Source organism: Coprococcus sp. TF11-13, from assembly GCF_003481085.1.
Taxonomy (GTDB): Bacteria; Bacillota; Clostridia; order Lachnospirales; family Lachnospiraceae; genus Coprococcus; species Coprococcus aceti.
On sequence record NZ_QUKK01000010.1, the window covers coordinates 1 to 45,479 of the forward strand.

Below are 45,479 nucleotides of genomic sequence, written 5' to 3' on the forward strand. Positions count from 1 at the left end.
CTTGAAATTCTTGTTTGGAATTTCAGGGTTGTCATGTTGTTAATTTTTCAAGGTTCTTTGTGTTCTCGTCTCTCAGCGACAACTTCTATATGTTATCACATCTGAAGTTCTTTGTCAACAACTTTTTTATCTTTTTTCAAGATCTTTTCGGTTGCTGATGTCCGACCTCTTCGGCGACAACTTCTAAATATTACCACACCGAAGTGTGTATGTCAACAACTTTTTCATTTTCTTTGTCATCATATTCCAGTGACAGAAGAAGAAAATCGATGTTAACTTATGCCGGTCACAACCAGCAAGTGAAACTATACTAAATATCTCCCAATATGTCAATAACTATTTTCAAAAAAATGTTTTTATCGTACAGATATGTGAGAGCCTTGCTGTCGTGTACCATTTCCAGCATCTGCGAAGCCACTGAGAATGCTGACAAAAACGTTATGAGAACCATTGCGATCCATATACACAACACAGCCTGTGCAACACCAAAAACAAGTCCGCCTGCTTTGTCCAGTCCACCGACCACGGGGATACCCGACAGAACATGCGATAACGCAAGAGCTATCAGCACGAGCAGTAGCACCACAAATATGGTTAACAGATAAGACAGTCCGTTCATGACCATATCTGTGAGATAATCCACAACATATGCCACATAGTCTCCGATCGCCTTTCCATTTATCTTGTCTCCGCCGTTACTGCGTATGTAGTTCTTCACGATCTCCGGCAGTTCTGTATGTTCTAGATAATCTTCTTTCTCATAGACAGATACACTTTCACTGATATCTTCCACTCCTATGCTCTGCTCCACCTTCTGCCTCACGGTGTCTCTGAGTGGTGTATGCTGACAGAGGAACTGGTTTACATACGGATTCAGCACATTTGTCAGGATCACCGCTCCTACTATGCCCACTGCACTTACCGCACTTTTGATGAGACCTCTCCTGTATCCGATAAGGGCGCACAGAAGAATAACCGCCACAGACGCAAGCAACATCAGATTCATATGCGCTTCTCCTTTCTCTTACATGCCCTTGAGGGCAATAGTCTGCGTCTCATTTTCAAATATGACCACATACTCCTCCTCGTTTGAGTCCGGCACAACATTTACAAGATTCTTGGTGAATGAATAATTAAATTTCATACTTCCATTAAACCTGATTATACTGCAGTCCATATCTCCCGTGACTATTATCTCCTCTTCAGTTGCATATATTTTGTCAAATGCATTGTCGTAGTCCACTTCAGCCTTCAGCGCACCCTTGTTGTCATATATATATATTTTGTATTTCGCCTTTGAGGCAGAATCCGAGACAGCAATATAACCCACGCAGGAAGAATTATAGAATACGCCCTGCATCTCCCTGGATCTGAGATCTATAACAGCTCTCTCCTCCGGTTTCTCCGTCATAGTGTATGTTCTTATATCTTTATTACCAAAGCATGCAATATTGTCATTATCTGTAAATTTCACGATAGGATACAATGCATCATCCACTGTATAGCTTCCCATCATACGATCAGCATTCTCATTCTGTCCAACCGAGCTAAAATTGTACATGGCTATCACAGACTGTACCTTTGTGCCCTGTATCTTCATATAACTTGTGACCAGCTTCTGTCCATCGTTCGATATGTCTATATCCATAGGGTATCCACTTTTATCTATCGTGGTCTTGAGCTCATAGATCGTGTTGCTGTCCTTATCGTATCCATTGATATAATTGCAGTCTTCTCCCACAAGTACAAGGGTGTACACTCCCTGCTCTGCAATATCAACATTTGAGATGTCGTAAGCGAGAGTCTGACGGCTGACTTCGCCGTCAACATTAAACACATACACATCTTTACCGTTCATATCCGCAACTATCGCGTAGTTTCCGCACACCTCTGCGTGTGGCATCTTCATCGCATAGCTCACATCCCACTTTGTCACGCCTTTTTCATCTATGTAAGATGCACCGTCCTTGGTCACCTTCAGCACATTTCCCGCAAACACCGTGTAATCTGCTATATTGTCACCTGATGTTTCCGTCGCTGACACCACATCATACTGAGTGTATGTCTTTATCGCATTATATCTCAAAAGTGCAGTGACAAGTCCTAGCACAACCACAATTGCTGCGATAGCGAGGAGCATTTTGCCTTTTTTGCCCATGGTACGTTTTACTTCAATGACATTATCCCTGCCATTTGCAAGGCTTTCCTCGTCCATATCATCTTCTGTCTGATTCTGAACTTCCTGTTTTTCATCGTCTCTGCCCGCAGCAATTTCCTTATCCGCAGTTTTTTTCTTTTTGGTTAAAAATTTCATATCCGTATTCCTTCTGTTCTTTATTCACTATAAAAAAACATGGTAATTATAGCATTTTTAATCTGTATAGGGAATAACCAATTTCTGGCCCTCATATATAGGTTCATCTATCTTCAGGCCATTTACCGCCGCTATACTCTCTGCGCCATCCTGCGTTCCGTACATCTTTATCGATATACTCACAAGAGTGTCCCCAGGTTCAACCACATAGATGCTCTCCGTATCCTCCGGCACAGAAGGTATCTCTGATGTTACAGCTTCATCTGAAACACTGTCCGAAGTGTATTCCGAGCCATACGAAGTTCCCTCCACCGAAGCACTTGTATTCCCCGCGCCTTTCGCCACTGATATATCCTGCGATCCATTTGCTTTCTGTGCCATCTCTGTATCCTGCACCCCTTCCGCATTCTGAGTTGCCTCCGTGTTCTGTGATCCCTGCGTATTTTTTTGTGTATAGGCATCTCCGGATGCAGCTCCTCCCACTGTTTTCTCAGCACCGGCCATGGTGTCTGCACTGTTCATGAACACCTGAACCTCACCTGAATGTTTTGCCTTTGTCAGCCTGTCCGTTATCTGCCCCACTGTATCCGGGGATATGTACCACAATGCGCCAAATGACACCGCACATACCGCAACAAAGCACGCCGCGGTTGTACCCCAGCTTCTCTTCTTCCGGTTCTCCGTCTGTTTCCCCCTCTCTCTGAAGTTTTCAACGACCGTCTTATCCTTTATTACCACACTGTCTGTCGCAGATTCCGCAGTCTCACGCTTTCTGCTGATTATGTAGTTCTGCATTTTCTCATTTCTCACATAATATATATAGTATCCCTTTTCCCTCATAAGGGTCCCGTGATCGTAATAATAAAATGCCTCCTCACACTCCAGTGCATCCATAAGGAACAGGATCTTTCCCTCACCCGGGAAATTATCGCGGTGCAGCCTTTTCATCTGATCGTTTATCTCTGCAGAGAAACCCATTCTGGACAGGAACCATCCCACGATTGACAGGTCATCGAAGTATTTGTTTATCTCCGCATATATCCCGCTCCACTCGCTGTCACCAAATTTTATCATGGATATGTCAAATTCAAGATTCTGTGCATCCACTGCGCCGCTGACAAATATCACCTTTGTGCCATTTTCATCATATACTTTTCCGAGAAGTATGGCTCCACGGCAGTTCATATTGCCCGGCGATGCAATTCTCCTCAGATATGTCATGACATAGTCTTCTACATATATCTTGTAATTTCCCGGGGCATTTCCCACCTGTCGTATATTCTTGGGCAGCTCATATTTCACCCTGTCGCTTGACCTCATCATCTCATTTGCTTCATCATATACTATCTCTATCATTCACCCGACCTCCTATACTCTTAAGCATCAGCCCTTACAGCTCCGCCAACGATGCATGAATAATACCATGTTGACAAGACGCTTTTTTAGGAAATCATGTCATTTGATGTGTGTAACTGCGCCCTATATTCCAGCCTATTACGACCTATATCTACAGGATCACGTAAATGAGCGCTTTATGAATCTATTGTGTAAACTTTGATAATCTTGGAAATACTCTATACTATAAAACACAGGCAGGGTATTGATATGATAAAAAAGAAGCAGCGACAAACAGAATATTTTAATCCAAATGACATTCTTGCCTGCCGTGCGCTTTCAACCAGAATATCGGATTTTCTGGCAGACAGCGGGCAACCTTCTGACAGCACCGTGGTTTTATGCATAGGAACCGACCGCGCTACCGGTGATGCTCTCGGCCCTCTGACAGGCAGCTTTCTGACAGAGCACAACTGTCCTTTCAAAGTATACGGAACGTTAAAAGCTCCGGTCCACGCCCTCAATCTGCGCGATACCATACACCATATATACGACCATTTTGTCTCCCCCGCCATCATCGCCGTCGACGCATCCCTTGGACGTCCTTCAGATGTAGGTATGATCACGCTCTCTAACGCCCCCCTGTACCCCGGAATCGGTGTAAATAAAAAACTCCCGGCGATAGGAGATATCTCCATCACCGGGATTGTAAATCTGTCTGGAAAGCCAGGTATGAGTCTTCTTCAGAGCACCAGGCTGTATACCGTCAGCAATATGGCACGCTTCATCTCTGACGCCATACTGTCATCATCGACACACTGACTAGCTCTCTCCCTTATAAACCTCTATGGCGCCTGACACTGTGCTTGCCGTGCCCTCCTCCATGATCGATATAAGATCAGAGAGTTTCTCTTCTGTGAGCAGATCTTTGCCAAGGAATGTGACATAGCTGTCAGTCAGATGGCTCTGCATATCAGCAAGCTGTGACTCCATGGCATTGATCTTTTCCTCGAGCTGCTTCAGATCCGCCTTAAGTGCGTCGATCTTCGGCTGCCGTCTTCCTGTTATCTCATCAGTTATAACCTGTTTTGTATCATTCTCAAATACTTTTATCGCCTCAAGCTTGCGATTGCTTATATCCTCGCGCTCCGCCTCAAGCTCGCTGAGCTTTTCATCATATTTGCCAAGATTATATACACTCTCATCCTTGTCTCTTGTTATCGAGTTTCTGATGATCCTTATCTGCTTGTTGTTGGCGCGGACCTTGTTTCTTATCCGCCTGCCCTCATTGACGATCTCAAGATTCTTTACCTTGGCAAGATTGAACACTATGAAATATATGATAAATTCTGCTATGACAATCGCCTGACTGATCACCACATACGTCAAAGTGTGAACTCCGGTCTGGTATATGGTGTATGAAAGCGCCACGCATACAATCGCCGGTATACATCCGCAGAACAGGAGTATAAGCAGTATAAGCTTAAACACGTCGCCTGCTCCGCACGGAGCGAACATACAGTAGAAAAAGCCCGTATTGCAGAAGCCCGATACATTGTTCTGCTTAAACAGCTCCTTTGCCTTGAGTCTGAGCTGTCTGTTGCTCTCGTTGAGGGAGGCCGTCTCGCTCTCTATTCGGTTGCCCATACGCTCCGTCTTCTTCTTATCTTTTTTTGACTGAAGCTGCCTTATCTTGGCTCCGTTCGCCGAAAGCTGCTGGTCGTATCCATCCTCTATCTCATTCTTTCTGTTTTTCAAGGTTGAACTGATCTCATCAGAAAGGCCCTTTTCCTCCTGTGAGATACTCCTGCTGGTCTTTCTCTGTGCCGTTCTCACCTGTTCAAGGTTGTCCTGCACATCATCGATAGCCACCACCAGCTCCCTTGCCTTTATAAGATATTCCTGATTCTCCTGGAAAACATTCTCCGATCCCATACAGTCCTCCTTATGTCTCTTATAATAGTGCATATCAAATTTATAATATCAAATCGCCTACTAATTAACAACATAATTTTGCAATTTCTGACATATCTGACACATTTCGGATTATATTCTGAAAATACTTTCTTATCATGCACCCGGTCACTATTATTTCACAGTAATTTAATTGAACTCATACTGATTATATTTTATAATTATTACATATGGGCGATAAGCAATATTTATGGTATTTATCATTTACAGAATGGGGCTGTAAAATTACAAATTATATATGACAAGGAGAAGCGGCATGAACATTTTATTTTTTCTTACACCTAAGAGCGATGTAGCATATATTGAGGACAGTTTTTCACTCAGACAGATACTTGAGAAGATGGAGATACACAGATATTCTGCAATACCGATACTATCCAACACCGGTGAATATGTCGGCACCATAACGGAGGGCGACATTCTCTGGTACTGCAAGCGCAATTCGATGAACGCGCTCAAAACCGCAGAGAGCATCTTCCTTAATGATATTCCAAAGAAATTCGAGTACGCCTCCGTATCCATCAGTTCCAACATGGAGGATCTCATAGCCAGAGCCATGGTCCAGAATTTTGTTCCGGTGGTTGACGATCAGAACAAGTTCATCGGCATAGTTACACGAAAGGATATCATCGGTTACTGCTATAAGAAACTTAAGACCAGCGAATCATAAAAAACACCCGGATATGTAAGCATTTCGCCTGCACATCCGGGTATTTTAATGTAATTCAATATATCTTAATCCCTAATTTAATATCTAATTGAGATCTCCCGTTCTGTTGACGGCGCTCACGAGTGCATGTACAGATGCGTCTATGATATCGTTCTTTATTCCTGCGCCCCATGTAACCTTACCATCGACAGTCTCGACTCCGACATAGGCAACTGCCTGTGAGTTTGAGCCAGTCTGGAGTGAATGCTCCTCGTAGCATACGACCTTGAACTGTATGTCAAAGTGCTTCTTTATAGCGTTGCTCACGGCATCCAGACGTCCATTTCCCTTGCCGTGGTAAACCTTCTTCACACCGTTCTTCAGAATAGTTATCTCTGTGGATATTCCATCTCCCTGTACGAAGTGATTCTCAAGCATCTTGATAGGGCCATCTATATTGACATATGTATTCTGGAATATATCCAATACTTCCTTTGGACTGAGCTCCTTGTGCTCCTTATCTGACACATCCTTTACTGTGTAGCCCAGATCCTCTCTGAACTTTGCAGGAAGGTCAAAGCCGTACTTTGTCTGGAGGATGAATCCAATTCCACCCTTTCCTGACTGGCTGTTTATTCTAATAACATCGCCATCATACTTTCTTCCGATATCCTCAGGGTTAAGCGGCAGATATGGACAGGTCCACATTCCGTCACCTTGCTCTTTTCTGAACTTCATTCCCTTGGCAATGGCATCCTGATGTGAGCCTGAGAATGCGGCAAATACAAGCTTTCCTGTATATGGTGAACGCTCGTAAACCTTCATTCCTGTAACTCTCTCATACATCTCTGTGAGCGATGGTATATCGCTGAGATCTATCTCAGGGTCAACTCCATGGGTGAACATGTTCATGCAGAGTGTGATCACGTCCACATTTCCTGTTCTCTCACCATTTCCAAATAATGTTCCCTCTATTCTGTCTGCGCCGGCAAGGATACCAAGCTCTGCATCTGCCACTCCACAGCCTCTGTCATTATGAGGATGAAGTGACAGGATAATATTCTCCCTGTCGTGGAGGTTCTTGCTCATATACTCTATCTGGCTTGCGTAAACATGCGGAAGTGACATCTCGACTGTTGCAGGGAGGTTGATTATAACCTTTCTGTCCGGTGTCGGCTTCCATACATCGATAACTGCGTTGCAGACCTCAAGTGCATAGTCAACCTCTGTTCCGGTGAAGCTCTCCGGTGAATACTCAAAACGATATGGAACGCCGTACTCATCAGCCATCTTGTTGAGCAGCTCTGCTCCATCCACTGCTATCTTAAGTATCTCTTCCTTTGACTTTCTGAACACCTGCTGTCTCTGGGCAAATGATGTTGAATTGTACAGATGTACGATCACGTTCTTTGCACCCTCTATAGCCTTAAATGTCTTCTCTATGATATGTGGTCTTGCCTGTGTAAGTACCTGTATCGTGACATCATCAGGTATGAGATCCTGCTCTATAAGTGTTCGGCAGAACTCGTACTCAGTCTCGGACGCTGCAGGAAATCCGATCTCTATCTCCTTGAAACCGATCCTGACAAGCTCCTTGAAAAATTCCAGCTTCTCATCAAGGCTCATAGGTACGATCAGGGCCTGATTACCGTCTCTCAGATCCACGCTGCACCAGATAGGTGCTTTGTCAATATACTCCTTGTTTACCCAGTCTGTGCACTGTACCGGCGGCATGTAATAGCCACGCTTGTAATTCTGATAATTCTTCATTGATATAACCTCCTACTTAAGCAAAAAAAAACTCACATCTCCTAATCACTATAGAGACGTAAGTTACGCGGTACCACTCTATTTCATACAATAATGTATGCTCTCATCGCAGATACAGATGAACGATATACTTACCGCCGTCTTATACCCTCCTGCTGTAACGGTCAGGCTCCGTCCCTTCCTACTTCACACGATCATCTGACGTGCCATTCAGCGGGCTGCTCCAAGGCGAGTTCAAACCCTATCGATCACCGCCTCACACCAACCGGCGGTTCTCTGAACATCTCCAGAATTCTACTGCTCCTCTTCATCGCATTATCTAGGCTGACTCTAACACATACAAGTGTCAGATGTCAACCCCTTTTAGCTATAATCCTATATATATTAACAGTTCTACCAGACAATAAATCTCTTGTTCTTGAGAGATCTTCCGCCTGCTGTAAGCATCAGTATACCCACTACAAGACCAGTAACTATCGTTATAACCCCAAGTGCTATGTTGAGTGCTCCAACCTGCTTCATAGTCTTATATGCTTTCTCCATACTCATATGCTCCTTTCTATAAGTCTTTATCAATTCTCAGATATAGTAAGTATATCATGTGATATTGCTTCTTACAACTTAAAACTTGAATTAGTTTATTTTACTTTGCACCCCGCCCGTGATAAAATAACTGTGTTTCGGATCATTATATTTGTATACAAAAAGGAGTATCAATATGCCAGCAATAACAAATGACTGGGCTGAATATCTTAAGCCTGAATATAAGAAACCTTACTATAAAAAGCTGTTTGATTTTGTGGGACAGGCATACGCAACGGAAACTGTCTACCCACCAGCCGATGATATATTCAACGCATTTCACACAACGCCGTTATCCCATGTAAAATGTGTGATAATCGGTCAGGATCCATATCATGAGCCAGGGCAGGCACACGGTCTGAGTTTCAGTGTGAAACCAGGTGTCACCATACCACCATCGCTCGTCAACATATATCAGGAGCTTCACGATGATCTGGGATGTAAGATCCCCAATAACGGATATCTTGAGAAGTGGGCCGACCAGGGAGTCCTCATGCTCAATGCCGTGCTGACCGTTCAGGCTCACAGAGCCGGTTCCCATCAGGGAAAGGGCTGGGAACATTTTACCGATGCAGCGATCAGGATCCTGAACGAGCAGGACAGACCTATCGTGTTCATCCTGTGGGGTGCATACGCCCAGAAGAAGGCCGCATTCCTGAACAACCCACACCACCTGATCCTGAAGTCCGCACACCCAAGTCCACTGTCTGTATACAGGGGCTTCTGGGGAAGCAAGCCGTTCAGCAAGACCAACGATTTCCTGGTTGCAAACGGAGTCGAGCCTATCGACTGGCAGATCGAGGACATTTGATTTTGGAGGACTGTACACATGGAGATTTATATTGTAAGACACGGTGAAACCGTATGGAATAAAAAGAAGCTGCTTCAGGGCCGGACTGACATTGAGCTCAGCGACAAAGGACGAGAGCTCGCCAGGATCACAGGAGAAAATCTGAGAGACACACACTTTGATATGGTGTTTTCCAGTCCGCTTAAGAGGGCTTACGAGACAGCCAGCCTCATTGTCGGCGGCAGGGACATTCCAATTGTGAAGAATGACCTCATAAAGGAAATGTGCTTTGGTGACTGGGAAGGGCAGAATATGTCAGAACTTCTGGCAGACGGAGGTCAGGATTTTCAGTATTTCTTCAAGCATCCTGAGCTCTATCACCCGGTTGGAAACGGTGAATCATTTGAGGAACTCTGCCAGCGGGCGGCCAGATTCATGACTGAGTATGTGGAGCCACTCTCCTCAAAATATTCAAGGATCATGATCGTTGCCCACGGTGCGATAAACAAAGCAATGATGATGCATGTAAAAAAGCATCCGCTCGAGGATTTCTGGTCAGGCGGGCTGCAGCAGAACTGCAACGTGATAATGCTTGACTACTCAGACAACGTATATACGATCATCGACGAGACAAAAATTTTCTATTAGACAGTATAATAAAAACAAAGAGCACTGTCCCGGCTTCATCCATGATACAACCTATCATGAATGTTTCAGGTTCAGTGCTCTCTGCACTTCCAGTATCTGCTCTTCTATCTTATCTGCGAGCATATATATCTGTTCATTATATCTTCCGTCTATTCTCCGCATAGCCTCGGGAAGGGGATTGAGAATGTCTGTATACGACTGCTTTATCTTCTTCTGTATCCACCTCACATCAGGCATGTAAACTATCGTTCTGAGATTGTGAAGCCTGTCCGCAAGCTTCACGATCACCGTCTGGTACGAACCCTGGGAAAATAACCTCCTGGCATATACGGAAAACGGTTCCCCCTGTATCCTAGTCAGAAGTCTTACCTGTTCGCGTATGTCCGCGCCAAATGCACTCTCTATATCGTCAAGTGTACATTCTGTATCTTCAACCGTGTCGTGAAGGAGTGCAGTTATGAGGATATCCTCGTCGGTTATCCCGCACTCTTCTCTCAGGATATTGTATACGCCAAGTATATGCTCATCATAATAAGGCTTCATACCGCCATTTCCCCGGCGCATCTGCCCTTCATGAAATGCTTTTGCCATATCCATAGCCTGCTGTATGCGTTCTGAAACCTGTACATCCGGTCCAACCATATCATCAACGCCTTTTCCCAGTGTCATGTCAGCCATCTTCTTATCCCTTTCAGTACATCCCAAACTACACAAAGTATAACATAGCAGCCTTGAATAATCTATCCATTTTTTATATACTTAACAAATGTGCTTCTATTAAATTTTACATTTACAATGAAATATTTTTTACTTTGCACATCACACTTTACAAAAGGAGTATATACATGGACATAATCAAGAAAATTGCTCAGGAGATAGGCTGTCGCGACAGCCAGGTTGAAGCAGCGGTAAAACTCATCGATGATGGCAACACAATTCCATTCATCGCCAGATATAGAAAGGAAGCCACCGGCTCCCTCAACGACGAACAGCTTCGTCTTCTTCACGAAAGACTTGTATACCTTAGAAATCTCGAGGACAAAAAGGCTCAGGTCATCGCAAGTATAGAGGAGCAGGGAAAACTTACAGATCAGCTCAGGACGGACATTGAGAAGGCCGAGACCATGGTTCTGGTCGACGATCTCTACAGACCATACAGGCCTAAGCGAAAGACAAGGGCAACCATCGCCAAGGACAAAGGGCTGGAGGGGCTTGCAAACATCATCATGCTGCAGATGACCAGAACTCCGATAGTCAAGGAAGCTGAAGCTTATGTGTCTGAGGAGAAGGGCGTTGCAGACACCAGCGAAGCCATCGCAGGCGCAATGGACATAATCGCTGAAAATATATCTGACACCGCCGATTACAGGACTCACATAAGAGACCTCACCACCAGACACGGTGTGCTGAGAACAACAGCAAAGGACCCGGAGGCTGAATCCGTATACGAGATGTACTACGACTTCTCCACCCCTGTATCCAAGATGACCGGATACAGAACCCTCGCCGTTAACCGCGGTGAAAAGGAAAAGTTCATCACAGTAAAGATCGAGGCACCGGTCAACGACATAATATCATATCTGAAAAAACAGATCATCGTCAGAGACAATCCTGAGACCGAACAGATACTTTCAGACGCGATCGCAGACAGCTACGACAGGCTCATAGCCCCTGCCATCGAGAGGGAGATCAGAAACGCCCTCACAGAGACCGCTGAGGACGGTGCCATCAAGGTATTTGCATCGAATCTGCAGCAACTCCTCATGCAGCCTCCTATCGCAGGACAGACCGTGCTCGGCTGGGATCCGGCGTTCAGAACCGGCTGTAAGCTCGCAGTTGTGGATCCGACCGGAAAGGTTCTCGACACCGTTGTCATATTCCCAACGGCACCTCAGAAGAAGGTTGCAGAGGCTAAAAATACTGTGAATGCTCTAATAAAGAAGTACGGCATAACTCTCATATCCGTGGGAAATGGTACGGCATCCAGAGAGTCAGAGATGGTGATCGCCGAGCTCATCAGTGAACTTGACACACCTGTACAGTACGTGATAACCAACGAGGCAGGAGCTTCTGTCTACTCCGCCAGCAAGCTTGCAACCGAGGAATTCCCTCATTTTGATGTTGGTCAGAGAAGTGCGGCTTCCATCGCCAGGAGAGTACAGGATCCTCTGGCAGAGCTGGTCAAGATCGATCCAAAGGCTATCGGAGTCGGTCAGTATCAGCACGATATGAACCAGAAGAAGCTGACAGAAGCCCTGGACGCAGTTGTTGAGGATTCTGTAAATAAAGTCGGCGTCGACCTCAATACCGCTTCTGCCCCACTTATGGAGCACATTTCCGGAATAAACAAGACGCTGGCCAAGAATATCGTGGATTACAGAGAGGCAAATGGACGCTTCAAAACCAGAAAGGAACTCCTCAAGGTTGCCAAGCTCGGACCTAAGGCATTTGAACAGTGCGCAGGTTTCATGAGGATAAGCGGCGGCTCAAATCCTCTGGATGCCACATCTGTACATCCTGAGAGTTACGATATAGCCACTGCCCTGCTGAGCCACATCGGCTACACAACCGATGACATTGCATCCGGCAGGCTCAAGGATCTTTCAAAAGCCGCCGGCAACATCAAAAAGCTAGCTGAGGAGCTGGGAACAGGAACGATAACTCTCAACGACATCATAAAGGAGCTTGAAAAGCCTGCCCGTGATCCCCGTGACGAGATGCCAAAGCCGATCCTCAGAGGAGATGTCCTTGAGATGAAGGATCTGACAGAGGGAATGATACTCAAGGGAACCGTCAGAAACGTGATCGACTTCGGTGCATTTGTGGATATAGGTGTTCATCAGGACGGACTTGTCCACATCTCAGAGATGTCCGACAAATTCATAAAGCACCCTCTTGACGTGGTGAGCGTCGGCGACATTGTCCAGGTAAAGGTCATCGGCATAGACCTCGCCAAGAAACGCATACAGCTCTCCATGAAGGGTATTTAACACACGACAAAATACAGTAACATATTTAAGCCTCCAGCATAGTTTATACAGAGAAAACTTATGTATGGAGGCTTTTATAGTGGAACAAAACAGAAACTGCTGCCGTAACGGCCAGAATCGATGCTACTATAACCAGGGAACCTCTGTTAAATATACCGCCTCATCCGGCTCCAAGCCACGTTCCTGTGAATCCGGCACTGCCCCATCCGCAAGATCAGGCAGGCCCCTTGGAATGGCTTATATCCCTGAACAGCCCTTTGAAAATCTGTACGATGCAAAGTGCGGACTTGTGGAGGGAACCATGTTCAAGGATCTCAATCTGATATTCTGCGGGGTAAGGGGGAAATAGGCATGAATAAAATGAACAAAAAACAGCTTCTGCGCTTTATCACAGAGGTCTCTTTTGCACTTGACGATATTGCGCTCTATCTCGACCTTCATCCCGACTGCACCAAGGCGCTTTCGAGCTATGACAACTATCAGAGCATGCGCACCCAGGCTATAAATGATTACGTGAACATGTATGGGCCGCTGAACAAATATCAGGTCACTGACAACAACTATTTCAACTGGGTCAATGACCCTTGGCCATGGGAAGGAGAGTGTAACTGCTAATGTGGGTTTATGAGAAAAGATTACAATTTCCTATAAATATAAAGGAAACCAACGCAAAGCTGGCTCAGGACATAATCAGTCAATACGGCGGCCCAGACGGCGAAATGAGCGCCTCCATGAGATACCTGTCGCAGAGATATTCCATGCCTGACAAGAAGGTCAAGGCGGCTCTGACCGACATCGGAACCGAGGAACTTGCCCATCTCGAGATGGTTGCGACCATCATTTACCAGCTCACAAGGGATCTGAGCATCGAGGAGATCAAGGCATCTGGATTTGACAAATATTATATCGACCACACCATCGGCATCTGGCCCCAGGCGGCAGGAGGAATTCCATTTAACGCCTGCGAATTCCAGTGCAAGGGCGACGCGATAACAGATCTTTTTGAGGATATGGCCGCTGAGCAGAAAGCCAGGTCGACCTACGACAACATCCTCAGACTGTGCAAGGATCACCCGGACGTATATGAGCCTATCAAATTCCTGCGCGAGAGGGAGATCGTGCACTTCCAGAGATTTGGCGAATGCCTTGAGGCTGTAAAAGATACCATCGATCACAAGAATTTCTATGCATTCAACCCTTCATTTGACACCAAGGCACCTTGTTTAAAGAATAATTGAAAATTAGAAATATCGGTGGTAAAATGATGTCACTTTTAACAAGAGAAGAGGCGGTGTTATGTCAGAAAAACAGACCAACCATTCACAGAGATTCGGAATCATACTGGTTCTGTCATGCGGAATCATGTGGGGCATAAGCGGAGTCCTTGGACAATACGTGTTCCAGTCGTCAGATGTAAATGCCACACAGCTTTCCATAATCAGACAGTTTATATCCGGTGTCGTACTGCTTGTCATCGCCGCCGTAAAGAGAGATAAAAAGGCTTTGACCATATGGTCAAAGCCTAAAAGTGTCATATCTATTCTGTTCTTTGCACTCTCAGGTGTCATGGGCGTGCAGTTCACATACTTCGCTTCCATCGAACATTCCAACGCCGCAACCGGCACAGTGATCCAGTTCACATACATAATCATGCTGCTGTTGTACACAACAATATTCATGCACAAGAGACCTCATATATATGAAGCCGCCTCAGTCGTATGTGCATTTGCTGGTATCTTTCTGATCGCCACACACGGCAGCCTGAATTCCCTTGCCATATCCAGGCCGGCGCTCATATGGGGACTCACCTCAGCGGTATGTTTCACTATATACTGCCTTTATCCTCAGAAGCTCTACAATGAATATGGTCTGGTAAATATCATAGGCTGGTCATCACTCATAGCCTCCATTTTCCTTGCGCTGGTCACGAAAACATTCTCACTGCCTCACATGGATGGAAGGATAATTGCAGCCTCACTTGCGGTAGCCATTGTGGGCTCCCTCATCCCATTTACAATATATGGTCTCGGCATCAGCATCCTCGGAAGCGTGAAGGCGAGTCTATTTGTCACAGTCGAGCCCGTGTCAAGTGCCCTGCTGACGTGGATCTTTCTGGGAACCCAGTTCACCCGCATGGATCTGATCGGTTTTCTCCTGATTCTTGGATCCATACAGGTTGTTGCCATAATGACATTTCACAATGAAAAACACATAGTAAAAGCTGAACAGACCCATCTGTCATGATGAAAGTCCATCCAGTTCATCTATCGCACATCTCATAACCCGGATCTCCTGAAGCTTTTCATCAAGAAGCTTCTCCCGGTGTGTGAGTTTTTCGTATATATCTCTTCTTCGTCCGTCAAGGCTTTGCAGCCCGGTTCTGCGGCTGTGTATCTCATCCCGCTGTGCACAGAGCTTATCAAGTTCCGCCCTGCTTTCCTCAAGCTCCGCTGTCAATCTCTTTCTTCCACTCTTCTTCCTGAGTCCCCAGTATTTTGACAATGCATATCCAATATAGTATGCAAGTCCCGCAGCTCCGACAGCGAAGAGCATCGCATACACAAGTCGTCCGTCCGGGAGAATATTATCCCCCCGTGCGACCAATGCATACATTATAACTATCGACAATATTCCAAGTACCATGAGCGGTACAAGTGCTGTTCTTACTCCAGTCCTTATCCAGCTTCGTCTGTACTCCTTAGGAAGCTCCTCCAGATGACGTCTGAGCGTCGTGATCTCAAGTTCGCTTTTCCGCTCCTGTGCCCATACCGAGTTAAGCTCACCCAGAACATCAGAGCTGACCTCGTAGTCATTTTGCAGGCTCATATATTCCCTGACCGCAGCGTCCGCCTCGTATGTCTGACATTTCATCCTGAGTATCTGTCTTACCTGTCTCAGTGTATCGTGATAAAGCTCCCTGCCCATTTTTCTGCCCGATCTTGCATACAGCCCCGACACCTCTATCATCATGTCGACCGCAAGTTTTATTCCGTCTCTGCTTTCAAGATCGGCTACATTCAGTTTATCGAGCAATCTGCCAAATTCTGTATTTTTGTTGGCTCTGGCGTATTCACTGTAGTCGGATCGTTCAAATCTCTCACCTTCCACCGCCAGGATTCTGTAATCCTTCAGCATGGATGATATATCAAATTTCTTCTCACAACCTGCCATACGGTTCAGGCATATGGAATATATATTGTCACGTCCCTCAAGCTCCAGGATACCCAGAATGGCCTCCGTCAGAGCACCGTCCCTTGTATCGTTATCCACCGGATAATCAATTCTTTTATATTCTCTGACCGCAGCAGGCACAAACTTAGTCGAAACCACTCCGTCAGACATTTCCCCATATATATATCCATGTGCGCCTGTTGACTCTCTCGACACAGCCTCCGGACTTCCAGAATAATAAGCCTTGCCCGGAATCTTCATCTGATACTTCTGGTGGCCGCCAAACGCAATGTAATTAAATCCACTGGCACGCAGCCTGTTCCAGTCAACCGGCATCCGTCTCCGGTCACCCCCACATGCGATCAGCACATTACATACCACTTCATCCTGCGGTTCTGCATCATCCACCACCCTGGCATCCATCTTCCTGTCAAAATAACTCACGCCGTATATATCAACATCCTTGTCCGGAAAATGAATATGATCCAGTGCCATGGTCGCCTGCTCATCCCTGACCGCTGTGTACCCCATGTCTCCAGTCTGCTTGTCTCCAATCTGTCTTATTCCAGGGCTTCCGATCACACACACACGGGATTTGAAACCATAGTCAAGAAGCGGCGCATCACTTCCCAGATTATCCTGAAATCCAGCAGCATATATGACCACTGTATGCTTTAAGCTTCCAAATATCTCATCAAGCCATGCAAGCTCTTCCTCAGATGGCTGATGGTCAAACAGATTGCCTGCAACCAGAAGAAAATCCACGTCAAGCTCCCCGGCACGTGCCACCACAGCCTCAAATGTCATGTATATTTCGTTTTTCCTCTCGCCGCTCCATACACACTCCCTGTCAGGCAGCGCGCCGAGCAGCACATCGGATATATGTATAAACGTTATCTTTTTCATCAATCTGTATATTCCAATCCCAAGCATGAAAATGCATTATAATCCGTATTTGTTATGTGTGAGCATGACGCACGCCCCACATTTACATACTCTTTTATAATTATATTAGTATATGTCGATACACGCAAGTGCAACGACATAATGTATGTCGTGCACAGGTGCGACAGCCTTCACGCATCAATGCGCTTCATTATTTCATGTCATCTGACCCTAAAACGTTCATTTCAACAGCCAGAGCATTATTTTGCCAAGTTTAATTTGTTTTTAACTTGTTTTTCTCAATTGACTTTTAGATATGGCTTGCTTATAATATGTTAATGTAGTTTTTTGAAGTATTAATGGAGGATATAATTATGGCAGTCAAGTATGTGTTTGTCACTGGTGGTGTTGTATCTGGACTCGGTAAGGGTATTACTGCTGCTTCTCTTGGACGTCTTCTCAAGATGAGAGGATATAAAGTCACAAGCCAGAAGTTCGACCCTTATATCAATATTGATCCGGGAACAATGAACCCTATCCAGCACGGCGAAGTTTTTGTCACTGACGACGGCGCCGAAACAGATCTGGATCTCGGTCACTATGAGCGTTTTATAGACGAAAGTCTCAACAAGAATTCTAATGTAACAACCGGAAAGGTATACTGGAGCATCCTTCAGAAGGAGCGCCATGGTGATTTCGGAGGACACACAGTACAGGTAGTGCCACATATCACCAATGAGATAAAAGACAGATTCTACAGAAATCCCGATGCAAAGGATACTGAGGTAGCGATAATCGAGATCGGCGGAACCGTTGGAGATATCGAAAGCCAGCCATTCCTTGAGGCTATCAGACAGTTCCAGCATGAGGTCGGTCCTAAGAACTGCATCATGATCCATGTAACTCTTATCCCTTATCTGAAGGCTTCAGGTGAGATCAAGACCAAGCCTACCCAGGCGAGCGTTAAGAATCTTCAGGGAATGGGTATTCAGCCCGATATCCTCGTATGTCGTTCCGATCTTCCTCTTGATCAGGGCATCAAGGATAAGATCGCACTGTTCTGTAACGTGCCGAGCAGAAACGTTATACAGAATCTTGACGTGGATGTTCTGTATGAGGTTCCACTTGCCATGGAGAAGGAGCACCTTGCCGATGTAGTATGTGAGTGCCTGGATATGGAATGTCCTCCACCTGCAGAACACGCATGGCTCGAGTGGACAAGCATGATAGATGCATGGAAGCATCCTGAGAAGAATGTAAGAGTTGCTCTGGTTGGAAAGTACGTATCACTTCACGATGCCTATATCTCAGTAGTTGAGGCATTGAAGCATGCCGGCGTTGCCAACAAGGCAGAGGTTGAGATCAAGTGGGTCGACTCCGAGCTTGTAACAGAGGAGAATGTCGCTGAGATCCTCGGCGATATAGACGGAATCCTTGTTCCGGGCGGCTTTGGCGACAGAGGTATAGAGGGAATGATCACTTCTATCAATTACGCCAGAACACACAAGGTTCCTTACCTTGGACTGTGTCTCGGAATGCAGCTCACAATAGTTGAATTTGCAAGAAATGTACTTGGATATTCAGACGCCCACAGCTCTGAGTTCAATCCAAACTCATTCCACCAGGTAATCCACATCATGCCAAACCAGCACGATGTAACCGATCTTGGCGGCACCCTCAGACTTGGTTCATATCCTTGTGTGCTTGCAAAGGATTCAAAGTCATACCAGTTATACGGTACAGAATATATCCACGAGCGTCACAGACACAGATACGAGGTCAACAATGACTATCGTCAGGCTCTGACTGACAACGGAATGGAGCTTGTCGGACTGTCACCTGACGGACATATCGTCGAGATGATTGAGATTCCTGAGCATCCTTGGTTCATCGGAACACAGGCACATCCGGAATTCAAATCAAGACCAAACAAGCCACATCCTCTTTTCAAAGGATTTGTAGCAGCTGCACTTGAGCATATGGATAAATAATATATAGAGACAGGGAGTATATCAACTGCTGATATACTCCCTGTTTTTCTGTTTATTATGTTTTATAGCAGGTCTGTAAATGACCTTCCGTATCACTCCACCACGTCAAGAAGTTCCGCAAATGTATGGATCTCCGCATCCTTATCCTTCACACTGCCAAACCCGTATGCCGCGTGAATGAACTTTATCCCGGCAAATCTGGCACTGTCGCAGTCGCCCTGGATGTCGCCGACATATGCAGCATCCTCTATTCCATTCTTCTCCATGAGTATCTTTATACTCTCGCCCTTTGATACCTTTGTATCTCCCCAGCAGAGTATATCCTTAAAATACTTTCCAAACCCGTAATAATCAAGAAATGCCTCTATATATCCACTCTGGCAGTTGCTGACTATAAACAGCCTGTGTGATCCCGAAAGCTTCGCAATGGTATCCTCTACACCATCGTACAGAACGCCGCCATGTTCACGGAGATACTCGTTCTCATAGTCTCCGCAGGCATCCATAAGCTGAGTCATTCTGTCCTCCGAATACGCTCCGAACAGCTTGTCGGCAATGGCATCCATTGGCATACCCATAACAGATTTGATATCGGCCTCTGTCACCTTCATGTCCACATCAGCCTGTCTTTCGAGGACTTCACTCCAGGACGCAGCTACATTTGCCGCGCTGTCCCACAGAGTTCCATCCATGTCAAATATAAGTGATTCTACCTTCATATTCTACCTCTCGTATATTCTATTCAAGTATATGGTCAACACCCTGTTTGATGATGGTCACAACGTGCTCATCGGCCAGGGAATATATTATATTCTTGCCCTCTCTTCTGCTTTTTATCAATTTGGCCTGCTTCAGCACCCTGAGCTGGTGTGAAATAGCCGATGCATTCATCTCCAGACGCTCTGCGATGTCTCCGACACTCAGTTCCTTCTTAAGCAGGGCGAACATGATGGATATACGTGTCGCATCGCCAAACACCTTGAACAGGTCTGCCAGATCTGCGAGATCCGACTGTTCCAGTTCATAACTGTCAAAAAAAATATTTTTATCTTCTGCCATATCTATGGTCCTTTCTGCTCCCAAACAAGCAACTCACGTGTTCCATTTGAACAAGTATTCATATGTAAATTTACTACACTTACTTTTTTGTGTCAAGTCACCTGAATCTCATGAATATTTCAAATGATAACTGCACACAATTACATCATACTGAAACGCCGCATTTGGCGCGATCATATTGGAGGTCAAAAATGAAAACATTAAATTGCATATGTCTCACACTGACCATAATCGGTGCTATCGTATGGGGCATTATAGGACTGTTCAGCTACAACATAGTGGATGGCATCTTCGGTGCCGGAACTGCATTTTCCAGAATAATCTATACTCTGGTGGGTGTTGCCGGACTGTATACCATCTCCTTCTACTGGTTCCTCGACAGGGATTAACAGCATTAATATGCAAATGCCCGCACCTATAATAGTGCAGGCATTGTATTACATATCATAAAACAAATTCTGTTATTATCATAAATCCTATGCATACGCACAGTGCCAGTACAAGCGGCACAGATATGATCCTCGGTCTCTTGGCCTCAGTGTTCCTGTTTCTCCTGAACATCGCCAACATATCCATATGCCTTCCATTCAGGTACGCCAACAGCACTATCATCGCCGCAGCCGCACACAATCCCATAAATGCAAATGGAATATATATCAATATCGTCTGCTTGAGCTGATCTGCTGCTATTCCCTCAGAAGCCTGTTTCTCCACCATCTGCTTGAGCACGCTGACATGTGATGCTATATAGCTGATGATGACGGATATCTCATTAAAGCAGAAATGGGCATACATGGTCGTAAATATACTTCCTGTCGCCTCGGCAAGAAATCCCAGCATCATTCCCAGAACCATCGCATATGCCATCTGATTGAAATTCATGTGCATGGCTCCGAACATTATTCCTCCTATGATTATAGCCGCCAGTCTGCTGCCATATCTGTAGCTTCCCATTATGACGCCTCTGTAGGCCAGCTCCTCCACGATTCCTGGAGTGACCGCCATGAGAAGTGTTGACACCCACAGCTTATGATTCGACACAAGACCTGTTGCAAGCTCGGTAGTGGCACTCTCCACCCACAGAAGACTTATGGCATTTATGAGTGTCATAAGAGGCTCAAGAGCCACGACGAACGCCGGAACGATGATTATCGCCAACCAGTGCGTCTTTTTCAATCTGAGCGTTTCGCGCAGATCACATTTGCTTATAAGAATATATATGATCGTCGGCACGAATATCATGCTCTGGCTCAGGATCAGATTCTGAACCATGGTTATATGTGAGCCGATATTCGTCTTCCACAGGATCATAACAACACACAGATACACACATATCAGCGACAGGAAAAACCATGACGCTCCGTGTACCTTTCTCTGAACATTGTCCTGTCCCATACGCTTACTCTACTGTAGCGATGGCTTCTATCTCTATAAGCACATCCTTAGGGAGTCTTGCAACCTCCACGCATGAACGTGCAGGGAAATCGCTTGTGAAGAAATCCTTGTAAATATCATTTATCTTGCCAAAATCATTCATATCCTTGATAAATACTGTTGTCTTCACTACCTTATCCATAGATGAGCCTGATGCCTCTATGAGATTCTTGAGATTGCCGATCGCCTGTCTTGCCTGTACAGTGGCATCTCCCTCAACCAGAGTATTTGTCTCAGGATCGATAGGTATAACTCCTGATGTAAAAAGCATTCCATTCACGAGAACCGCCTGTGAATATGGTCCTATTGCCGCTGGTGCCTTTGGTGTACTTATTATTGTCTTCATGTTTTGTTCCTCCTGTTTTTTACTATTATATATGATGAACTATTACTCCTCATCCATCTCGCTCAGCTCCGCCATGAGAGCCTTTCTGTTGTTGCGCCTTCCGCCATTGCTTCTGGTGAATTTCACCGTGCCTTTTCTGTCAGGCACGGGCTCCGGTGACCGTCTGGATACCGGTTTCTTCGTCTCAGGCTTTGCACGCTTCACAACATCGTCTTTGGTTGTTCCTTTTTTCGCAAGCTCTGCCCGCTCTTCCTCGGACAGTATCTCAATGTTCTTCTCTGTGATCCTTATCTTACCGTCCTTGAGGAGCTTGCCAACCGCCGTCTTAAATGCTCTCTTGCTTATTCCAAATTCCTTCTCTATCACCTTTGAATCTGCCTTGTCATTGAACGGGAGCACTCCATTATATGAATCGATGATATTCAATATCATCTCTGCATTCTCCCTGATCTGCATCTTTATCGGCTTCTGCATGGTGAGGTTCAGCTTGCCGTCTTCCCTGACTGACGCAACCCTGCCCTCAACGTGGTCGCCGGCATATATGGCACTGTGTATCTCCTTCTTCGGGATAAGTGCTGAATATTTGTTGTCCACAGCGACAAATGCACCATACTCGGAGCTGTACTCTATAACTATTCCCGATATAGCATCTCCCTGCTTATATGGGGAATTGCTGCTCAGATACTCATAAACCTTCATGGACACACACAGTCTGTCCGATTTGTCAGTGTACATCCTGACCAAGTATTCATGGTTCTCTCTCACCGGGCCAACCTGCTCCTTAAACGGAAGCAGAATATCCTTTTCAAGCCCCCAGTCCATGAATGCACCTATCTTGGTAGTTCCCACACACCTGAGAACAGCCATCTTACCCATAGTTATATATGGAACATTCACAGTTGCAATGAGTCTGTCATCGGAATCCCTGTATATGAACACGTTGATGTGCTCGCCTGTCTTTATGCCATTCGGAACCTGCTTTCTCGGAAGAAGCACCTCACTGTCAGAATCTGCACATCCAAGATACACACCAAATTCCTTTTCTCTCTTTACTATAAGATCATTCCATTCGCCTATCTTTATCATCGTCATACCGTCCTCTTAATTTTTTCTGTCGACACAGTATATCATATATCCTTACTGCTCCGTTCAAACTGGACAACACACCTTGTCCTGTCCTCTTCATCTGCCAGGATTATCTGAACATATCTGTCGTCAATAAACCTCTTTACTACTATAACATCATCTTTCACATATTGCATCTTATATTCCGCTCTGACTGCAATAATATCCGCAACATCATCCACGTATTCCTGGGCAAGAGCAATATACGCTTCATTATTCATATGATTATTGGAGTCTATCTGATAAGACATGACCTTTCTGGTATCTATAGTCTCCGCATCGCCCAGCAATTTTACCTTGCGCGGCGCATACTCCATGTCTATGGCTGGCTCCATCGGATATGCGTCTGACACCTCTTTTTCTATCTTGGTAGGCCTCAGTCTCTCAGTGTCCATATAACTCCAAATGGATGCCGCCTTGACTATGCGTTCTCCATTCTCGTCCAGTATATCTATATTTCTGAATCCCAGAGATGCCTTGAAATCATATGCCCACGTCCTGACTTTGATCTTCTCTCCCATCGCAGGATATCTGACCACCTCTATCTGCCAGGAAACCAAGAACCATGCCCTGTGATGCTCTGCCAGATAATCCAGTCCTATGCCGACCTCCTCAGACTGCAGTATGGCACAGTCCTGGAAATAGTTCGCTATGGTCGCCATGTTTGATATCTTATTACCACCGGTCTCACTGTACCTGACGATCGCTTCGTATGAATACATTACGCCACCTCCATGATGCTCATTTTACTATAATTTTATACCCTATTTAGAGGGCTATCGCAAGGTGAAAAACTTTTTTCATTTTTTTTAAAAAAGTGCTTGCATTATTCTGAGCTTTAGTATATACTACCATTTGTTGAGGCAATGGGCTATCGCCAAATGGTAAGGCACTGGACTCTGACTCCAGCATTTTCAAGGTTCGAATCCTTGTAGCCCAGCTACTAAGACTTGAGATTTATCTCAAGTCTTTTTTATTTCATAAACCGCTTCATATAATAATACTTACAGTGGGCAGTCCGCTCCACAGCACATAAAAAAGACATGTCGTTAGGCTCCGACATGTCTTTCGTGTATTACTATCTGTGAAAAATTTCATTGGCGTAACAAAAATGTAACACATTTTTAAAACATTATCAATAGGTTTTCGCGTATTTTTCTAAAAATTCAATTTCAATCCAAGCAATTTTCGCGCATTATTCTCAAATATATTGTTTTTGTCCACATCTTCCAGATCAAGGGCCTCTATGTCCGCACATGACTGTTCCTGATCAGACCATGGACTGTCCGTTCCGAACAGGATCTTGTCAGACCCGTGAGCTGCCACTATCTTCTTAAACATGTCACCACCAAGAAGCTGCCATCTGTGCGATGCCCCCTCCCGCCAGTCTATCTGTCCATAGGAAAATGCCGTGTCAAAATACACATCTCTTCCGCAAAGTCTGTTCAGCACGTCATCCCACATCTGCCATCCACCCATATGGGCAAGCACAAGCTTGTCAGGCCCAACCTCATCCAGCACCTCCTCCGCCATTGCAGGAGTGCAGTGAGTCACATCAGGAAGTCCTATGTCTGTTCCCGCATGTGTCACCACGATAAGCCCAAGCTCTGTGGCATAGCTGATTATCCTTTTATATCTTATATCGTTGAAAAAAGCCCCCTGGTAGTCAGGATGGATCTTTATCCCCTTCAGACCTTTGTCGCATATATCCCTGAGTATCTCTTTGTAATTGTCATTGTCGGGATGTATCCCTCCAAACGACCACACATGTGTCTCTGAAAAGCGCTCATTCTCCTCAACTGCGAATTCATTTATATGCTTATATTGTTTCGGAGACGTTGCCACCGGAAGTACCACAGACACATCCACATTTCTGCTCCTCATGTCATTCTCCAGTCCGTCAAGTGTGCCATCCGAATGTGCCCTTGTACCGGATCTACTCTCCAGAAGCCCTACCGTCTTGGCTGCTATCCTGTCGGGATACGTGTGTGTGTGAAAATCTATTATCATAAATATTCCTCCTGTACATTTATACTGCGTAAGCGCAGAACACCTCTGCTGCGGCCATGCTGTTCACGGTCTCCATATCCACAGTTGAAAAACATCGGATTTTGAGGTATCTTTATCAAAGATATTTCCACAAAGGAGAAAACATGAGCAAACGAAAAAAGAAAATGACGCTGAAACAGATGCGTTCCCTCGTCGTCTTTTTGGTCGCCATAAACATCATACTATTATTGTGCATACTTGTCATGGGATTTTTTCTGGCAAGGGCACAGATCACCAAGGGGAAAGGACAGACTGTCATGCTCCAGAAGGCCAACGACACATACACGGTGTGTGTGGATGCTGGTCATGGAGGAAGCGATGTAGGCGCTGTGGGACTTGACGGAAGCTACGAGAAGGACGACAATCTCCGTCTTGCGCAGGAGGTTGCCAAAGCCCTGAAAAAGAGCGGCGTCAACGTCATAATGACCAGATCCGACGACAGCGACACACAGCTCGACTCCCGTTCAAAGATAGCAAACAAGGCCAAGGCTGATATCTTCGTTTCGCTACACCGCAATTCAACAGCCAACCCAAACACCACAAAGGGCATTGAGATATGGATACACAGCTCAGGATCTGAGCGCAGTTATGCGGCCGCAGATGACATTCTGAGCAATCTCGAGGAAGTTGGTATAACCGCCAACCGAGGGGTGCGAATCGGAACCCAGGGAGACAGCGATGATGACTATGCAGTCATCAGAGACACCGATATGACAAGCATGATCGTTGAGATGGGCTTCATGACCAACCAGGACGATCTGGACTATTTCAATGAAAATCTTGAGAACTACGCCAAGGCAATATCCAACGGTGTGGTTCAGTGGCTGAACGATTATGTCCAGTAACGCCGGACATATCATAACATTTGAATAATTCCATAAAAAAATAACACATTGAGCACAGCCCAATGTGTTATTTTTTATTCACTTATAACTGTTCTGTTTCTTCCTGATTCCTTCGCCTTATAGAGTGCTGAATCCGCTCTGTTGAACCATGCCTTGGAACTCTCTCCCTTGGTGTACTCAGCGACACCACAGCTACAGGTTATTCCATCCTTGTTCATAAAGTGGAAATAGTAGCATCTGAACTCTGTTCTTATGTCCTCAACAACATTCATGACCTTGGACAGTTCCACATCATGGAACAGTATCACGAACTCCTCACCGCCGTATCTGAAGGCAAGTCCCATATCCTTCGACTTCTCCTTCATCATCTTACACAGCGCCTTGATAACTATATCTCCATTGCTGTGGCCATATGTATCGTTGACTTCCTTGAAATGATCTATATCAAATATGGTGACATAGGACTTTGCCCCAGTCTGCTCCACATTCTCGATCTCCTTATCAAGGCTCTCCTCAAATGATCTTCTGTTGTACAGGCCTGTCATCGGATCAACCATAAGCTCACTCATCAGTGTTACCTGTCTGTTGTAGCTTCCGGCAATCGATTCCATAAGTGCCTTCGTGTGCTTGTTGACGACCATAACCATCGCACACATAACAGATACTACCAGTATGTATATGAGCAGTGCTCCAACCCAGTTCATCTGTGTGGCAAGCTCACCGACATTCAAATGTAATCTCACAACATTGATGACCATGAGTGCAAGCACCGCAACTCCCGACCATACCGTCAGCTCCTGATCTGCAAATAACGCCGTGGCAATTATGGTGACACACGGAATAAGTATAAGCGGGTATATGGTGCAATATGTAAATGCTATAACACCGACACATACATATATCATACCTGTCACGACATAATTCTTGTGCTTTATGTCCGCCTCATCGTGCTTCATATAAAAATAGCAAATTGTGATCGCTATAGCCTGTACTATCATCGGCAGCACGATATACTTTACTATATATGCGCCTGCTCCTATGCTCTTATCTACTCTGTATACTCCAAATAATATCCATGCAATAACAAAAGAAATACTGCATATAACTATCATCATACGCCATACCAGCATATGCCATCTTGCGTCAATCTCATCCTTGTTAATATCATTCATGTGTACGCACCCCGCAAACCATCATATGTGTTGATTTTACCATATGAGGGTCCTTTTTTCCACCATTAATCAACAAAAGACGGACTTTTTTTATGCCAAAATCCGTCTTTTGTACCAAAAATCGTCAAATTACTTAAGGTTGTAGCCAACCTCAAATGCCTCAAGATTCTTCTCCACTGTCTTAGGTGGAACTGTGTTCTTGATAACCTCAACCCATGCATCATGTGAGAAATCCATGTGCTGTGCCGCGATTCCTATGATGACTGTGTTAAATACCTTGTTGTTGCCAAGCTTCTTTGCCTCGTCCATGGCATCAACTGAGATAACCTTGTACTTGCCGCTGAGCTCCTCGATGATTCCATCAGGATACTGTGCTGCGCCTGTAACTACAGTGATAGGATCTATTCTCTGGTCATTTACGATGATAACTCCATCCTTCTTCAGGAAGTGTGCATATCTGAGTGCCTCAAGTCTCTCAAATGCTATGAGGACATCCGCACATCCCTCTTCCACGATAGGCTCATTTACCTTCTCACCATATCTTACATATGTAACAACACTTCCACCTCTCTGGCTCATTCCGTGAACCTCTGAGAGCTTTACATCATAACCTGCTGCCGTGGTGATTCCACCGAGTATACGGCTTGTGAGAAGTGTTCCCTGTCCGCCTACGCCGACGATCATAATATTCTTTGTCTCCATGATTAGAACTCCTCCCTTTCTATAGCATCGAACTTACAACGCTTCATGCACAGTCCACAGCCTGTACAGAGTGTGTCATCTATACGGATGGTTCCATCCTCCTGCCTGATAACTGCAGGGCATCCAGGCTTTAAGCACATACCGCACTTCTTGCACTTCTCAGGTATTGCCTTGCATCTTCCTGTTATCTTAGTCGTCTTCAAGAGTACACAAGGTGACTTTGTGATGATGACTGATACCTCATCCTTTGCTGTCTCCTCCTTGATGAGCTTCTTAAGACCTTCTATATCAAATGCATTTATCTCATGGACGCTCTGGATTCCCAGTGCCTTGCAGAGATTGTAAATATCAATGGCATATGTAGGATCTCCCATCAGTGTCTTACCTGTTGCGGCGTGATCCTGATGTCCTGTCATACCTGTTGTCGAGTTGTCAAGTATGATGACTGTTCCTGTACTCTGGTTGTATACCATGTTCATGAGTGAGTTCACACCTGTGTGAAGGAATGTTGAATCACCTATGACCGCTACCCAGTTCTTGATATAATCCTTGCCCTTTGCCTTCTCCATTCCATGAAGGGTAGAGATGGATGAACCCATGCAGACTGTTGTGTCAATAACACTGAGCGGTGCGACAGCTCCGAGTGTGTAACATCCGATATCTCCTGCAGCGTGGATCTTCAGCTCTGAGAGGACTGAGAATACGCTTCTGTGTGGACATCCTGGACAGAGGATAGGTGGTCTAGCTGGAACCTGAGCAGCCTCGACTGTCTCTATCTTCTCGCCGAGAAGCTTCTCTCTGAGCATATTTGCGCTGTACTCACCCTGAACTGTAAGCAGCTCCTTGCCGACTGCATCTATTCCCCATGATCTGACCTGAGTCTCGATATGTGGCTCAAGCTCCTCGATGACATACACCTTGTCTACCTGTGCACAGAAGTCCTCGATCATCTTTCTTGGGAGTGGATTTACCATGCCAAGCTTTAAGACTGATGCGTTTGGCATAGCCTCTCTGACATACTGGTAAGGGATACCGCTGGTGATGACACCCACACTCTTGTCTCTCATCTCAACTCTGTTGATCGGCATGTCAGCTCCGTCTGCTGCCATGTCCTTGAGTCTCTGCTCTACAAATACATGACGTGGTATAGCGTTACCAGGCATCATGACATATTTCTTTATATTTCTCTCATATGGCTTGTCAGGAATCTCCTGTCTGTCACAGAGCTCTACAACGCCCTGTGAGTGTGAGAGTCTTGTGGTTGTACGGAGCATTACAGGAGTATCATACTTCTCACTCAGCTCAAATGCATACTTTGTGAAATCCTTTGCCTCCTGGCTGTCTGATGGCTCAACAACTGGGATCATGGCTGTTCTTGCTACAAGTCTTGAATCCTGCTCATTCTGTGATGAGTACATTCCAGGATCATCTGCTGCAACAAGTACCATACCTCCGTTCACACCTGTGTATGCTGCGGTGAACAGCGGATCTGATGCCACGTTCACACCTACATGTTTCATCGACACTATTGATCTCACTCCCGCAAATGATGCACCGATCGCTACCTCTGTGGCTACCTTCTCATTTGGTGACCACTCTGAGTAGATATCTCCTTTGTACTGCACCATGTTCTCACTGATCTCTGTACTTGGTGTTCCAGGATATGCCGCTGATACCTTGACACCCGCTTCATAACAGCCTCTGGCGATGGCTGCGTTACCAAGCATAATCTTTTTTTCGCCCATGAATCTTACCCTTCCTGTCTATATTGATATTCTTGTTTTTATTTTTTCGTCTTAATTGACACTCTAATTTGTTATTATACAAGAATTATCAATAAAATAAAAGAGTTTTATACAATGTGATTACAAAGTGTGATTACAAAGCCATATCGAACAGCTCCTCTTATCGACATTTTTCCTAGTCAGTTATATTCTGTGTCTGACGTACCATGTCTGCAAAGCCCTGCCACTGCATATCGATAATATCGCCACTGCCGGCTGAACTGTCCACCTTACCGCCAACAAGAGCCATAACCATATCAAAATCTGCAGAACCCACATATTCACTGTTTTTGAGGATCATACCATAGGCCGCCACGGCACTTGCCGCACTCATGTCAACGGACATTTCGCTGCTGTAGCTGTCAGTCTTCACCACACGGCTCACAAGACTGCTCTTATCCCCATCCGGCTCCTTGTATCTTACGTTCACTGTCGCAAGCTCACCGGTATAGTCCTCTGCGCTATCAGACTTATCCTTAACGTCTTGTGATGCAGTCTTCGATGTATTTGCCTGATTGGAATCCTGTCCGTATTTGTGCTCGGCTGCAGGCACATCGAAGTCTGATTCCGCAGGCACTATCTCATAGAGCACCGTCACCATATGTCCTGCGCCTATCTCGCCGCCGTCCACAGCGTCATTTGCAAAGTCCGCATCCGCAAGGGCGCGGTTCTCATAACCTATCTGCCTGTAACCCTTGACATTTGCCGAGTTGAACTCTATCTGGAACTTCACATCTTTTGCAACAGTGTTCAACGTGCCGCCCATCTCATCCACCAGCACCTTCTTCGCCTCGTATGCAGAATCTATAAATGCAGAGTTTCCGTCACCGTTATCAGCAAGAGACTCAAGCTTGTTGTCCTTCAGATTGTCCGTTCCAAACCCAAGCACGCTGAGAAAAATGTTGTTTTCCTTCTTCTCCTCGGTTATCAGATCCACAAGGTCGCTCTCACTGGTAAGCCCCACGTTCAGATCCCCGTCCGTTGCAAGTATGACACGGTTGTTACCTCCCTCTATAAAGTTCTTCTCCGCCAGCTCGTAAGCTGTGATGATGGCATCGCCGCCGTTGGTACAGCCCTCGGCTGTCATACTTGAAAGCGCCTCATTTATCGTGTACTGCTCTGAGCCGGATGTGCCCGAGAGCACCACCGTATCCTCACCCGCATATGTGACTATGCTCACCTTGTCGTTCTCATCCAGATTCTCCGCCAGCATGGCAAATGACTGCTGCACGAGTGGGAGTTTGTTATCCTCATACATGGATCCCGAGGTGTCGATCAGGAACACCAGATTTGAAGGCTTCTTGTCTCCAAAATCTATTTCATCCGTGTTGATCCCAACCATCATGAGCTTTGTGGCCTTGTTCCACGGGCAGTCCGAATATTCTGTGTATATGGAGAACTTCTCTCCATCCTCAGGCTTCCTTCTGTAGTCATAGGTAAAATAGTTCAGCATCTCTTCTATTCTCACCGCTCCGTCCGGTGGGAGACAGCCTGACTCTATATACGACCTGACGTTGCTGTATGATGCCGTATCCCTGTCCGCCGCAAATGTGGAGAGAGGTCTGTCCGCTGTGGATACAAATCCATTCTCCGCCACGCTGTCATACTCTCTCGTATCGTAGGCGATCTCTGTATACATAGAATTTGAAGTATCTGTCACCATCGCTGTATCTCCAGCGACTGTTGCCACATCACAAGCTTCCTCCGCATACATAACATCATTCGACGTACTGTTGAATATTCCACTCAAGCCATTGTCCTGCAGCGACTTCTTTTTTTGCTTACTTTCTTTTTCCCTGTACTTTTCTGCGATCCCTGTTATCTCTGTCTTATCCCCATTTTGTTTTTCAAGGCGCATTCCCCTGCCATCTACTGCATCATCGTTACCGCAGCCCGTAAGACCTCCTACCATCATAACCCCTGCCATAACTGCGCATATGGATCTTGCAAATATTTTTGAATTATATTTCATCATAAAAAATCCCTCCGTAATATGAATTTCAAGCTACCGGTCAAGCTTTATATTCTATATACGAAGGGATTATTATTTTTTATGGTAATTTCTGTATTTTTTAATTTTTGATTTGTTTGTGCTATTCTGCCCTCTCAAATCTGTACCAGTTGCCCTCAACCTTCACTACAAGGCTGCCATCATCACACACAATGTAGGCTGAGTTTCTGGATGGGTTCATGTCAAAGTTGACCTCGCCGTCATTTGCCGGCACGCCATCGGTGTAGCTCTCAGCGTAGGCCGCTTTGCTCTCATCCACGCTGTCAGCATCGACCATGTCGTATGTGTCCCTGTAGAGCACACCATCCAACATGATCATGGGGATATAGTCAGCACTATTCACAGAATTCTGAGCATCAGTATTTCTCTGTACATCATAACTCGCCGTGGCGTTTTCTGCCATTTCAGCAGCATCGCTTTGAATATCGTCTGCCGCAGCCGCGTCACTTTCTTGTGCATAATAACTTTCATCCGAAGTCACCTTCACACTGTTGTCCTGCGCTGTCTTATCGCTTGCCCTCTTACGGCTGTTCCTTAACGGTCCGGCTACGATCAGCACACACACCACTGCCGCTGCCACAAGACCGGAAACGATCTGGATGGTTCTTCTGTTCCTGTCTTTACGGTCTTTCTTGACTCCAAACTTCTTATCTCCAGATTTCTTATCCTGCACCCGCTGCGCATCCACCGCATCAAGTCCTGCCTCTATTTTTTCCCAGAGATCAGGTGCATCCATATTCTCTATATATTTGTCAGCTATTTCCTTTTCCAGTTCATCTTCATGTCTGTTCATAGTCTGCACCTCCTAAGTCTCTTGATCGCACTGTTGTAAAGCCATGTGACTGTTCCCATCGGCTTGCCAACTATCTCTGATATCTCTCTGAAGGTAAATCCTCCAGCCACCTTCATATCAACTATCTCCCGCTCATCAGGCTTAAGCGACTCCATGGCCACCTTCAGTGACACGCTGTTCACAACCTGTTCCTCCATGCTGCCACTCTGCCCGGTCTCCGGTATCTCATCCACCAGAGCCTCACGGTCTATCTTCCTGATCCTGTCCACCGCCATATTCCGGGCGATCGTGACCAACCATTTCTTATGTCCATTTCCCGGCTTATAGCTTCCCGCAATGCTATACAGCTTGATGAAGAATTCCGATGTCACATCCTCAGCCTCCTCGCGCTGTCCTATGGTGTCGTACACCACAGCATATATGAGCTTCAGATACGCATCATATATGTGCCGCAGGCTATCCCTGTCGCCCGCCGCCATCGCAGACATGCACTGTTCAAATTCTCTGTCTGTCATAGCTCCCTCCTCATGATAATATACGTTATATCAACTGATTTTTATGGAATGTCATTTAACTTTTTAATCTTTTCCGCCTATTTACAACATCATATCTTCCGCATGGCGGCAAATCCCATCACGTAATTTTTCCTGCCACCAGCCGTGTCAAATGGCCATACCATATGGCGGCTGTCAACCAGCTCCACGTCGTAGTTCATATGAAGCGACATATCCTTCATGAGCTGTGCCACACCTTCTATGTGCTCCACCGACTTCATCGTCTCCACATCCCGCCTGTCAAATGCATTTGCAAGCTTCTCTGCGCATGTCTGATCCTCACATGCAGCGACCTCATATCCATATATGAGTACATCCTTTGTCATATGGTACATGTAGTCATTGAGTCTCTCCACCGCCGCCTCGTTCAGCCCCGAGATGGCACTGCTTATGAGTCTAAGATCCTCGTCATGATAATTGTCCCTGTAGTGGTAAAGCAATGCCGCAAATCTGGAATTTAGCTGGCTGTGAAGCCCGACCGCCACACTGTAATCAAATATATCAAGATACCTGTCGGTGTCATTTACTATATCCCCAGATTCCGTTCTGCCAATATATTTACCGGAATTGGCAGTCGCTATGCCTGTCAGGAACTCAAGTATATGCTCGGTGTCCTCACAGTCCTCAAGCATCGCCTCATACAAGCGGTACTGGTCATCGTCTACATGCCAGAATGGAATATCCGCTATTATATAATCCTGTTCCTTCAACCCATATTCCCTGACTGCCGAAAGCACAGCTTCCCTGTCTCTGTCTATGAGCACCAGCCTGTAATTATCTGCCAATCTTCCTATATCTATATCGCCGGCCGGCCCTATTCCCCACAGTGCAAGCACAGGCTTTGAATTCGCTGCATCTGCATCCTGTCCGGATTCTTTTTTTACCCGGCAGTTATTTTCTATATATTCCGTCACCTCACGTCTGTACTGTTCCCATCCCACATAGGAATCCGGTATACGCTCCGTGGCGATCATCTCATCAAAATAGCTCATTGTCTTCTCCTGACTCTGTGAACTGACAAATAAAGCAAAAGGGTTATGCCTGTCAGTATTTATTGATCATTCACAGGTATTTTATAAAATTTTATTTTTAAGCACAAGTGGAATGTAGTATAATACACATAGTTGTGCAACAGGACACACCATTCCAGTTTTTTTACATTTTGGAGGAGTTATGGAATCAATACAGACAAACGCTCTGAACAGCAAATACATCAATTCACTCCTGCGCCCGGAGGAAAATCCTTTCATGCAGGAGATGCAGAGTTTTGAGGAGATCATGATGATGTATTCATGTGCCATCAGAGAGGTGAAGACAAAATTTGAAGTGCTGAACGATGATTTCAGCGTAAGATATAAGAGAAATCCTATAGAATTCATACAGTCAAGGATCAAGAAGCCTGTCAGCATTGCCAAAAAGCTTGCAAGCAAGGGCTGTCCGGTGACATGTGCAAGTATACTGAACAATCTGGATGACGTCGCCGGAATAAGAGTCATCTGCCCATTCATCGACGACATATATATGGTGGCAGAAAAGCTCATAAGTCAGGACGACATCACCCTGATCGAGGCAAAAGACTACATATCGCATCCAAAGCCAAATGGCTACCGCAGTCTGCATGTCATAGTCGAGATTCCTGTGTTCTTCGCAGACCACACAAGGAATATGCGTGTGGAGGTACAGATCAGAACAATCGCGATGGACTTCTGGGCGAGCCTGGATCACCAGCTCAGATATAAGAAGGATATCCCGAACGTGGACATGATCTCCGCAAGACTTAAGAAATGCGCAGATGTCATATCCGCAACAGACCTTGAGATGCAGTCCATCAAGAACAGCATATATGGTCAGAGGTATATTCCTGAACTTAAGAGAGAATCACCTGAAGAATAACTACAGTTATCTATTACTGATATTTTTCAACCTCAGGTAGAATGAAAAAATTGAAATATTTGCAACTTTTCATTTGACATTTTATCAAATCTGTTGTAGTATAACTGATGTTGTTAAGCAACATGTGTGCATAGCTCAGCTGGATAGAGCACTTGGCTACGGACCAAGGTGTCGGGGGTTCGAATCCTCTTGCGCACGTGACAGAAGCTGTCTGAATTATTTCAGACAGCTTTTTTGTTTCATCAAAACTACTTTATAACAGCCAAATATTATTCATAAAAAAAGCCAGGGGGTGCGACTATAAGCTTTATTTACATAAAGTGCTACTCCCTGCTCCCCAGATATTCTTCCACCTTCTCCGGCGTATCCAGTCTCAGCCGTACAATAGTCATCATGATCATGTACCGCAACACTTCCTTTAAGATCTCATCGTCAAACTGCGACTTCATATTTTCCGGGTATGCGTGTACCAGGAAGTGCACATTATAAGCATCGCCCTGTCTTGAGATAAATGCACTCACATAGAGGCCATTCATGACCGCTGTTATGATGTCGTCATCCGTGATCTGTATATTTATCTTATACATCTTTGATATAAACTTTACCGTCTTGTCTTCTTTTACGAGAAAACGCCTGTCTGTAATCTCTCCTATGGAAAAGTTCTGTTTATGGAGTGTTATCGCCTGCAGGAATTCTGATTCCCTGTCATTCTCAATTATATAATCATATATATCATTAGGTGTGTATGCCATATTGTTCAAGTTATCCTTTCATCTATTTGTCTATATGCTAAGCGCTTTTGTCTATCACTCGTCCGGAGTCGTCACGTCACACTGCCCATCGTAAGTCCGATCACAAATACCACAAATGCACCAATCGTAAGCACATACCACTCGATAACACGGACTGTAAGTTCCCAGTCAGACGGCTCAACATCATACAGGTTTCTCACCCTGGGCCACATGGCCAATCTGAAAAGTTCATCTGGAAACAACATGCTTACGACTGCAATAATGCATATAATGATTCCGAATATATATAATACTATATTTCCTCTGTTTGTAGTCTGCGGACCAGTAATAAACTTCACTATTTCATAAATATCCGGCGGATTTGCATAATAATCTCCTAAAACCACATCAAAATCGTTGGTCATCGTGCCGTCCGCATTGTATACCATGTATCCATCTTTTGAGACAGCGCCTCTAAAAAACACCTTATCACCCGCCATGATCTTTACTCCGATATAATCATCAGATGATAACATGCCGTTTTCTGTCCCTACCGGTATGGCAGAATGATCCTCCATCCAGCTATATGGTCCATATGTTACGTCTCTATACCCATCTCCTGTAAATCGATGATAACACTTAAATTCTATGCTCTGGTCATCATATACTATGATACTTGTATGTCCATCTGTATATGTCACATTTCCCTGTTCTTCTTTTCGGGTCAGAAAGTCACCCCTGAATTCTATTCCCTTTATGGACATTATAATCGGATAAATTATGGAAAATGCTATGATCATTGCCACTATAATGCTCATCAGAACCTTTTGCGTCCTGGATAAATTCTTTATTCTCTCCATATACATTTCCCCCTTCGATCAGGAATTTTCTGTTATCTCCACGAGCTGCGAAACATACTCTGCAGATTTCAAATACATATCGACTGCCTATATTATCCTCCCATGCTATCCGCAGCCCCTGACTATTGCCCGCGCACGCCTAGAACAGATCCAGCGTATTGTCAAGATATATCTCTTCTCTTACCCTCAGCTGGTACTCTGGCTTTGTCATATAGTATAACAGAAATTCCAGCACTATGGCACTTCCAAGACCTCTTCCCTCTATCTTGAAATTGGAAAATCCCATCGGCAGGTAAATGTTCCTTATATCATCTATACCTATAAATCCGGGATTCTCCATCGCTTTTGAGAAACGATAGCCACCTGCTGCGTTCGGCGATGTACAGTGGTGAATTGATTTCTCACCGAGAGCCATACGGCTCACATCCTCATAGCAGGCTTTCCTGTCCTGACAGGAGAACCAACAGCATTCGTTGCACAGGAATTCCACCTTGTCTTTCTGCTTTTGCGAAAGCGCCCCCAGCCTGTCAAATGCTTTGTTCAGCCGGAAATCCGGCACAACATATCGGAATTCATCCCGGTCAAGCTCTGCCGAAAACTGGTCAAAGTCCGTAATGACCTTTGTTGTAGATGAAACCATATATAGTCCCGGATAGTTCTCCTGCAGATAGTCAAGCAACAACTCCGAATGGACTATGACACCGTTTTGAATATCACCCTTCTCAAACGCTCTGCACAAATCATTACACCGTTTATCCGCAAGATGTTCCGGTCTTAACAATGAGTTGCTGAAGGTCAGCCTCGCCGATATTCCATACCCGCTCATAAGTTCCAGCACATCTCTGGCACCGCTGTCGCCATATCCTGCTCTGCCGCCACCCCAGAGGCAGTCACCCGGTGCGCCATACACCGAGCCGATATCACACCAGTCGTAAAAATATTCCCTGTGCTCACGGTATAGTGGCAGGAATACCTTGTACAGCTCGTAGAATTCAAAAAGTCCGGGCAGATGGTAATGTGCCTTGTATTCTGTTTTGTTATTACCTGTCTCTGGCTTTGATCTGCCAGACAATGGCTCATTCCCCATAGTGTTCATTTTCCTGTTTTTCTTTCAGTTCCCATATGTTATCTTAGCTTCCGCATACTGTCTACAATTATATAAAAGTTCTTCATCTGTTGCAAACCATGTTTAGGATATTGTATATTTGAAAGAGGCATCGACCACCCAAAGATCAAAAAGAGGAAGAACGTCGATGCGGAGCTGGACAAGTTTCTGTAGGCAATACAAACAAACTGCAACGGAGGTTATTATTTATTATGGGGAATACATTCAGGGAAGTTAAGTGTTTCAAATGCGGACACATTTTTATGTGGCAGAAAGATGGTATAGACTATCAGTCTGAATATCGTCTGGAAAGCACCAGCGAACTGCTGGGAATTGCGGCATGTCCTAAATGCGGAACGGATATGTTGGTAATTCCGCATGTTCTTGAGGGAATCTCTAAAGATTCAAATGGAATTGTGGAATCAGGGATACGGGGAATATAAAGGCAAAAACAACCGGGTATGTTTCTTCCTGAACATGCCCGATTATTTTTTATATGGGAATATCCTACTCATCTGGATTTACGATGGCGCCTATCTTAAACTCTCTGCCGTCCTTTTGCCACTGTCTGTACTCCGCTGTAGCGGCAAAGAGTACATCTCCCGATGAGTTGATTGCCGTCTCAAGTGAATCCTGGACCACTCCGATGATCATTCCGACAGCAACAGCCTGCATGGATATATCCTGTGGGATTCCAAACAGCGAGCACGCCATAGGAATGAGCAACAGCGAACCTCCCGCAACACCTGAGGCACCGCACGCGCCAAGGGTTGCCATAAGACTGAGCATGAGTGCTGTCGGAACGTCAACCGACACTCCCATGGTATTTGCAACGGAAAGCGCCATTATAGTTATAGTGATGGCGGCACCATCCATATTGATGGTCGCGCCAAGCGGTATGGATACCGAATACACATCCGGGTCAAGTCCAAGTCTATTGCAAAGTGACATGTTCACTGGGATATTTGCCGCAGAACTTCTGGTGAAGAACGCCGTCACACCTGACTCTCTGAGACATCTCCACGCAAGTGGATATGCATTTCTCCTTAAGACGATAGTCGCAAGGAGCGGATCTACGATCAATGCAACCGTAAGCATGGCGCCCACAAGCACAAGCAGCAATCTGCCATATTCCTTGAATATCGACAATCCACTCTCCGATACTGTCGTGAACACAAGTCCCATGATTCCAAATGGTGCGCACCCGATGATCCACCTCACGACGGTTGATACCGCATCCGATATGGATACAAGTGCAGATTTTATAGACTTGCTTGTCCGTCGCATGGCAAGTCCAAACAAAAGTGCCCATGCAAGTATGCAGAGATAATTTGCGTTGAGTATCGCATTTACGGGATTATCGGTGATGTTGAGCAAAAGATTCTGGAGGACCTCCATGATTCCCGATGGGACGACATCCGCCTGATATGATTCAAGGTCCAGTGTCATGGTTACAGGGAAAATAAAACTTGCGCTCACCGCCACTACCGCTGCGCATAGCGTGCTGAGCATATACATGATCGTCACCATACGGAACTGCTGGCCATTTCCCTTTCCTGCATTTGCAATTGAGCTGATGACAAGGGCAAACACCAGTATCGGCGCAATTGCCTTGAGCGCCCTGACGAACATGGTTCCGATCAGGCCTATTCCCGTTGCCCCCGGCACCAGAAGTCCCAGCACCGCACCGATCACTATTCCAACCAATATCTTCGCGATCAGCGACACCCTATTCCACATCTCTACAATCTTTTTCATGAATCTAACTCCTAACTATATCTATATTTCTGCTTTTTAACATACATTTTCTTTAGCATTCTTCTTTCTCAGAAGAAGTATCCTCACGAGCAAAAACACTGGGAATATAACTCCCGCAAGGATTCCGCGTTTCTTAATAGTATCATATATCGATCAGGCTTGTATATAACAGATTTCATAACACAAAAAGCGGCGAACAGATTCTTGCTTCTGTTCGCCGCCACTTCACTTCTATAATACTCTATTTTATGACCAGACTTCCTCTGCTATCTCCTTAACGAGCTTGAGCTTTGCCCACTGCTCTTCCTCTGTCAGCTTGTTTCCGATCTCACACGATGCAAATCCACACTGAGGGCTCAGGCATAATCTGTCAAGTGGTACATACTTTGCAGCCTCATAGATCCTTGCAATGACCTTCTCCTTATCCTCAAGAACCGGAGATTTTGTTGTGATAAGTCCGAGCACGACCTTCTTGTTCTCTGAAACCTTTGCAAGAGGTGCAAATCCGCCCGATCTCTCATCGTCATACTCAAGGAACAGCGCATCTACATTCTCATTTGCAAATACATAATCTGCAACTGTGTCATAAGGACCGCTTGTGAAGAATGTTGAGTGGTAATTTCCTCTGCAGATATGTGAAGTGATGACCATATCCTCCGGCTTTCCTTCAAGGGCAAGATTGTTCACTGCAAGCAGCTCCTTCTTGACATCCTCAAGTGATATTCCAAGCGACCTATATCTCTGCTTTGCTGCATCCCCCACTATGGCTCCCCATGTACAATCGTCAAGCTGCAGGTTTCGGCATCCAGCATCATAGAACTGCTTAATAACATCCTGATAAGCCTTTCCGATATCCTGGATAAGCTCCTCATTTGTAGGATAGAACTTCCTTGTGTTTGCAATATTGTCAGGTACTATCATCTGCTGGAATGTCTGTGCAGGAGCCGGTATCGTATACTTTGCAACTGTATTCTCATCCTCGAACTGCTTTAAGAACTTGAAATATTCAACAAATGGATGAGCCTTTGCCTTTATCTTACCTACAAGATACGTATCATCAAGAACCGCAAGCTCTGCATCGAATTTCACACCATTTCCAGTGTTCTCATGGGCAACTCCATCAAGTCCCCACATAAAGTCAAGATGCCAGAATGTTCTTCTGAACTCGCCATCTGTGATCGCATGGAATCCAAGTTCCTTCTGCTTTGCAACGACCTTGGTAATCTCCTCATTAACAACTTTGTCGAACTCCTCCTTGGTGATCTTTCCGTCCCTGTATGCTGCCTTCGCATCCTTGAGTGCCTGTGGTCTCAGAAAGCTTCCTACAAAATCGTATCTGAAAGGTGTCTGTAATTTGCTCATATGTCTTTATCCTCCGTAGTGTTTTCTCGTTTTCTTAACTTGAGGATATTCTAGCAGGATAGGCTGTCCATGGAAAATACTATTATTTTGAGGCTTGCCATAGCTTTAAACTATGGAATATGATAAGAGTACTCCACTATCAATGCTTAAAATTCTATAAACCGCCAAATCTATAACAAAAAGCCTGCATAATCCCTATGTGAAATCATCCACAATGACAATCGTCAAATATGATTTCATATAGGCTTATACAGGCTTTCATACCCTATTATTCAATATTCTTTAACTCCACTGCGAGTTATACAGATCCGCATAGAATCCATTCTGAGCCATGAGCTCATCATGGTTACCCTGCTCTATGATGTCACCGTCCTTCATAACAAGGATTATGTCTGCATTCTTGATGGTTGACAGTCTGTGGGCTATGACAAAGCTTGTCCTACCCTTCATCAGATTGTCCATGGCTCTCTGAATCCTGTGTTCTGTTCTCGTATCGACTGACGATGTAGCCTCATCGAGGATCAGGACCGGATTGTCAGCAAGAATTGCCCTTGCGATAGTTAAGAGCTGTTTCTGTCCCTGGGAGATATTTGTTATCTCCTCATTGAGCTCCATGTTGTATCCACCCGGAAGTGCCGAGATAAATCTATGTGCATGAGCTGCCTTTGCCGCTGCGATGACTTCCTCATCCGTGGCATCCAGTCTTCCGTATCTGATATTCTCCATGATAGTGCCCTTGAACAGCCATGTATCCTGAAGCACCATGCCAAATACATCCCTGAGCTCACGTCTGTTGAAGTTCTTAATATTGTGTCCGTCCAGTAGTATAGCACCGCCATTCACGTCGTAGAATCTCATGAGCAGCTTGACCATGGTGGTCTTACCCGCTCCGGTAGGTCCGACTATAGCTACCTGCTGTCCCGGTTTTACATGGGCTGAGAAATCCTTGATGATGATCTGATCCGGGTTGTATCCGAACTTTACATGCTCAAATGTTACCTCACCCTTGATTCCCTCTGTGGATACAGGATTCTCTACTATCTGCTCCTCTTCTTTCTCTTCAAGAAGTTCAAATACTCGCTCAGCGGCTGCTGCCATCTGCTGCATCATATTTGTGACCTGGGCAACCTGCTGAACTGGCTGTGTGAGGTTCTTCACGTACTGTATAAATGCCTGGATATCACCTATCTGGATAGTTCCTCTGATCGCAAGAGCCGCACCTGATATGGCAACTGCCACATAGCCCAGATTACCGACAAACATCATAATAGGCTGCATCAATCCTGAGAAGAACTGTGACTTCCATGCTGACTTGTACAGAGTCTCATTTGTCTCATGGAACTCTCTTCTAACGTCGTTCTCCTTATTGAACGCTTTTATGACATTGTGTCCGCCATACACCTCTTCAACCTGCCCGTTTATGTGTCCCACGTATTCCTGCTGCTGCTTGAAGAATCTCTGGGATTTCTTGATGACAAACATCATGAGCATGATACTTATCGGAAGTATCAGCACTGATATAAGTGTCATAAGCGGGCTGATCGTGAGCATCATCACAATTACACCGATGACCGTACTAACCGATGTGATGAGCTGTGTGATACTCTGGTTCAGACCATTTCCCATGGTATCTATATCATTTGTAATCCTTGAAAGTACCTCGCCATAGGTTCTGCTCTCAAAGTAACTCATCGGCATCCTGTTGATCTTCTCGGACACCTCACGTCTCATCCTGTAGCACACCTTCTGTGTGATACCGGTCATGATGAAGCCCTGTACAAAGCTAAATGCCACACTCAGCACATACAGGCCAAGACAGAACAGCAATATCTTACCGATATACGTGAAATCAATTCCGCCGTTGCCTGTTATCTTGTTCATGATTCCCTCGGACAGGACTGTTGTCGCCTTGCCGAGTACCTTCGGACATACTACGTTGAATACCGTACTTCCAATTGCAAATATAGCAACGACAACAACCGCGGCCTTGTACTTGCCTATATATCTGAATAACTTTCCTATCGTTCCCTTAAAGTCCTTGGCTTTATCGCCGCCCATCATAGGACCGTGGCCTCTTCTAGGACCTCTGAAACTTCTCTGATTATTTGTCTGATTCTGTTCTGACATGTCCTACACCTGCCTTTCTGAGTCAGTTCCAAGACTGGCCGCTATCTCCGATGGAGAAAGCTGTGACTCGGCTATCTGCCTGTACTCCTCACAGGTCTGCATGAGTTCCTTGTGAGTTCCCTTGCCGACTATCGTACCCTCGTCAAGCACAAGTATCTGATCTGCTGAGAGTATAGTGCTTACACGCTGTGCAACGATAAATACCGTGCTGTCATTTATGTGCTCGCCAAGTGCCTTTCTGACTGCCACATCCGTCTTGAAATCAAGCGCCGAAAAGCTGTCGTCAAATATCAGGATCTTCGGCTTTCTTGCTATGGCTCTGGCTATAGCAAGACGCTGTTTCTGACCACCGGACACATTTCCACCGCCCTGAGCAACCGCACTGTCGTAACCATGCTCCTTCTCCTCTATGAAGTCGGATGCCTGGGAAATCTCAGCTGCAAGCTTGACATCTTCATCAGATGCATCCGGTGCACCGAATCTTATATTGGACGCAATCGTTCCCGAGAACAGAATTCCCTTCTGCGGAACAAAACCGATATTCTGTCTCACGCTCTCCATAGTGAGGTCTCTTATATCCTGTCCGTCTATCGTTATCGAACCCTCCGTAACATCATAGAATCTCGGGAGGAGCTGAACCAGTGTACTCTTACCACAACCGGTACTTCCTATGATCGCCGTAGTCTGTCCAGGCTTGGCCTCAAATGAGATATTCTCAAGTACATTCTCATCTGCGCCCGGATATGCAAATGCGACATTGTCATACTTTACGACACCCCTTGGTGCTTCAAGCTTCTTTGCCCCGGCTGCGTCCTGAACTGTCACTTCAGTGTTTATGATCTCCTGTATTCTGTCTGCTGCCACGCTGGCACGAGGGAGCATGACTGACATCATGCTGAGCATAAGGAACGACATGATAATAAGCATTGTGTATGTAATAAATGCAGTCATTGATCCTACCTGAAGGACACCCGCATCAATCTTGTGGGCTGCCACCCACTCTATAAGTATGCTTATTGCATACATGATGAACATGAGTATAGGCATTGCAAATGTCATGACTCTGTTGACGAACAAGGTGTTCTTCGTCAGGTCTTTATTTGCCTCATCGAATCTCTCTTCCTCCCGTTCCTCTCTGCCAAATGCCCTGATAACCGGGATACCTGTAAGTATCTCTCTTGACACAAGGTTTACTCTGTCCACCAGTGTCTGCATAACTTTAAACTTTGGCATGGCAATGACCATAAGCGTTCCCATGAGGATCACAACTGCTGCTATACCGATGAATATTACCCAGCCCATTCCGGCTCCGTTCTCAACAACCTTGACGATTCCTCCAATAGAAAGTATCGGTGCATATAGAACCATTCTGAGCATCATAACTGTAACCATCTGTATCTGCTGGACATCATTTGTAGATCTCGTTATAAGAGATGCAGTTGAGAACTTGTTGATCTCAGCATCCGAAAATGCGATAACCTTGTTGAACACCTTCTCTCTGAGTCCGCAGGCAACGCTTGCCGCAACCCTTGACGCCACAAGTCCTATGAGAACCGCAGCTGCTGCCATGAGAAGTGACATTCCAAGCATCTTCACCGCTGCCCACTTCAGATATGACATCTGTCCTGCCTTATAATCGTAGCCAAAGCTGTCGTAGCATATTCTTGTACATGCTATGGCTGTGGATTCCATATAATCCTCACCCATGCTGTCGAGCATGCCATCAACCACAGGCTTCATCTGTTCACCGATCTGCGCCCACATCTCCTCCGGCATCTCGTCAAGGGTGATTCCCATCTTGTCGAGTCCTGCCTTGATCTCGTTGTCCTCGTCAGAGTTCACCATCTGATATGGATAGTAATACATCATAAGCCCCTTCATACAGGCACTATCCACTTCGTCTATGTGTTCCTCGCCATCTTCTGTCAGGTAATAATAACCATCCGAACCATCTTTATAATATTTCTCCCATACGGCTTTCTCATCGTCATCCATAAATCCGCCTATCACGTTGTAGGCTTTCTCTGGGATCTGTTTCGGACTGCAGTTCTCTATACCGTAGTTCTGTATACCGGTATCTATGAGCTTTGAGGTGTAGTCCGGAAGTGACAGATCACAGTATGCCTGCAGAACAAGAAGAAGGGCTATGATAATGACCGACTTCCAATATGGCTTCAGATTTCTGAATATCTGCATGTCATTTCCTCCTTGAACAATTATTAATCAGATGAATGTATCCCCCTCTAGTCTTTCTATGTGCACAACATAACATCACCTGTACCGGATCGCTCCCGCTCATTTCGGCCTACAGCGGTACTAAGGTGCCACTTACATGCCACCTAAGGACCGGTGGCCTCAAATGTCCTGTACAGGTGCTGTTATGTTGTACACGTTAATATACATTATGCAGGGATACATTCATCTGATATCTACGCTTTCTTCTGACGGAGAAAATGCCATGCTTTAGCTGACGTTGTTTTCCCCTTTACATTTTCAAGCGTATTCTTTCTTTAATTAAATATCTTTGAAAGTTTATCATTGCATATATTCTCAGTCAATTAAATATCTATAAAGATTTAATAATTTTTATGACAAAAAAACGGCAGCCGCTGTGATATGTACCCTCTTTACTGGACAACCAGTAAGGAGGGTATTTTTATGCGTTATAGT

43 protein-coding genes, 2 tRNA genes and 1 other annotated feature are annotated in these 45,479 nt (G+C 45.3%); of the genes, 16 read left to right on the top strand and 29 right to left on the bottom strand.

All coding sequences use genetic code 11. From position 1 onward, the window contains the following. Window positions 1-310 precede the first annotated feature (310 nt). From DXD11_RS12755 to DXD11_RS12765, 3 genes are read right to left on the bottom strand one after another with little or no spacing between them, the layout of a single operon-like run. Window positions 311-1,006: a CvpA family protein gene (locus DXD11_RS12755; RefSeq protein ID WP_015533408.1), complete on the bottom strand. Its 696-nt coding sequence runs from the start codon at window positions 1,004-1,006 to the stop codon at window positions 311-313. 18 nt (window positions 1,007-1,024) lie between these two features. Continuing rightward, window positions 1,025-2,314 (bottom strand): DUF5711 family protein, encoded by a 1,290-nt coding sequence (locus tag DXD11_RS12760; protein ID WP_022216739.1) that lies wholly within the window; start codon window positions 2,312-2,314, stop codon window positions 1,025-1,027. 57 nt (window positions 2,315-2,371) lie between these two features. Beyond that, window positions 2,372-3,670, bottom strand: a complete 1,299-nt coding sequence (locus DXD11_RS12765; protein ID WP_118758540.1) for a LysM peptidoglycan-binding domain-containing protein — start codon at window positions 3,668-3,670, stop codon at window positions 2,372-2,374. Between the two features lie 249 nt (window positions 3,671-3,919). On the opposite strand from DXD11_RS12765, the gene yyaC reads away from it, so the two are divergent. Next, entirely contained in the window at window positions 3,920-4,471 is a 552-nt protein-coding gene (gene yyaC / locus DXD11_RS12770) for a spore protease YyaC (protein WP_015533411.1), read from the top strand. On the opposite strand, the gene DXD11_RS12775 is transcribed toward yyaC, so the two are convergent. Continuing rightward, on the bottom strand, window positions 4,472-5,584 hold the full coding sequence (locus DXD11_RS12775; protein ID WP_015533412.1) for a hypothetical protein: 1,113 nt from the start codon (window positions 5,582-5,584) through the stop codon (window positions 4,472-4,474). 295 nt (window positions 5,585-5,879) lie between these two features. On the opposite strand from DXD11_RS12775, the gene DXD11_RS12780 reads away from it, so the two are divergent. Continuing rightward, on the top strand, window positions 5,880-6,293 hold the full coding sequence (locus DXD11_RS12780) for a CBS domain-containing protein (protein ID WP_015533413.1): 414 nt from the start codon (window positions 5,880-5,882) through the stop codon (window positions 6,291-6,293). 84 nt (window positions 6,294-6,377) lie between these two features. Here the strand turns inward: DXD11_RS12780 and DXD11_RS12785 are convergent, their stop codons facing one another. Continuing rightward, complete coding sequence (locus DXD11_RS12785; RefSeq protein WP_015533414.1) at window positions 6,378-8,042, bottom strand: 2-isopropylmalate synthase; 1,665 nt, start codon at window positions 8,040-8,042, stop codon at window positions 6,378-6,380. 49 nt (window positions 8,043-8,091) lie between these two features. Continuing rightward, window positions 8,092-8,362, bottom strand: a binding site (T-box leader). A gap of 73 nt (window positions 8,363-8,435) precedes the next feature. Then, window positions 8,436-8,585, bottom strand: coding sequence for a hypothetical protein (locus tag DXD11_RS14365; RefSeq protein ID WP_015533415.1), 150 nt, complete (start codon window positions 8,583-8,585; stop codon window positions 8,436-8,438). A gap of 175 nt (window positions 8,586-8,760) precedes the next feature. Here DXD11_RS14365 and DXD11_RS12790 point away from each other — a divergent pair, with 175 nt between their 5' ends. Beyond that, window positions 8,761-9,435, top strand: a complete 675-nt coding sequence (locus tag DXD11_RS12790; protein ID WP_015533416.1) for a uracil-DNA glycosylase — start codon at window positions 8,761-8,763, stop codon at window positions 9,433-9,435. An 18-nt stretch (window positions 9,436-9,453) separates the two neighbouring features. Continuing rightward, window positions 9,454-10,062, top strand: a complete 609-nt coding sequence (locus DXD11_RS12795; protein ID WP_055147975.1) for a histidine phosphatase family protein — start codon at window positions 9,454-9,456, stop codon at window positions 10,060-10,062. 54 nt (window positions 10,063-10,116) lie between these two features. Here the strand turns inward: DXD11_RS12795 and DXD11_RS12800 are convergent, their stop codons facing one another. Further along, the gene (locus DXD11_RS12800) at window positions 10,117-10,740 is read right to left on the bottom strand and encodes an HD domain-containing protein (protein WP_022216736.1); all 624 of its coding nucleotides are present in this window, start codon (window positions 10,738-10,740) and stop codon (window positions 10,117-10,119) included. A gap of 167 nt (window positions 10,741-10,907) precedes the next feature. Here DXD11_RS12800 and DXD11_RS12805 point away from each other — a divergent pair, with 167 nt between their 5' ends. The 5 genes from DXD11_RS12805 (at window position 10,908) to DXD11_RS12825 (ending at window position 15,296) form a co-directional block, all read left to right on the top strand. Then, entirely contained in the window at window positions 10,908-13,052 is a 2,145-nt protein-coding gene (locus tag DXD11_RS12805) for a Tex family protein (RefSeq protein ID WP_082418111.1), read from the top strand. A 79-nt stretch (window positions 13,053-13,131) separates the two neighbouring features. Then, window positions 13,132-13,401: a spore coat associated protein CotJA gene (locus DXD11_RS12810; protein WP_158579444.1), complete on the top strand. Its 270-nt coding sequence runs from the start codon at window positions 13,132-13,134 to the stop codon at window positions 13,399-13,401. 2 nt (window positions 13,402-13,403) lie between these two features. Next, window positions 13,404-13,667, top strand: a complete 264-nt coding sequence (locus tag DXD11_RS12815; protein ID WP_022216733.1) for a spore coat protein CotJB — start codon at window positions 13,404-13,406, stop codon at window positions 13,665-13,667. After that, the gene (locus tag DXD11_RS12820; protein ID WP_118758542.1) at window positions 13,667-14,290 is read left to right on the top strand and encodes a manganese catalase family protein; all 624 of its coding nucleotides are present in this window, start codon (window positions 13,667-13,669) and stop codon (window positions 14,288-14,290) included. The genes DXD11_RS12815 and DXD11_RS12820 overlap by 1 nt, the downstream gene beginning before the upstream one ends. A gap of 58 nt (window positions 14,291-14,348) precedes the next feature. Beyond that, complete coding sequence (locus DXD11_RS12825; RefSeq protein WP_118758543.1) at window positions 14,349-15,296, top strand: DMT family transporter; 948 nt, start codon at window positions 14,349-14,351, stop codon at window positions 15,294-15,296. Here the strand turns inward: DXD11_RS12825 and DXD11_RS12830 are convergent. Continuing rightward, window positions 15,291-17,129: a metallophosphoesterase family protein gene (locus tag DXD11_RS12830; RefSeq protein WP_118758544.1), complete on the bottom strand. Its 1,839-nt coding sequence runs from the start codon at window positions 17,127-17,129 to the stop codon at window positions 15,291-15,293. The genes DXD11_RS12825 and DXD11_RS12830 overlap by 6 nt on opposite strands. 353 nt (window positions 17,130-17,482) lie before the next feature. On the opposite strand from DXD11_RS12830, the gene DXD11_RS12835 reads away from it, so the two are divergent. Then, entirely contained in the window at window positions 17,483-19,099 is a 1,617-nt protein-coding gene (locus tag DXD11_RS12835) for a CTP synthase (protein WP_055224254.1), read from the top strand. A 92-nt stretch (window positions 19,100-19,191) separates the two neighbouring features. On the opposite strand, the gene DXD11_RS12840 is transcribed toward DXD11_RS12835, so the two are convergent. Together DXD11_RS12840 and DXD11_RS12845 are read right to left on the bottom strand one after the other, a co-directional pair. Beyond that, entirely contained in the window at window positions 19,192-19,818 is a 627-nt protein-coding gene (locus DXD11_RS12840) for an HAD family hydrolase (RefSeq protein ID WP_055224256.1), read from the bottom strand. A 19-nt stretch (window positions 19,819-19,837) separates the two neighbouring features. Next, the gene (locus DXD11_RS12845; RefSeq protein ID WP_117551314.1) at window positions 19,838-20,158 is read right to left on the bottom strand and encodes an ArsR/SmtB family transcription factor; all 321 of its coding nucleotides are present in this window, start codon (window positions 20,156-20,158) and stop codon (window positions 19,838-19,840) included. A gap of 191 nt (window positions 20,159-20,349) precedes the next feature. Here DXD11_RS12845 and DXD11_RS12850 point away from each other — a divergent pair, with 191 nt between their 5' ends. Further along, window positions 20,350-20,547 (top strand): DUF378 domain-containing protein, encoded by a 198-nt coding sequence (locus tag DXD11_RS12850; protein WP_117551312.1) that lies wholly within the window; start codon window positions 20,350-20,352, stop codon window positions 20,545-20,547. A 55-nt stretch (window positions 20,548-20,602) separates the two neighbouring features. Here DXD11_RS12850 and DXD11_RS12855 read toward each other — a convergent pair whose 3' ends face one another. From DXD11_RS12855 to DXD11_RS12870, 4 genes are read right to left on the bottom strand one after another with little or no spacing between them, the layout of a single operon-like run. Then, entirely contained in the window at window positions 20,603-21,553 is a 951-nt protein-coding gene (locus tag DXD11_RS12855; protein WP_118758545.1) for a CPBP family intramembrane glutamic endopeptidase, read from the bottom strand. Window positions 21,554-21,557: 4 nt separating this feature from the next. Further along, the gene (locus DXD11_RS12860; RefSeq protein ID WP_117551308.1) at window positions 21,558-21,938 is read right to left on the bottom strand and encodes a RidA family protein; all 381 of its coding nucleotides are present in this window, start codon (window positions 21,936-21,938) and stop codon (window positions 21,558-21,560) included. A gap of 42 nt (window positions 21,939-21,980) precedes the next feature. After that, window positions 21,981-23,030 carry a CvfB family protein gene (locus DXD11_RS12865; protein ID WP_330426643.1) on the bottom strand — a complete coding sequence of 350 codons (1,050 nt, stop codon included), beginning with the start codon at window positions 23,028-23,030 and terminating at the stop codon, window positions 21,981-21,983. Between the two features lie 35 nt (window positions 23,031-23,065). Then, entirely contained in the window at window positions 23,066-23,785 is a 720-nt protein-coding gene (locus tag DXD11_RS12870; protein WP_118758546.1) for an acyl-[acyl-carrier-protein] thioesterase, read from the bottom strand. A gap of 145 nt (window positions 23,786-23,930) precedes the next feature. Between DXD11_RS12870 and DXD11_RS12875 the strand changes: the two genes are divergently transcribed. Further along, window positions 23,931-24,003, top strand: a tRNA-Gln gene (locus tag DXD11_RS12875). Between the two features lie 218 nt (window positions 24,004-24,221). Here the strand turns inward: DXD11_RS12875 and DXD11_RS12880 are convergent. Further along, a complete protein-coding gene (locus DXD11_RS12880; protein ID WP_118758547.1) occupies window positions 24,222-25,073 on the bottom strand; it encodes an amidohydrolase family protein in 852 nt (283 codons plus the stop codon). A 143-nt stretch (window positions 25,074-25,216) separates the two neighbouring features. Between DXD11_RS12880 and DXD11_RS12885 the strand changes: the two genes are divergently transcribed. Then, window positions 25,217-25,957 carry an N-acetylmuramoyl-L-alanine amidase family protein gene (locus tag DXD11_RS12885; RefSeq protein ID WP_117551302.1) on the top strand — a complete coding sequence of 247 codons (741 nt, stop codon included), beginning with the start codon at window positions 25,217-25,219 and terminating at the stop codon, window positions 25,955-25,957. Between the two features lie 74 nt (window positions 25,958-26,031). Here DXD11_RS12885 and DXD11_RS12890 read toward each other — a convergent pair whose 3' ends face one another. The 7 genes from DXD11_RS12890 to DXD11_RS12920 all read right to left on the bottom strand — a co-directional run bounded on the left by DXD11_RS12890 (window position 26,032) and on the right by DXD11_RS12920 (window position 33,965). Next, window positions 26,032-27,129 carry a GGDEF domain-containing protein gene (locus tag DXD11_RS12890; RefSeq protein WP_015533434.1) on the bottom strand — a complete coding sequence of 366 codons (1,098 nt, stop codon included), beginning with the start codon at window positions 27,127-27,129 and terminating at the stop codon, window positions 26,032-26,034. A gap of 129 nt (window positions 27,130-27,258) precedes the next feature. Further along, complete coding sequence (locus DXD11_RS12895) at window positions 27,259-27,831, bottom strand: indolepyruvate oxidoreductase subunit beta (RefSeq protein WP_015533435.1); 573 nt, start codon at window positions 27,829-27,831, stop codon at window positions 27,259-27,261. A gap of 2 nt (window positions 27,832-27,833) precedes the next feature. Next, window positions 27,834-29,576: an indolepyruvate ferredoxin oxidoreductase subunit alpha gene (gene iorA / locus DXD11_RS12900; protein WP_022216725.1), complete on the bottom strand. Its 1,743-nt coding sequence runs from the start codon at window positions 29,574-29,576 to the stop codon at window positions 27,834-27,836. A gap of 175 nt (window positions 29,577-29,751) precedes the next feature. Then, window positions 29,752-31,590: a vWA domain-containing protein gene (locus DXD11_RS12905; RefSeq protein ID WP_118649845.1), complete on the bottom strand. Its 1,839-nt coding sequence runs from the start codon at window positions 31,588-31,590 to the stop codon at window positions 29,752-29,754. 118 nt (window positions 31,591-31,708) lie between these two features. Continuing rightward, window positions 31,709-32,419, bottom strand: coding sequence for a hypothetical protein (locus DXD11_RS12910; RefSeq protein ID WP_118649846.1), 711 nt, complete (start codon window positions 32,417-32,419; stop codon window positions 31,709-31,711). Continuing rightward, entirely contained in the window at window positions 32,416-32,934 is a 519-nt protein-coding gene (locus DXD11_RS12915; protein ID WP_015533439.1) for an RNA polymerase sigma factor, read from the bottom strand. The genes DXD11_RS12910 and DXD11_RS12915 overlap by 4 nt, the downstream gene beginning before the upstream one ends. An 89-nt stretch (window positions 32,935-33,023) precedes the next feature. Further along, a complete protein-coding gene (locus DXD11_RS12920; RefSeq protein WP_015533440.1) occupies window positions 33,024-33,965 on the bottom strand; it encodes a hypothetical protein in 942 nt (313 codons plus the stop codon). Window positions 33,966-34,146: 181 nt separating this feature from the next. On the opposite strand from DXD11_RS12920, the gene DXD11_RS12925 reads away from it, so the two are divergent. Both DXD11_RS12925 and DXD11_RS12930 read left to right on the top strand, forming a co-directional pair. Continuing rightward, window positions 34,147-34,866: a GTP pyrophosphokinase gene (locus DXD11_RS12925; RefSeq protein ID WP_015533441.1), complete on the top strand. Its 720-nt coding sequence runs from the start codon at window positions 34,147-34,149 to the stop codon at window positions 34,864-34,866. Between the two features lie 124 nt (window positions 34,867-34,990). Then, window positions 34,991-35,064: transfer RNA gene (locus tag DXD11_RS12930), tRNA-Arg, on the top strand. A gap of 125 nt (window positions 35,065-35,189) precedes the next feature. Here DXD11_RS12930 and DXD11_RS12935 read toward each other — a convergent pair. The 3 genes from DXD11_RS12935 to DXD11_RS12945 form a co-directional block, all read right to left on the bottom strand. Next, on the bottom strand, window positions 35,190-35,618 hold the full coding sequence (locus tag DXD11_RS12935; RefSeq protein ID WP_055224266.1) for a hypothetical protein: 429 nt from the start codon (window positions 35,616-35,618) through the stop codon (window positions 35,190-35,192). Between the two features lie 71 nt (window positions 35,619-35,689). Continuing rightward, window positions 35,690-36,457 (bottom strand): hypothetical protein, encoded by a 768-nt coding sequence (locus DXD11_RS12940; RefSeq protein WP_118649847.1) that lies wholly within the window; start codon window positions 36,455-36,457, stop codon window positions 35,690-35,692. Between the two features lie 139 nt (window positions 36,458-36,596). Beyond that, window positions 36,597-37,544, bottom strand: coding sequence for a hypothetical protein (locus DXD11_RS12945; protein WP_243017714.1), 948 nt, complete (start codon window positions 37,542-37,544; stop codon window positions 36,597-36,599). Window positions 37,545-37,774: 230 nt separating this feature from the next. Here DXD11_RS12945 and DXD11_RS12950 point away from each other — a divergent pair, with 230 nt between their 5' ends. Continuing rightward, window positions 37,775-38,005 (top strand): hypothetical protein, encoded by a 231-nt coding sequence (locus DXD11_RS12950; RefSeq protein WP_118649848.1) that lies wholly within the window; start codon window positions 37,775-37,777, stop codon window positions 38,003-38,005. 64 nt (window positions 38,006-38,069) lie between these two features. Here the strand turns inward: DXD11_RS12950 and sstT are convergent, their stop codons facing one another. The 4 genes from sstT to DXD11_RS12970 form a co-directional block, all read right to left on the bottom strand. Continuing rightward, window positions 38,070-39,320, bottom strand: coding sequence for a serine/threonine transporter SstT (gene sstT / locus DXD11_RS12955; RefSeq protein ID WP_118649849.1), 1,251 nt, complete (start codon window positions 39,318-39,320; stop codon window positions 38,070-38,072). Between the two features lie 246 nt (window positions 39,321-39,566). Continuing rightward, window positions 39,567-40,682, bottom strand: a complete 1,116-nt coding sequence (locus DXD11_RS12960) for a 5-methyltetrahydropteroyltriglutamate--homocysteine S-methyltransferase (protein WP_118649850.1) — start codon at window positions 40,680-40,682, stop codon at window positions 39,567-39,569. 282 nt (window positions 40,683-40,964) lie between these two features. Then, window positions 40,965-42,809, bottom strand: coding sequence for an ABC transporter ATP-binding protein (locus DXD11_RS12965; protein WP_118018410.1), 1,845 nt, complete (start codon window positions 42,807-42,809; stop codon window positions 40,965-40,967). A 3-nt stretch (window positions 42,810-42,812) separates the two neighbouring features. Further along, complete coding sequence (locus tag DXD11_RS12970) at window positions 42,813-45,005, bottom strand: ABC transporter ATP-binding protein (protein WP_118018412.1); 2,193 nt, start codon at window positions 45,003-45,005, stop codon at window positions 42,813-42,815. Window positions 45,006-45,479 lie beyond the last annotated feature (474 nt).

Coding starts and splice junctions, on each gene's coding strand:
- DXD11_RS12755 (WP_015533408.1), bottom strand. CDS start 1,006: ATGAATCTGATGTTGCTTGCGTCTGTGGCGGTTATTCTTCTGTGCGCC.
- DXD11_RS12760 (WP_022216739.1), bottom strand. CDS start 2,314: ATGAAATTTTTAACCAAAAAGAAAAAAACTGCGGATAAGGAAATTGCT.
- DXD11_RS12765 (WP_118758540.1), bottom strand. CDS start 3,670: ATGATAGAGATAGTATATGATGAAGCAAATGAGATGATGAGGTCAAGC.
- yyaC (WP_015533411.1), top strand. CDS start 3,920: ATGATAAAAAAGAAGCAGCGACAAACAGAATATTTTAATCCAAATGAC.
- DXD11_RS12775 (WP_015533412.1), bottom strand. CDS start 5,584: ATGGGATCGGAGAATGTTTTCCAGGAGAATCAGGAATATCTTATAAAG.
- DXD11_RS12780 (WP_015533413.1), top strand. CDS start 5,880: ATGAACATTTTATTTTTTCTTACACCTAAGAGCGATGTAGCATATATT.
- DXD11_RS12785 (WP_015533414.1), bottom strand. CDS start 8,042: ATGAAGAATTATCAGAATTACAAGCGTGGCTATTACATGCCGCCGGTA.
- DXD11_RS14365 (WP_015533415.1), bottom strand. CDS start 8,585: ATGGAGAAAGCATATAAGACTATGAAGCAGGTTGGAGCACTCAACATA.
- DXD11_RS12790 (WP_015533416.1), top strand. CDS start 8,761: ATGCCAGCAATAACAAATGACTGGGCTGAATATCTTAAGCCTGAATAT.
- DXD11_RS12795 (WP_055147975.1), top strand. CDS start 9,454: ATGGAGATTTATATTGTAAGACACGGTGAAACCGTATGGAATAAAAAG.
- DXD11_RS12800 (WP_022216736.1), bottom strand. CDS start 10,740: ATGGCTGACATGACACTGGGAAAAGGCGTTGATGATATGGTTGGACCG.
- DXD11_RS12805 (WP_082418111.1), top strand. CDS start 10,908: ATGGACATAATCAAGAAAATTGCTCAGGAGATAGGCTGTCGCGACAGC.
- DXD11_RS12815 (WP_022216733.1), top strand. CDS start 13,404: ATGAATAAAATGAACAAAAAACAGCTTCTGCGCTTTATCACAGAGGTC.
- DXD11_RS12820 (WP_118758542.1), top strand. CDS start 13,667: ATGTGGGTTTATGAGAAAAGATTACAATTTCCTATAAATATAAAGGAA.
- DXD11_RS12825 (WP_118758543.1), top strand. CDS start 14,349: ATGTCAGAAAAACAGACCAACCATTCACAGAGATTCGGAATCATACTG.
- DXD11_RS12830 (WP_118758544.1), bottom strand. CDS start 17,129: ATGAAAAAGATAACGTTTATACATATATCCGATGTGCTGCTCGGCGCG.
- DXD11_RS12835 (WP_055224254.1), top strand. CDS start 17,483: ATGGCAGTCAAGTATGTGTTTGTCACTGGTGGTGTTGTATCTGGACTC.
- DXD11_RS12840 (WP_055224256.1), bottom strand. CDS start 19,818: ATGAAGGTAGAATCACTTATATTTGACATGGATGGAACTCTGTGGGAC.
- DXD11_RS12845 (WP_117551314.1), bottom strand. CDS start 20,158: ATGGCAGAAGATAAAAATATTTTTTTTGACAGTTATGAACTGGAACAG.
- DXD11_RS12850 (WP_117551312.1), top strand. CDS start 20,350: ATGAAAACATTAAATTGCATATGTCTCACACTGACCATAATCGGTGCT.
- DXD11_RS12855 (WP_118758545.1), bottom strand. CDS start 21,553: ATGGGACAGGACAATGTTCAGAGAAAGGTACACGGAGCGTCATGGTTT.
- DXD11_RS12860 (WP_117551308.1), bottom strand. CDS start 21,938: ATGAAGACAATAATAAGTACACCAAAGGCACCAGCGGCAATAGGACCA.
- DXD11_RS12865 (WP_330426643.1), bottom strand. CDS start 23,030: ATGACGATGATAAAGATAGGCGAATGGAATGATCTTATAGTAAAGAGA.
- DXD11_RS12870 (WP_118758546.1), bottom strand. CDS start 23,785: ATGTATTCATACGAAGCGATCGTCAGGTACAGTGAGACCGGTGGTAAT.
- DXD11_RS12880 (WP_118758547.1), bottom strand. CDS start 25,073: ATGATAATAGATTTTCACACACACACGTATCCCGACAGGATAGCAGCC.
- DXD11_RS12885 (WP_117551302.1), top strand. CDS start 25,217: ATGAGCAAACGAAAAAAGAAAATGACGCTGAAACAGATGCGTTCCCTC.
- DXD11_RS12890 (WP_015533434.1), bottom strand. CDS start 27,129: ATGAATGATATTAACAAGGATGAGATTGACGCAAGATGGCATATGCTG.
- DXD11_RS12895 (WP_015533435.1), bottom strand. CDS start 27,831: ATGGAGACAAAGAATATTATGATCGTCGGCGTAGGCGGACAGGGAACA.
- iorA (WP_022216725.1), bottom strand. CDS start 29,576: ATGGGCGAAAAAAAGATTATGCTTGGTAACGCAGCCATCGCCAGAGGC.
- DXD11_RS12905 (WP_118649845.1), bottom strand. CDS start 31,590: ATGATGAAATATAATTCAAAAATATTTGCAAGATCCATATGCGCAGTT.
- DXD11_RS12910 (WP_118649846.1), bottom strand. CDS start 32,419: ATGAACAGACATGAAGATGAACTGGAAAAGGAAATAGCTGACAAATAT.
- DXD11_RS12915 (WP_015533439.1), bottom strand. CDS start 32,934: ATGACAGACAGAGAATTTGAACAGTGCATGTCTGCGATGGCGGCGGGC.
- DXD11_RS12920 (WP_015533440.1), bottom strand. CDS start 33,965: ATGAGCTATTTTGATGAGATGATCGCCACGGAGCGTATACCGGATTCC.
- DXD11_RS12925 (WP_015533441.1), top strand. CDS start 34,147: ATGGAATCAATACAGACAAACGCTCTGAACAGCAAATACATCAATTCA.
- DXD11_RS12935 (WP_055224266.1), bottom strand. CDS start 35,618: ATGGCATACACACCTAATGATATATATGATTATATAATTGAGAATGAC.
- DXD11_RS12940 (WP_118649847.1), bottom strand. CDS start 36,457: ATGGAGAGAATAAAGAATTTATCCAGGACGCAAAAGGTTCTGATGAGC.
- DXD11_RS12945 (WP_243017714.1), bottom strand. CDS start 37,544: ATGGGGAATGAGCCATTGTCTGGCAGATCAAAGCCAGAGACAGGTAAT.
- DXD11_RS12950 (WP_118649848.1), top strand. CDS start 37,775: ATGGGGAATACATTCAGGGAAGTTAAGTGTTTCAAATGCGGACACATT.
- sstT (WP_118649849.1), bottom strand. CDS start 39,320: ATGAAAAAGATTGTAGAGATGTGGAATAGGGTGTCGCTGATCGCGAAG.
- DXD11_RS12960 (WP_118649850.1), bottom strand. CDS start 40,682: ATGAGCAAATTACAGACACCTTTCAGATACGATTTTGTAGGAAGCTTT.
- DXD11_RS12965 (WP_118018410.1), bottom strand. CDS start 42,809: ATGTCAGAACAGAATCAGACAAATAATCAGAGAAGTTTCAGAGGTCCT.
- DXD11_RS12970 (WP_118018412.1), bottom strand. CDS start 45,005: ATGCAGATATTCAGAAATCTGAAGCCATATTGGAAGTCGGTCATTATC.